Annotated in this window: 45 protein-coding genes and 2 tRNA genes (2 of these 47 running past the window's edge); 25 read left to right on the plus strand and 22 right to left on the minus strand. The window is 56.3% G+C overall.

Features of this window, described 5'->3' with window-relative positions; translation table 11 throughout:
- Positions 1-45: the final stretch of an acyltransferase family protein gene (locus tag ACIX8_RS12805; protein ID WP_014265766.1), read on the plus strand. It extends 1086 nt beyond the left edge of the window; the window shows 45 of its 1131 coding nt (coding positions 1087-1131); its start codon lies off the left edge, out of view; its stop codon occupies positions 43-45.
- Between the two features lie 741 nt (positions 46-786).
- Positions 787-2394, plus strand: coding sequence for a DUF6798 domain-containing protein (locus ACIX8_RS12815; RefSeq protein WP_014265767.1), 1608 nt, complete (start codon positions 787-789; stop codon positions 2392-2394).
- A 414-nt stretch (positions 2395-2808) separates the two neighbouring features.
- Here the strand turns inward: ACIX8_RS12815 and ACIX8_RS12820 are convergent, their stop codons facing one another.
- Both ACIX8_RS12820 and ACIX8_RS25965 read right to left on the minus strand, forming a co-directional pair.
- Positions 2809-3936, minus strand: a complete 1128-nt coding sequence (locus ACIX8_RS12820; protein WP_014265768.1) for an acyltransferase family protein — start codon at positions 3934-3936, stop codon at positions 2809-2811.
- A 115-nt stretch (positions 3937-4051) separates the two neighbouring features.
- The gene (locus ACIX8_RS25965) at positions 4052-4201 is read right to left on the minus strand and encodes a hypothetical protein (RefSeq protein ID WP_014265769.1); all 150 of its coding nucleotides are present in this window, start codon (positions 4199-4201) and stop codon (positions 4052-4054) included.
- 666 nt (positions 4202-4867) lie between these two features.
- Between ACIX8_RS25965 and ACIX8_RS12825 the strand changes: the two genes are divergently transcribed.
- On the plus strand, positions 4868-5821 hold the full coding sequence (locus ACIX8_RS12825; RefSeq protein WP_014265770.1) for a glycosyltransferase family 2 protein: 954 nt from the start codon (positions 4868-4870) through the stop codon (positions 5819-5821).
- 150 nt (positions 5822-5971) lie between these two features.
- On the opposite strand, the gene ACIX8_RS12830 is transcribed toward ACIX8_RS12825, so the two are convergent.
- The 5 genes from ACIX8_RS12830 to ACIX8_RS12855 all read right to left on the minus strand — a co-directional run bounded on the left by ACIX8_RS12830 (position 5972) and on the right by ACIX8_RS12855 (position 15286).
- Positions 5972-7384, minus strand: coding sequence for a polysaccharide biosynthesis protein (locus tag ACIX8_RS12830; protein ID WP_014265771.1), 1413 nt, complete (start codon positions 7382-7384; stop codon positions 5972-5974).
- Between the two features lie 241 nt (positions 7385-7625).
- Entirely contained in the window at positions 7626-10280 is a 2655-nt protein-coding gene (locus ACIX8_RS12835) for an NHL repeat-containing protein (protein ID WP_014265772.1), read from the minus strand.
- Positions 10281-10283: 3 nt separating this feature from the next.
- Entirely contained in the window at positions 10284-12611 is a 2328-nt protein-coding gene (locus ACIX8_RS12840) for a hypothetical protein (protein WP_014265773.1), read from the minus strand.
- Between the two features lie 279 nt (positions 12612-12890).
- Entirely contained in the window at positions 12891-14717 is a 1827-nt protein-coding gene (locus ACIX8_RS12845; protein WP_223295321.1) for a capsule assembly Wzi family protein, read from the minus strand.
- A 479-nt stretch (positions 14718-15196) separates the two neighbouring features.
- Positions 15197-15286, minus strand: a tRNA-Ser gene (locus tag ACIX8_RS12855).
- Positions 15287-15475: 189 nt separating this feature from the next.
- Between ACIX8_RS12855 and ACIX8_RS12860 the strand changes: the two genes are divergently transcribed.
- The 3 genes from ACIX8_RS12860 (at position 15476) to ACIX8_RS12870 (ending at position 22782) form a co-directional block, all read left to right on the plus strand.
- Entirely contained in the window at positions 15476-17665 is a 2190-nt protein-coding gene (locus ACIX8_RS12860; RefSeq protein WP_150110594.1) for a tetratricopeptide repeat protein, read from the plus strand.
- 451 nt (positions 17666-18116) lie between these two features.
- Entirely contained in the window at positions 18117-21608 is a 3492-nt protein-coding gene (locus tag ACIX8_RS12865) for a TonB-dependent receptor (protein WP_014265776.1), read from the plus strand.
- 85 nt (positions 21609-21693) lie between these two features.
- Positions 21694-22782: an alginate lyase family protein gene (locus ACIX8_RS12870; protein ID WP_014265777.1), complete on the plus strand. Its 1089-nt coding sequence runs from the start codon at positions 21694-21696 to the stop codon at positions 22780-22782.
- 319 nt (positions 22783-23101) lie between these two features.
- Here ACIX8_RS12870 and ACIX8_RS12875 read toward each other — a convergent pair whose 3' ends face one another.
- Both ACIX8_RS12875 and ACIX8_RS12880 read right to left on the minus strand, forming a co-directional pair.
- Positions 23102-24742 carry a hypothetical protein gene (locus ACIX8_RS12875; protein WP_014265778.1) on the minus strand — a complete coding sequence of 547 codons (1641 nt, stop codon included), beginning with the start codon at positions 24740-24742 and terminating at the stop codon, positions 23102-23104.
- A gap of 114 nt (positions 24743-24856) precedes the next feature.
- Complete coding sequence (locus ACIX8_RS12880; protein WP_014265779.1) at positions 24857-27595, minus strand: hypothetical protein; 2739 nt, start codon at positions 27593-27595, stop codon at positions 24857-24859.
- 398 nt (positions 27596-27993) lie between these two features.
- Here ACIX8_RS12880 and pqqA point away from each other — a divergent pair, with 398 nt between their 5' ends.
- From pqqA to pqqE, 5 genes are read left to right on the plus strand one after another with little or no spacing between them, the layout of a single operon-like run.
- Positions 27994-28074 (plus strand): pyrroloquinoline quinone precursor peptide PqqA, encoded by an 81-nt coding sequence (pqqA, locus tag ACIX8_RS26550; RefSeq protein WP_150110859.1) that lies wholly within the window; start codon positions 27994-27996, stop codon positions 28072-28074.
- A 3-nt stretch (positions 28075-28077) separates the two neighbouring features.
- Complete coding sequence (pqqB, locus tag ACIX8_RS12885; protein ID WP_014265780.1) at positions 28078-28983, plus strand: pyrroloquinoline quinone biosynthesis protein PqqB; 906 nt, start codon at positions 28078-28080, stop codon at positions 28981-28983.
- On the plus strand, positions 28968-29732 hold the full coding sequence (gene pqqC / locus ACIX8_RS12890) for a pyrroloquinoline-quinone synthase PqqC (protein ID WP_014265781.1): 765 nt from the start codon (positions 28968-28970) through the stop codon (positions 29730-29732). The genes pqqB and pqqC overlap by 16 nt, the downstream gene beginning before the upstream one ends.
- A gap of 10 nt (positions 29733-29742) precedes the next feature.
- Positions 29743-30003 (plus strand): pyrroloquinoline quinone biosynthesis peptide chaperone PqqD, encoded by a 261-nt coding sequence (pqqD, locus tag ACIX8_RS12895; protein ID WP_014265782.1) that lies wholly within the window; start codon positions 29743-29745, stop codon positions 30001-30003.
- 3 nt (positions 30004-30006) lie between these two features.
- Positions 30007-31092 (plus strand): pyrroloquinoline quinone biosynthesis protein PqqE, encoded by a 1086-nt coding sequence (pqqE, locus tag ACIX8_RS12900; RefSeq protein WP_014265783.1) that lies wholly within the window; start codon positions 30007-30009, stop codon positions 31090-31092.
- Here pqqE and hpaI read toward each other — a convergent pair whose 3' ends face one another.
- Complete coding sequence (gene hpaI / locus ACIX8_RS12905) at positions 31093-31890, minus strand: 4-hydroxy-2-oxoheptanedioate aldolase (protein WP_014265784.1); 798 nt, start codon at positions 31888-31890, stop codon at positions 31093-31095. It lies immediately after the preceding gene.
- Positions 31891-32208: 318 nt separating this feature from the next.
- On the opposite strand from hpaI, the gene ACIX8_RS25970 reads away from it, so the two are divergent.
- Positions 32209-32355: a hypothetical protein gene (locus ACIX8_RS25970; RefSeq protein WP_014265785.1), complete on the plus strand. Its 147-nt coding sequence runs from the start codon at positions 32209-32211 to the stop codon at positions 32353-32355.
- Between the two features lie 306 nt (positions 32356-32661).
- Here ACIX8_RS25970 and ACIX8_RS12915 read toward each other — a convergent pair whose 3' ends face one another.
- The 4 genes from ACIX8_RS12915 to ACIX8_RS26345 all read right to left on the minus strand — a co-directional run bounded on the left by ACIX8_RS12915 (position 32662) and on the right by ACIX8_RS26345 (position 34349).
- A complete protein-coding gene (locus ACIX8_RS12915; RefSeq protein ID WP_014265786.1) occupies positions 32662-33024 on the minus strand; it encodes a hypothetical protein in 363 nt (120 codons plus the stop codon).
- A gap of 517 nt (positions 33025-33541) precedes the next feature.
- Positions 33542-33618 (minus strand) — tRNA-Glu (locus ACIX8_RS12925).
- Positions 33619-33798: 180 nt separating this feature from the next.
- Complete coding sequence (locus ACIX8_RS26340) at positions 33799-34074, minus strand: DUF507 family protein (protein ID WP_014265788.1); 276 nt, start codon at positions 34072-34074, stop codon at positions 33799-33801.
- The gene (locus tag ACIX8_RS26345; protein ID WP_044176702.1) at positions 34071-34349 is read right to left on the minus strand and encodes a DUF507 family protein; all 279 of its coding nucleotides are present in this window, start codon (positions 34347-34349) and stop codon (positions 34071-34073) included. Before ACIX8_RS26345 ends, ACIX8_RS26340 begins: the two co-directional genes overlap by 4 nt.
- A gap of 113 nt (positions 34350-34462) precedes the next feature.
- Between ACIX8_RS26345 and ACIX8_RS12940 the strand changes: the two genes are divergently transcribed.
- The 8 genes from ACIX8_RS12940 to ACIX8_RS12975 all read left to right on the plus strand — a co-directional run bounded on the left by ACIX8_RS12940 (position 34463) and on the right by ACIX8_RS12975 (position 43202).
- Complete coding sequence (locus ACIX8_RS12940; RefSeq protein ID WP_014265790.1) at positions 34463-34924, plus strand: hypothetical protein; 462 nt, start codon at positions 34463-34465, stop codon at positions 34922-34924.
- 7 nt (positions 34925-34931) lie between these two features.
- Complete coding sequence (gene recJ / locus ACIX8_RS12945) at positions 34932-36761, plus strand: single-stranded-DNA-specific exonuclease RecJ (protein ID WP_014265791.1); 1830 nt, start codon at positions 34932-34934, stop codon at positions 36759-36761.
- Between the two features lie 169 nt (positions 36762-36930).
- The gene (locus ACIX8_RS12950; protein ID WP_223295322.1) at positions 36931-38094 is read left to right on the plus strand and encodes an efflux RND transporter periplasmic adaptor subunit; all 1164 of its coding nucleotides are present in this window, start codon (positions 36931-36933) and stop codon (positions 38092-38094) included.
- A 63-nt stretch (positions 38095-38157) separates the two neighbouring features.
- Entirely contained in the window at positions 38158-39093 is a 936-nt protein-coding gene (locus ACIX8_RS12955) for a tetratricopeptide repeat protein (RefSeq protein WP_014265793.1), read from the plus strand.
- Positions 39094-39154: 61 nt separating this feature from the next.
- Positions 39155-40504 carry a TolC family protein gene (locus ACIX8_RS12960; RefSeq protein ID WP_190273664.1) on the plus strand — a complete coding sequence of 450 codons (1350 nt, stop codon included), beginning with the start codon at positions 39155-39157 and terminating at the stop codon, positions 40502-40504.
- 318 nt (positions 40505-40822) lie between these two features.
- Positions 40823-42301, plus strand: a complete 1479-nt coding sequence (hpnJ, locus tag ACIX8_RS12965; protein ID WP_014265795.1) for a hopanoid biosynthesis associated radical SAM protein HpnJ — start codon at positions 40823-40825, stop codon at positions 42299-42301.
- A gap of 83 nt (positions 42302-42384) precedes the next feature.
- Positions 42385-42813, plus strand: coding sequence for an EamA family transporter (locus ACIX8_RS12970; protein ID WP_014265796.1), 429 nt, complete (start codon positions 42385-42387; stop codon positions 42811-42813).
- Positions 42813-43202: an EamA family transporter gene (locus ACIX8_RS12975; RefSeq protein ID WP_014265797.1), complete on the plus strand. Its 390-nt coding sequence runs from the start codon at positions 42813-42815 to the stop codon at positions 43200-43202. The genes ACIX8_RS12970 and ACIX8_RS12975 overlap by 1 nt, the downstream gene beginning before the upstream one ends.
- A gap of 338 nt (positions 43203-43540) precedes the next feature.
- On the opposite strand, the gene ACIX8_RS12980 is transcribed toward ACIX8_RS12975, so the two are convergent.
- Both ACIX8_RS12980 and ACIX8_RS12985 read right to left on the minus strand, forming a co-directional pair.
- Complete coding sequence (locus tag ACIX8_RS12980) at positions 43541-44488, minus strand: phytoene/squalene synthase family protein (protein WP_014265798.1); 948 nt, start codon at positions 44486-44488, stop codon at positions 43541-43543.
- 118 nt (positions 44489-44606) lie between these two features.
- Positions 44607-45722 (minus strand): zinc-dependent alcohol dehydrogenase, encoded by a 1116-nt coding sequence (locus tag ACIX8_RS12985; RefSeq protein WP_044176707.1) that lies wholly within the window; start codon positions 45720-45722, stop codon positions 44607-44609.
- A gap of 166 nt (positions 45723-45888) precedes the next feature.
- Here ACIX8_RS12985 and ACIX8_RS12990 point away from each other — a divergent pair, with 166 nt between their 5' ends.
- A complete protein-coding gene (locus ACIX8_RS12990) occupies positions 45889-46668 on the plus strand; it encodes an MlaE family ABC transporter permease (protein ID WP_014265800.1) in 780 nt (259 codons plus the stop codon).
- 5 nt (positions 46669-46673) lie between these two features.
- Positions 46674-47522 carry an ABC transporter ATP-binding protein gene (locus tag ACIX8_RS12995; RefSeq protein ID WP_014265801.1) on the plus strand — a complete coding sequence of 283 codons (849 nt, stop codon included), beginning with the start codon at positions 46674-46676 and terminating at the stop codon, positions 47520-47522.
- A 16-nt stretch (positions 47523-47538) separates the two neighbouring features.
- On the opposite strand, the gene ACIX8_RS13000 is transcribed toward ACIX8_RS12995, so the two are convergent.
- Positions 47539-48291 (minus strand): dienelactone hydrolase family protein, encoded by a 753-nt coding sequence (locus tag ACIX8_RS13000; protein WP_014265802.1) that lies wholly within the window; start codon positions 48289-48291, stop codon positions 47539-47541.
- A gap of 199 nt (positions 48292-48490) precedes the next feature.
- On the opposite strand from ACIX8_RS13000, the gene ACIX8_RS25275 reads away from it, so the two are divergent.
- Both ACIX8_RS25275 and ACIX8_RS13010 read left to right on the plus strand, forming a co-directional pair.
- The gene (locus ACIX8_RS25275) at positions 48491-48757 is read left to right on the plus strand and encodes an acyl carrier protein (protein WP_014265803.1); all 267 of its coding nucleotides are present in this window, start codon (positions 48491-48493) and stop codon (positions 48755-48757) included.
- 1 nt (position 48758) lies between these two features.
- A complete protein-coding gene (locus ACIX8_RS13010) occupies positions 48759-49970 on the plus strand; it encodes a beta-ketoacyl-[acyl-carrier-protein] synthase family protein (protein ID WP_014265804.1) in 1212 nt (403 codons plus the stop codon).
- Here ACIX8_RS13010 and ACIX8_RS13015 read toward each other — a convergent pair.
- The 4 genes from ACIX8_RS13015 to ACIX8_RS13030 form a co-directional block, all read right to left on the minus strand.
- Entirely contained in the window at positions 49967-50953 is a 987-nt protein-coding gene (locus ACIX8_RS13015) for an NAD-dependent epimerase/dehydratase family protein (RefSeq protein ID WP_014265805.1), read from the minus strand. The genes ACIX8_RS13010 and ACIX8_RS13015 overlap by 4 nt on opposite strands.
- 1 nt (position 50954) lies before the next feature.
- A complete protein-coding gene (locus ACIX8_RS13020; RefSeq protein WP_014265806.1) occupies positions 50955-52253 on the minus strand; it encodes an aminotransferase class I/II-fold pyridoxal phosphate-dependent enzyme in 1299 nt (432 codons plus the stop codon).
- A gap of 453 nt (positions 52254-52706) precedes the next feature.
- Entirely contained in the window at positions 52707-54479 is a 1773-nt protein-coding gene (locus ACIX8_RS13025) for an ABC transporter permease (protein WP_014265807.1), read from the minus strand.
- Complete coding sequence (locus ACIX8_RS13030; protein WP_014265808.1) at positions 54476-55822, minus strand: ABC transporter ATP-binding protein; 1347 nt, start codon at positions 55820-55822, stop codon at positions 54476-54478. The genes ACIX8_RS13025 and ACIX8_RS13030 overlap by 4 nt, the downstream gene beginning before the upstream one ends.
- Positions 55823-56249: 427 nt before the next feature.
- On the opposite strand from ACIX8_RS13030, the gene rfbC reads away from it, so the two are divergent.
- A complete protein-coding gene (rfbC, locus tag ACIX8_RS13035) occupies positions 56250-56813 on the plus strand; it encodes a dTDP-4-dehydrorhamnose 3,5-epimerase (RefSeq protein WP_044176715.1) in 564 nt (187 codons plus the stop codon).
- Between the two features lie 42 nt (positions 56814-56855).
- Here rfbC and rfbD read toward each other — a convergent pair whose 3' ends face one another.
- A protein-coding gene (rfbD, locus tag ACIX8_RS13040; protein ID WP_014265810.1) for a dTDP-4-dehydrorhamnose reductase crosses the window boundary here: on the minus strand, positions 56856-57671 show its 3' portion. It continues 117 nt past the right edge of the window; the window shows 816 of its 933 coding nt (coding positions 118-933); its start codon lies beyond the right edge, outside the window; it ends in the stop codon at positions 56856-56858.

Genomic DNA, 57671 nt, shown 5'->3' on the forward strand with positions numbered 1-57671 from the left:
AAATCCCGTAGCCGAGAAACGCTCGAAGCTGCCTCTGATGCTTAGTATTGTGGCTTGCTCGATGTTGGATTGTTAATGTAGCGCGGCTTTGAAGGCCTACTTTTCCTATACCAAGGTCAGAGTTAGTCTCCAGCCGAGCATCGAGAGATGAGTGGGTTCCTGGCTCTATGCTGCGATCAGTTGCTTGACCTCCTTGAGGTCCATTACCATGAACGAGTGATGTTTAGATATTCGCTTCGGAATGTCCCATTGAAGCTCTCCACGAAAACGGTGTCGGTCGACTTACCAGTTCTAGAGGAGCCGATCTTCACTCCATTCCAATAGGCCCACAGATCTATCGCCTGACTAATGAACTCGCTGCCGTTGTCAGAGGACAGCACCATCGAAGCTCCACGGTTAGACCTGAGCCAGTTCAGGGTTCAAACAGCATCGTACGCCATCAAAGCTCTGTCCAGCTTCGATGGTCACAGCATCGCGGGCATACAAATCTACGATTATCAAAGAACAGAACCGCGTGCCATCCTGTAACTGGTCCTCAACGAAGTCCATACTTCACGCCTAATCCGGTGCTGTGTTTTTGAACTTTTCTACGCATTGCCGTGAAGCCTTAAAGTGGCGCTAAAGGCGCGATCAACACCACTTGGCCTTTTCGACGCAAGCTCTACCCCGACGGGTACGTTGTATAAAGGATATAAGAGAACCGTCGGCATTTATCATGAATGTCGACTCGGTTTGCACTATCCAGAGGTATCGACCCAATGGGCTGATACCTCTGGATAACGGAGCATGGAGGAAACAGTGGTGGCGAAATTCCGTACTTGGGTCATGACACAGTACTGGCTCGGTCTTATACCTGGACTGCTGATTCTGATCTACCGGGACTTCATACCCAAGTACCTCGCGAACGACGCGACTAGGCTCGTGAGTCTAAGGCTCTTTTACGATCCATCATTCATCTCACATGACTGGCTCCTATTAGCGCATTACGACGAGGACCGCCTCACAATCCTATTCAGAGCGATCTTTGCTCCGCTTTGGTTTTTGACAAAGGACGGCATTATCATTGCGCTCATTGCTCGCGCATGCGTTTGGATTTTTCTACTTTACGTCATTGTCCGCCTTGCTAAGGCTCTGCAACTACCACTCTTCGCCTTGGCCGTCGGCTTCTTCTACTGGGTGGATCAAGGACAATCGCTCGGCGCAGGTGAGTGGATCTTTGGCGATGCAGAAGGTAAATGCCTGGCCTACGGATGTCTTTTTCTTGCGATCGAAATGCTGCTGCGTAATCGCCCACGATGGGCGGCAGTTCTCTGCGGCGTTGCGTTTTGGTTTCACGTCCCCGTTGCACTTTGGACGGTGTTGGCGTTTTATGTCGCACTCTTGATTTCTGAACGGAAAAACTTCTTAAAGGGCTTCGTCATTCCCGCTCTGATCACGGTTGCAGTGTGCCTTCCGATGGCCCTCATTGCACTGAGATACATGGGGGTCTCCGCTCCAACTCCCGCCGGTATCTCTATCGACTGGCTGATTGTGATGTTCCGCAATCCACACCACATGGATCCACACCACTTTCATGGCTGGCGCGAACTGGTTGAACTTGTCATTTGCGCCACGTTGGCAACGCTCAGCTTCCGTCTCTCTCTTGGAGACAAGAAAAGGACGTTCCTTTCGTTATTGTTATTCGCGCTGCTCGGCGAATTTGCCTGTGGAGTACTTGCCCGCGAGGCAAACCTTCTGGGTCTGCTTAAAACATACCCATTCCGGGCCGCGGATGTGCTTGTTTTCTTTTTTGCATGCCTCACATTGCCATCGTTGATCGCGGATTTACTTTCTCGTGCATCTAAACCTCGCTTCGCCCAGTTGCAACCCCATGGCGCCAGAGTGACAGCCGGCGCCGTAGCGTGTGCACTCTTGATCTTGCCTACCATCTCTATAGGTTTAATGAAGAGCGATAAGTTCTTCGTACATCAGTTTGTTACCTCATGGGTGGCCTTCGCAAATCACCAGCAAACTTCCTACTCCGAAATGACGGAGTGGATAAGACTCAATACCCCCAAGGACACCGTCATTATCGCGCCTCCATGGCTCAACGACTTCACTTTGGAATCGGAGCGAGCAACGGTTGTCAACTTTGGTCGTGACCCTCACAATGGCTTAATCGTTGAGTGGTACCAACGGTACTGCGCCATGAACGGAGGTCCCTATCAAACGTTTGGGACCGATACAGAAACTGAAGTTCAGCGTCACTACGACTTTCTTGATGCCGCGCAGGTGCAAGATATCCACAAGAGATACGGTGGGCAGTTCTATTTCACAAAGATCCCTCGATCCGAGCCAAATCTTCAGCTCGTTCATGCAAACGCTAACTACTATCTTTATGCAATCAAGGACTGATTCACAACGATCCGTGAAGGTCCTTGAATCAAGCTCCACATTGGTAGAAACGGTAGGCGAAGTTCAGCGTCACTACAATTTTCTGGATGCCGCACAGGTGCAAGATACCCAGAAAATGCACGGTGGATAGTTCTATCTCACAAAGATCCCTCGGTCCGAGCCAAATCTTCAGTTCGTGTATGTCACGTCATCGACATGCAGATTCGTTCGGCAGGGATTGATCTCGGCAAGCAGGGATCTGGCCCCAAGAAAGCGGGAGACAGCGTCCTGCTGTGCATGAACCCCAAGACCGCTCTCACCCTGATGCTCAGTCGAAACCCGGTAGAAGGCCACAAACGTGCTCCTTCAGGTCGATTATCTTGGCTGAAATAATCGTTTTAGGGATACAAGCAGCTACTTAGTTGATGGGCCCCATCAAGAACGCACTATGGCGACAGTGGAGCGTTGCTTGTAAAGACGGGTCAGGGTTTTGCGAACGGGGATATCGTAAAAATGCGCGGCTAACCAGGAGAGCAGGACGAGCCCAGCGGTATAGGCGAGCATGAAAGGCGCGGAGAGCGGTTGATGGGTGTGGGCGAAGCGGATAGCAGGGGACAATGTCAGCGGCCAGAGCATAGGCGGGTGCAGGACGTAAAGCGGGTAAGAGATGGTGCCGAGAAAGGCGCAAAGGGGAGTCCAGCGTGAGGAGACTGAGACGTGGGCACCAGAATAGACAATCAGTGGAAAAAGTAGGATGAGCAAGGCTAATTCTGGTGCGGCATTATGGGTAAGACTGGGGGGACCGCAGAGAGCCAACACGAAGACGAAAGTGATGGCGGTGGCAGCGAGAATCGACGGACCGACGAGCAGTCGGGCGCGTGCCTGGTGGCGATAGAGGCGGAAGGTGAGTACACCCAACAGGAAGGACAAGGAGACGCGGCTGAAGCCGACGTAGGCGCTGTCGAAGGTGTAGCCGCGATCGAGTGTGCCGAGATGGAGGCGCTCGCCGGTAAGGGCAATTGCAGCGAGGGTCGCCAAAATAACGAGGAAACCGGTAGTGGCAAGTCGCCTGCGCACAAGGACAGCGTACAAAAGATTTGCGATAAGTTCGAAGAAAAGAGTCCACATTACTCTGTCGAGAGGAAAGAGGACGTATCGCGCGGAGGGAAGGACAAGGAGTCCGAGGGCGGTTTCCAAGACGATTCGGGAAATAAAGGTGCCTACAGGGGCGTGCAGGTGCAACTGGAGTGCTAGTTCAACCGCACCGACGACCGTGCCGATAGCGGCGATCGGATACAGGCGGATAAGGCGGGCGACGAAGAAATTCTTGAAGGTGAGATAGGTGCTGAGTCGCTGCTCGTAGGAGAAGGCGATGACAAAGCCGCTGAGACAGAAAAAAAAATCAACAGCAAGAAAGCTGTTTTCAGTAACAAAGGACTGCGCATAGACCGGTGGAGAATGCCTCATGATGACGAGTATGGCCGCCAAGCCTCGGAGGGCATCAAGGAAATGAAAACGATGATGCTCGGGCGGCGTGGCTGAATTAACTACGACGTTCGTCATTTATTTCCATTCGTCATAAAGGATGGAGGAGCAGCGCCAATTTTACAAGATATCCCTAGTCGAGGCTGTGGGTTTGTGGAATGCGGCCTCATGCGCGTTCCAAGTTCGAAGGGCATCAAATCCATAGGCTGCCTTGAGGATCGCCCATGCTCTCCGGAATGGCTATTTTTCTCTTGCTTTTGAGCCAGGGCATGCGAATCGGGCGCTGCGAGAGTTGGCGGAACAGGCGCGAATAAAAACTGCTCAATCCAGTAAAGCCGGTCATCCCAACCGCCCTCTAATCAACATCATCGCTGGGCAACTAGGAGTTCCTGTCGATGTGTGGATAGTTCGAGATTGGGCATGATCGAGGAGTGTAGCGGATACGGAGGTTTTGGGACAAATCGAATAGCCCTCGCGTGGGCTCTATTCGCAGCCTAGGAAAGTCTCATGAAGGCTACGTCTCAAATATCGCCACATTGGTAGGATTCGAGAGCGCACTGTTGCGAGTCAGAAAGCCGCCCGCGCTCGCGGGCCGCAAAGGAAAGAGCCCGGCGAGGCTCTCCCTAAAGAAATTACAACAATTCGCTTCTTGCTCAAAACCGCCGATATGCCTGCCGCTGAGATTGCCTCCCACTCTGGCATTGCTCGCTCCACCCTTTTCCGCACGATCTACAAACCTGCCGCTTGAGTGTACACGGCTAATCCGTCTAGGTCAGTGGATGTACTCAATCTCCGGGAAATTGCTCTTCGTTCTTCAGGAAGATGTTTTCCAGTCCCTACGATCTGCTTTCAAGTTAAAAGCACAATCCACGATGCCCGTTCGTGAAAATGAATTTCAAATTGCCCCACTACCATGGCCCTCTTGTCTTATCAGGAGAGCCACGGACCTTCCCTCGCGTATACTGAACAGATCGAGATCTCAAATCTACAATGCTGAGTGCACGCTGACATGATCGAGTCTCAACCCCTGATTAGTGTGATTGTGCCGTGCTTCAACGAAGAAGATGGCATTGCCATGTGTCACGAACGGCTCTCCGCCGTTTTGAGCGGTATTACCGAAGCCTACGAAATCATCTACGTAGATGACGGCTCCCGAGATCGCACCGCAGAGCTGCTGCGCAGCTTTCACCAAGCTGATCCGCGCGTCGTCGTACTTCGATTCAGCCGCAACTTCGGCCATCAACCGGCGGTTTCGGCCGGGCTGGATGCCGTACGCGGCCAGGCCGTGGTGATCATAGACGCCGATCTCCAGGATCCTCCGGAGCTAATCCCCTCCATGCTCGAGCTCTGGCGCAAGGACTATCAGGTGGTTTACGGCGTGCGCGTAAACCGCGAGGGCGAAACCGGCTTCAAGTTGTGGTCCGCCAAGATGTTTTACCGCATCATTAACTCGCTCTCCGATGTCGAAATTCCGCTCGATACCGGAGACTTTCGCCTTATGGACCAAGCCATTGTAAGCGCGTTCCGGCAGATGCCAGAGCGGCACCGTCTGTTGAGAGGCATGTCCAGTTGGATCGGCTTCAACCAGATTGGGCTGCACTACGAGCGCTCAGCGCGCTTTGCCGGCACGACCAAATATCCGCTGCGTAAAATGCTAGGCCTCGCGCTCGACGGCATCGTGTCGTTCTCCACCATTCCGCTTCGCTTGGTGACCATTATGGGCTTCGCAGCAGCACTGCTGGCGTTTATCGGGATTGTGTACTCGCTGGTGGTGCGACTGGTTACCCACTCGTGGGTACAGGGCTGGGCGATATCGTTCATCGGCATGCTCTTCATGTCGGGCACGCAGATGCTCTGCCTGGGTGTGCTGGGAGAGTATGTGGGGCGCATCTATACCGAGTCCAAACAGCGGCCGCTGTACCTGCTGCGCGAGGTACTGCGCTCGTCGCAGCCCCGTCCGTAAATACCCCGTTCAATCGCTCAAATCGCCGAGCATCGCTGGAGGCCTCTGGCGTCATAGGCGTTAGGGGGGTGCTCGACAGGTCTGCAATCCAGCGTTGCAATCAATGGACAGTTGACGGCGCGCTGGTTGGTGCCCTCAACTGTCTATCTCTTATGACTCGCTCTTTCTGGGCACGGGCTCAAGAGGCATGCTGCCATCTTCCAGAGGATATAAGTCCATATAAGCTTCGGATTCGACCACGCTTTCGGGAACCATCACAGGCTTTTCCTCGGTCTCCCTTGGTCCCTTGATAAATCCATAGGCGCCGGAAAGAACATTGATAAAAAGCGAGGTCACATTGGTAGCCACAGTGAGCCACAGCACACCTCGCACTGTGCTCATATCAGCTTTGAAAATAAAGAGGATCTGTACAGCAAGTGTAAGTCCGATGCTGAGACCAACATTCCACCAGTAGACGAATTTTCGCGCAGTATGGATACACCACATCACCGAACTGAAGAAGCTTATCGAGCTTGCGGCTACCGCAAGCTGAACTTCAAACCGCAGATTACTGTATTGCGGCCCCAATACCCACAGCAGAACCTGGGGAAAGAAATAGGTCATCTGCATAACGGCTAAACAAATTGCCGCAGTAAGCAGTAGAGTGATCGTATAGCTGGATCGCAAGCGCGATTTAGGCAGCTTCGCGAAATAGGGCTCTATAAACAGAGCATTTCCCTGCTTAAAGATGACAAAGATCTGTCCCAGTCTCGCCAATGCTCCCACACTCGATACGCCCTGTGTATGCCCGAAAAAGGTGATCAGGAAAAGGGATATCTGTCCCTGAAGAGCATAGAAGATGGCTTGCGGGACATTAGGTAGCGCAAGCCCAACGATGGCACGTTTCAATTGAGGCGTTGGCGTACCGACGACTCCAAGAAGCTTGCGTGCGTGCAAATAATAGTCAATGCCGACATAGACTAGTCCCAGAACGTTGAGCAAAATGGCCGTAAAGGGTCCCAGTAAGCGCAGCCACCAAAATAATCCGAGCAGTATCAGGGTCCCCACGCTCGAAATCATTTGGGCTCGATACCAAAGTGCTCGTTTACTCAGCAGAATCAGAACCGCGCCATACGCTGAACCGATGCGCACAAACCATGTGGAGATCAGCAGGATCACGATCATCGATGCGACGACCGGCCAATTCCAATTTCTGTGCTTTACCAGGATGGGATAGAAAAAGATGGTCCCTGTGCCCACTATTCCAAAGGCCCAATACGAAAGTTGCCGCAACGACGCAACGTAATCGGCGATGAGCTTGCGATTATCGATACGATCGCCGACGAGCGGAATCAGCGTCCCGGAGAAATTCACATCCATAAGGACAAGGAGAGTACCCTGGACACCGAAGAGAACAACGAACTTCGCATACTCGGACGACGGCAGTAAACGTACGCAGAGGAGGCCGTAGAGGAGGGTCGCCGCAATGGTAACGCCCTGGGCACTGAAGTACTGGAGCATCGCCCCAGCCTTAGCAGCAACCTGATCGTACAGCGCGCGAAAAATTCTTTTGTTCTTAACCATGACATCCTTAGACGCTTGCCATAACTCGCTGTTAGGAGCTATGGCAGTTGAGACAACAATCGATCAGAGTGCAGGCAGTCCACATTTCCCTAAGGAGAGTTGCCAGGAGCATGTACTGGGCTGCTTCGTTCATTATAAGAGAGCCATGGGCTGAGCTCCTACAACCTCAGAACTCATTGGTCCATCATTCAAGGACACAGTTCGAGTGCATGCATTCATCTAGTGGCTGCAATTGGTGGCTCTATTGCAAAGTCACAGTACGGCCAAGGGCTCCAGTTGCTGTAAGTTCGGTGAGGGTTTCAAGTCCAGAGATATCCCACTCGTGCAAGCCAGGAAAGTAGCTCTCATCTCCATGGATAATCTTGATGTGGGATCCAACCTTAAAAGCCTTGAAAGCGCCCACATCTCCGCAAAACCCAGGGACTTTCTTCTCCCCCGTAGCAACGTTTGGAACTCCATTGATTCCCCATGCATCCTGACCATTTGGGGTAGCGGAAAACTTAGTCATATAGCCAAACTGGCCGATGAATAAACCATTTTCGTGATAGTGAAAAAATTGACACCCCCAGGCAGAGTAGTTGCCGGCATACATCGCAAAAACCTCCTTCCCTACGGAGTGAATGTCTCCGCCCTCTGCGGCCATATAGGCAAGATCAGCCGCAGGAAAGTTGCCATCCCCATCAGCCCACGCTATATCTTTTTGAGGCATCGCGGTCCATGCAAATGATGTCCCTCCTGGTAGAACTCCACCCAAATGATAGGCTGGGGTCTTTCCTGATACATCGTGGTTCACATTCTGGTCGAAGACCACCGTGATCCCGCCACTCGTCGGATCGGATGCAAGAGCGGAGTTCCATGGCTCTCCGTGCACATGATCCACCGCGATGGTTTGCCCATTGACTAAAGGTCCGTATACAGGCATGTTCTCTGAATCGTACCCGGTAAGAGGATAGTGAGCGAAGGTATATTGTGTCTTGGGTCCACCACGCTGAACATACATCTGATCTCCGTTAGACGACATGGTTGTCCAACCATAAATATTTGTCGCCAAAGATTTTGCCGCAGTCACACTCCCATTCGAGTTGAGAATCGTCCAGACGAACTTGTTCATGATGTCCCCGACAAGAGCGTAGGTTCTCCCATTGGCCGGACTCTTCCAGACATCGCGGATATGTGGAATCAACGAAGCAGTTGGAAACCCTACCGACGATATGACACACGGCAACCAGTAATGGGATGCAGTCCACGCTCCGTTTCCTCCTAAAGCAGGATCGGGGTCTCCCGGAACAAGTTCTTTCGACCAATCACGTGTTATCTCCATCATGGCCCCCTGCCCCGCAAATAGCCTGGTTGGATCATTCATTGCCGCCGCAATCGTGCGTTGCCATGATTGGTACATAACGCGATTCGTATAGGTCCACACTCCTGAGGACAAATGGAAGAACTTGATTTGACCGGTCGAATTATCGCCTATTTCCAGGTTATTTTTATCATCCACATTGATAAACGTATCAAGTTGTCCTGCAGCTTCATCCACCTGCCGAGTCACATCCATTCCGCCATAATCGAAATAGAACTTGTCAGGAGACATGGTTGAGTCACAGGAATCTCCAATGCCGTAACCACCAGGCTTTCCAAGCTTTCTCACAAGCTCATTCGTCTTGGCGTTGTACTCGAATACCTGCTGGTTCTTTCCGCCATCTGCAATGAACAGGTCTCCAGTCAAAGGGCTAACGGCCAGGGCGACGGGATTGCTGAGTCCTCGAATAGGTGTCGTAATGATATTGGTTGATCCGACATCTGCGATCTTGGAGAGAGTGTCACCACTTCGACCATCGCCGGAGAGCACCCAGAGATTCCCTGCAAGATCAAACGCCATTCGTTGTGGGTTCGTGATTGAAATGGATCCTGCCACCCCACCGACAGGAGTTCCCGTGTCTTTATCGAACAGCTTGATGACATCGGCACTCGCTACAAGATTGCGTTTGCCATGCGCGGTGGCGAGTAGGCTTCCATGACGTTGCACTGCAACACCGGTAATAATCCCCTCGGTGTTGTTGATGGCATCGGCACCTTGTACCGTAACGTAACGTACATTTTTAGGATCAACAGCGTTCATGAAATATGCGCGTGGCAAAACCGTTCCAGCGGAAAAATTGTGAATGTTACCTTTTTTGTCCACCGCGGTGACCCAGCTTTTGACGGTAGATCCAGGCAGATAAATCATGCTGGAATAGTAGATAAGATTCCCGTCAGTGGAAGCTCTAAGAAACATTGCGCCTCCAATACTCTGCGGAATCAGTGGGATCACCCGAAGAGAAGGTGTGGCCAACGGGAAGGTAATAGAGTTATAGCCGCCTTCGTTATATCCCTCGGCAGTAAAGCCCTCACCGCCGATAGAAACAAGATCATAGGGGAATAGCCCTCCCACGCCCGACCACGAATCGGGAGCGGTAGGGTCCGGACTCGTGTCTGCTAATACCCCATCCCATCGGTATTGAACACTGTTGTATTGGAGCAAAAGAGTAAAGGGCCCGCCTACTGCGGGGACGCCATAATCGTCGAGACCATCCCAGACTTCTCCATGCTCGCCCGGGGAATAAGCACGGTTTTGCCATAGTTTTCGAATAACCACGCCGGCCGCATTTTTCACCTCTGCGCTGGTGGAGCGTACAGGCACCGGAGGAGTTCCGACTGTAGCGGGGATGGTAAAGATAAAGCCCATCTGATTCGAACGAATAGGAACGATGAACGCTCCGTTCTGGAAGGCAGAATTAGCCGTACTGAAGTAGTGAGGCTTCGCCCAATCTGCAGGAAGTTGAATAGGCGTATTTTGGGCACGCAAGGCGGAGCCCAGTATTACCGTCAAAAAAATCGTTTGGATGAGCCTCTTCATGGCTTAATCGCTTCCCGGTGCAGGAGCAAATTGGAAGATACATACGACGGTTGCGGCCACTGAAGATGTAACCATTACGTTATTCATATCGCCAGAAATTAGAGAGACCGAAGGCGAACTTGCACCGTCCGTCGAATAACAGTTGCTGATTGGATTCGGGGTTCCGAGGTTATGCCTGAACTTTAGAGAGCCAGCTTTGCCAAAGGTGTTCTGCAGGGTGATGACATGTCCGCCACTCGGCATTCCAGCCACCATATCCCAGGATGAAGAAGCTGTGCGGTCATCAGAAAAAGATGTACCAAGCAAGGTTGTGGTGAAATGGGAACGGCCCGGATCAGGGTTGGATACACCTTCAAATCGATTGGCCGGTCCAGAGGGTAAGTTTGTTGGAGTTTCGATGACAGCAACTGCCTTTGTACCAGGCGGGATGAATGGATCTTTGTATGTGTTTCCAAGGACAGGCATCCTGATCATGCTGAATCGGCTATTGGTCACACTGGCTATGATCGGAGATCTGTAGCTTTTGTCCTGCCACACATTAGAGATGCTTACGTTCTGCGAGACATAAGGCGACCTCGAAAGAATGGTAATCGCTCGGTCAGAGATGCCTCTATAACACTGAAAACGGCTCGAATTGCCTGATCCAAAAAGATAGTCGACCGAGCGGACCTGTGGCGTTAGAGTCGTTGGGCACACTCCCTGCCCATTTGCGGCTTTGGGCGTAGAGGCAGGAGTAAAATCCCCGTGCCACACAAATTTCTCAAAGAATTGATCGAGAAGAGCGTTGTAACTGTTCCCAGATTGCTGGTATTGACGAAAATTATTGATGACAAGCCCATCTGCAGACCCACCTAAGGCATAGGTATAAATACCCCCACCGCTCGAAACGTCGGTTCCGCCCATAGAACCGAGACCAAACTCGCCACGCGAGGTGTATTGGCCTCCCACGACAATCCCGCCGGAAGCATAATTTGAAATATTGTCGATGACTGTGCCGGGCCCCGTCTGGACAGCATAAAAGAAGAGGCCTCCTCCAGAACCAGGGATATAGGTCTTCGGCCCCTGAACCCTGGGCGTTGCGTACTGTTCCGTGACGTTCTCGACGGTAAAATTATTGGTTGTCCCGGCCAACCAGATGCCCGCAGGCGCAGCAAGATGAACGTTTTTGATCGCAATGTTCCGGGCTTGATTTCCGTAAGCATCGCACAGGGCAACAATCTGGTTTGGACCGTAGACGCCTGTCTGCCAGTCTGTCTGGATCGTGCCACCATCGCCTTCGATGCTTACCCCGGCACGAAGCTGTATGGCACACCCGACTGTCACAGCAGAAGAGGGAGCAATATTTTTTGCCTGTGCCGTTCCCTCGCTTGCTGATTCCCCCACCCAGATAGGAACCTTTGCCGAGGCATTCCCGTTATAAGTGCACCCCGAACCCGGGGCCGTCACACGAACCGAGGTTAGAGCACTTACGCTCAAACCCGATTTGCCAGTCGTCCCCGCAAACTGAGGTTTGATCTTGCAAACCAGCGCTGTTGGCAGTCCAAAAGTGAAGCCTTGATAACCATTTCCCTGCGGCATCCCAGTGCTATTCGAGACCGATGTCGCGGAGGTAAATGTGCCGTCCGACAGGATTGCCATCACAGCAGCCCCATCGGCTCCCTGGGCAAAAGAATAGACATCTACTCCGGTTGGAGGGTAGTTAATCCCTGCACTATCCACCACGCAAGAGCCAGGAATTGGAACCCCGTTATTGTCAGTGAGGGCATACACGGAGCCACCTGAACCACGATAGGAGGCATCCTTGATCTGCCCGATGACCCATCCCTTTGGGTTATAGCCTTTTCCGCCGGAGATGCCACAGATCTGAATAGAACCATTCACAACATCTAACGAAAATTGTGCCCCCTCTCCGGCCGAAGCCCGGGAGTAATCTCCAAAGTCACGAGGCATGAGTATCTGGTAGTTGGCCTTTGTGCAGCGATAGTTGCGTCCGTTGAGATGCACAACTTTGGGAGTGTTCAGACCAGCCCCTTGGGCAGCATATTGAATTGCCAGGTTGATCGCAGCACAATCATCACCGTTTTCTCCCGAACCTGTTCCCGCAGCACCAAACTGTTCTGGGTTGAGACTAAGCCTCAACTGATCGTCACGATCGAGGACCGTTGTCGACCCCTTTTGCATAAAACCCGGTAACGAAGGCGCAGCAAGATTTCCTTTTGCTGCTTCGACGGGAACACCTGCGGAACTCCCTTTCGTGGCATTTGCTCCGCTGACGCCCTGCCCGTATGCCGGAACAGCCAGAATAAAGAGGAGGCAAAACAGCTTCTTCATTGGGTCCTTTCGGTGGCCTTACAACTGCACACTGCCAAGGTTATAGGGTGACGGAGATTACACCGCTCTAAGATCCTGGGAGGATATAAGGATCATTCTGATTACCATAAAAGACGGCGAATTCAATGCCAGCAATACTGGCAGGATTAACTTAAGGCCGCCTACAAACGCCAATATCACTTATCACCATTGAGTGATAGAACCCCCACGATCCGCCCCTATCGTCAAATTCGGTTCCTTCTTCCATCAGAGCAAACACAATTCATGGGCAAGCATTACCTAAGGAGTTTTATTGATTAGTTTTGGATACCATGCGACTTGAAAACTGCCTGTCGTATCCGACTGCAAACCGGATTTGTAGATAGGTGCCTTCCAGCGCTCGTTTTGAATATAAGCACTCAATTCGATATCGGGTCGTATTCGCTTCGTAATATCCAACCGGAAGGTGTTTTGTGTTGTGCCCGACGGGATGAAATCTTTTGCATTCTTCTTGTTCAGGTACTGGAGGGAGATGAACTCATTACCTGACAAATGATAGGTAAGCCACGCTTGGCCACCTTTGGCTTCGCGGCCAATCCAGTCGCCCATGATGAATCCCTTGTTCGTATATCCCTGGACTTCAATCTGTTCATCGTAGTTGCCTTCGCCACCTTGGCTACGCAGCGTGGGATAGTCCGTATAGACGCCTTCAATACGCAGATCAAGCTTCGGAGCATAAGGCAGGTGCGAGAAGTAGATACCCGGACGCCAACCGGCTCGCCGTGGCGCACTGATCGGCGTTACGTCGTCATGCGTAGTGGAGTCTGTATAGAGTGTGACTGATTTACGCAGAAACGGAAGCCGATACGAAAAGTTGAAGGTTGAAAAACGTGCGCCAGGATCAAAGCGCGAGAACTTGGTAGCAAGGTCGGTATCGTTGATGTCGAAAAAGCCCTTAAGGAAGGTATGCAGGGTAACAGGGGCATGCCCCTCTCCTCCGAAGATAATCGTTCGCTGAAAACCAAATTGAAAATCACTGGTTGGAGCGAATGAAAACATCTCAGAGTGAGCCCAGGGCGAGTTCGGATCAGTATGTCCTTTCAAGCTTCCAATGAAGAAGTCATATCGAATCGGACCAAGAACCCTGCTCACCCATGGAATATTTAGCGGTTCCACACGATTGATGCGGAATGTATACATGTCCTCGGCATTATTCGACCATGCCATCGCGCCTCCCAGGCCCGGGCCCAGCCAGGCATCGGACTTGCCGAACGAGATCTCGTGGCCGACAAGATGCCCCGACACATTCGCCTCAAGCAGACGAAAATTATTTTGCGATGGAAGAACACCCTCTGGAATTGTCGATTGCTGAAGGTTAAAACCGGAATAAGGAATACGGTCAGCAATGGAAAGAGATTGCGCCAGCGCGAAGGAATATCCATCGTAATGCGGTGCATGCTGGTATTCACCTCTCACGTAAAGAGAGAACCGGCCCCGTTCAGCGATGGCAGAAAATCCATCATAGCTATTGAAGCCGGTGGAATACGGCCGACCATAATCATTGATAAAACTCTGCCCCAGGTGAAAGCTGTCACGGAGTACGGGGCCCGCTATCTGCCGCACACCGATATAGCCCGAGTTCAGTCCATAGACAAGACCAGACGAGGGGACAGCTTCAAAGCTGGGGTCACGCTGCAACTCCTTCTTCACCTTGGCGAATATCTCTTTCGCCTCGTCGCTCCCATTCAAACGAACGGAGTCCTCGGTTTCATCCAACATGTGCAAGACACTGCGATTCGTCCAAGGCCGCATAGACAAGAAGGCTGTGTCGAGATATCCAAGGGAGTACAACCGCAGCAATGCAGGGTAGATCCAGCTATCGACAGGAATATAAGCTGAACCCAAAGCTTCTTTGCTCTTATCTCCATCAAACGATTCTTGACGAGAATTTCCGGCCTCGATAGAAGAGCGAGCAGCTAAAACAGCCGTTGGATGCTCGGAACCGTCGGAGCTTACGGAACTGGCCCTGAATTCCGGAACAGTTGCTGCAATAGGGATATACCTGGCGCTAAATTCGGCAGGTGAGCTTTCCTGCGCACCTATCATAGGCATATAGACTTGAGCCACGACGACGACACAAAATAGGCTCGCAGATCTAGCTATTGAAGAGAGAGACATAAAACCTCGCTGTTGCCCAGAGCTTCACCCGCGAGCGTTTACGCTGACACTCAGGCCGGTTTCTTACTGGAGTTCTTTGAATTGTAAGTTTGGCGGATTGCCAATATTCAGAGACACAAAAATGCAGCGAAATCGATCAGTTCGTGATTAACCATCGCATCGTCCACGGCATCCTCTTACCGGAAGAAATCTCAGCACTGATGTTCGCCATGAGCCGGACTAAAGAAGCTTCGCAAAGGCTGATAAAGCACCTTAGATACATGGCTAGACTATCCCAAGCAATGATCAGCTGCAATCGCAGGCACCTGCAACTGCTGTGGAATCAACGTTCAAAAAAAGAGGGAATGGAATAGCAAGTTCACAAAGCAAGCTGATGGCGGAGGGAGAGGGATTCGAACCCCTGACGCAAAGCGCGGTGTAAACATTTATGGCGGAGGGAGAGGGATTCGAACCCCCGTAGCCCGTTAAGGCTAAGCGGTTTTCAAGACCGCCTGTTTCAACCACTCACACATCCCTCCGCATATTTACGCGGCTTGTGCCATCTGCTCTCTCAAGGGTAGCAGCAAAGCCTGTCGATCTAAAACCCCTGAGAGCAAGAACCAGGCTTGAACACATATGGCTTCGTGGCACAATAGCCAATCTTTCGTTAGGATGAGGCGTTGGCTGGGCGGATCACCTGCCAAATCCAAGTGGACGGACTCTCCTTCGTGACGAAAAAGCATTCCATAGCCGTGGTGTCTTTGCTCATCGTGGCGGCTGCGGTTTCTTTTCTATTTCTGCATCACCAGGAACCGCCCAAAACCGCTATCGCACAGCAGTATGCGGATCCCGCCTCCTGTACGCAGTGTCATGCCACCGAAGCTGCCGGATATGCTCGCACCGGAATGGCTCACGCCTTCTACAAACCCAAGGCCAGCGATACCGTCGAGAGCCCCGCCCGCGATCGTCAGTTTTACCACGCTGCATCCGGCAGCTATTACACGCTGACGCAACATGACGGCAAGTACTATCAGCGCCGCTGGCAAAAGGGGTTTGACGGTAATCCTGAGAATGTCGAAGAGCTGTTGATCGACTACATCATGGGTTCGGGAAATCATGTGAAGACCTACTTGCATCGCGAGCAGGATGGAACGCTGATCGAACTGCCGCTAGCCTGGTACGCCGAAGGCGGAGGTCACTGGGGGATGAATCCCGGCTTCGACAATGCACACCCGATGACACGCCGTCCCATCGCCTACGAGTGTATGTTCTGCCACAACGCGTATCCACAGATTCCGCCCATCGCGCATCGTGATCTCTCGGCAAATTCCGTATACAGGGGTGCCTTGCCGGAAGGCATTGATTGCCAGCGCTGCCATGGGCCGGGAGCCGCACACGTCAAAGCCGCGCAAACTCCAGGGACGTCTCTGCAGCAAATTCGCGCCCAGATTCTCAATCCAACTCATTTGAGCAACGATCGCCAGATGGAGGTTTGTGAGCAGTGCCATCTCGAAACCACCAGCCAACCGTTGCCAGATCGCATTCGACACTACGATCAGGAACCTTTCGGCTACAGAGCAGATCAGCCGCTCGCCAGCTTCAATGCGTACTTCGCCCGGGACCCGGACCATGGCCGCACCGATAACTTCGAGATCGTGGATGCACCTTACCGGCTTCGTCAATCGCAGTGCTATCTCAAGAGTCAGGGAGCACTGACGTGCGAGACCTGCCATAACCCTCACGACCTGCACAAAGGGCCTGAATCGGTTACGTACTACGCCAACATCTGCATGAAGTGTCATGGCGCAAACCTGCCTGAGAAGATCGCGCAGCATCAGCACCCTGCCTCCAACGATTGCGTCTCGTGCCATATGCCAAAACGCAGAACCGAAGATGTCGTTCATGCCGTCATGACGGACCATCTGATCCAGCGCTTCGCACCGCAGGCGAAGGTGTTGCTGGCAGACCGGCAGGAGGTTCCGGAGACGCCTGTGACGGCCTATCATGGCCCGGTAAAACGCTACCTCCTGGATCGCGAAGATGCCTCCCCGGATGATGACCTATACAACGCCGCGGCGCAGATCATCGACGGAAGCAATCTCGAAGCAGGGATTCCCGCACTGGCGGATTTGATTCGAACGAAATCCCCCAGTCAACCCAACTTTTCCATCGAGCTGGGTGACGCCATGCGGCACACCGGCAACCTTCCAGGCGCAATCGATGCTTATCGGCAGGCGCTCAAGCTCGATCCCCTGTCTTCACGGGCCCAGCGACGGCTCGGCGTCGCACTGGGGAATGCCGGACAGACCGATGAAGCGCTCACCGTCTTACAGGGCGCCATCGACCATGAACCTGATAACGCCCTGCTCTGGTACGAGAAGGCGTTGATTGAATCGAGACGTGGAGATTCGGATAAGGCAGTCGCCGACCTTCGCAAGACACTGGAACTCAAACCCGACTTCGCCGACGCACAAAACACCCTGGGGTCCGTTCTCGCGCAGTCCGGAGATATACAGCATGCCGAAACAGCCTTCCGCGCAGCCCTGACGATCAATCCCTATGACTCAGCGACCCGAGCGAATCTTGGGCGTCTGCTGGCGGGCACAGGCGATTGGAAGCAGGCTGCGTTCCATCTGCAAAAAGCCGTCCAGCTTGATCCAGCCAACGTCAATGCTCATGGGGACTACGCTGTTGCGCTCCTGCAACTGAAGCGTCTTCCAGAGGCCAAGACAGAAGCAGAAGCCGCGCTGAAGATCAATCCGGAGTTCGGACCGGCGCAGCTCAATCTGGCTGAGATCCTCCTGCAACAGGGACAGGCACGCATGGCCTTGCCTCTGCTGGAGAAGGCAGCACACTCTGCCGCGCCTGGAGTTGCGGAACAGGCACAGACGATCCTTCAGCAGCTAGGAACGCGATAGCCTCCTGCTCGATTGATTGAGGAGAAACAAGCACCGTTCTGTCGAGATTTGGGGAAGACAGGGCTTTTGATGACATCAAGTAATCGTTTTCTCTAATTTCATTGCGGCCATGCATCGTTTTGAAAGGCATTGCGTTCCTGGAAGGACTATGTCCAGGGATGTATTTGTGTAACTTTCAAGCGCGGAAGACGTCCCATCTTCAGAATTTCCACAACTTCCCTGACCGCTCTTGCAACCGGATGAATAGGCATTTTGGCCTGTTTTTGGATTTAAGTTGACAACGTTCCTCTCTCTGTTTTCTTATGAGCCTCGCATCAGTTTGCTCCAAGAAAACCGCTTGTTCTAGATAGATCGCAATGTTCCGGGCCTTCGATTCTGAACCACACGACGGTCAACAAAGTTTAAGTTTGTGCATGCCTGGATGCACCAAAGTATTTCGGAGGCTAGTTTCATGAACATCCATCAACGGGTACAAAGAATCCCGGATCAACTCAGCGGCACGGTACGACTTTTGGTAGTCGCAGCGGTATTGGCACTGACCGCCTGGGGGACCTTCCCTGGTCTCATCCCCGGAGCCGGCGTAGCTTACGCCCAGAACACCAACGCGACCATCCGCGGCGGGGTCCTCGACCCGACCGGAGCTCTCGTACCCAACGCTAAGGTCCTTATCGTCAACCAAGACACAGGCGTAACGGTCTTCAATGGCGTTACGGACTCTTCAGGCGACTTTGTAGCGCCCCAGGTCATCCCTGGCACCTACCGGGTGACGGTGACCTCGCCCGGGCTGAAGCAATCTGTCGTAAACGATCTCATTGCCACTGTTGCCCAGGTCACCTCGATCAACGTCAACCTGCAACTCGGCCAGGAGACAGAGACAGTAACCGTCGAATCCAGAAGTGAAGAACTTGACCGCAGCACTTCGGACGTATCGACGCTCATCGCCCCGACCGAGGTTCAAAACCTCCCCTTGCAACAGCGCGCTACAGAGAACCTGTTGACATTCATCCCAGGCGCCGCACACGGCGGAGCCGGGGATACGCCGAATACCTCTCAACTCTCGATCAACGGCAGCCGCACCCTGAACACAGAAGTTCTGCTGAACGGAGTTTCGACGATCGTTGCCTCGACCGGAAGCCCGGCGACCCTGCCCTCACCGGATGGTGTGGACTCGTTCCGCGTCCTCACGACCAACGCGCCAGCCGAGTACGGCCGCACCTCGGGTGCTGTCATCTCCGTGAATACGATCTCCGGCACCAACGTCTATCACGGCAACGTCTACTTCCTGCTGCGTAACGAAGCCCTCGATGCCAATCAGTACTTTCATAAAGACACCATCAACCTGAAGACCGGAGCTGTCACGCCGCGCAATCGTGACCGCTTTTTTCAAATGGGCGGCTCCATAGGTGGTCCGGTCCGAATCCCTCATCTTTATAACGGTCACGATAAGACGTTCTTCTTCGTCAACTACGACCGGACAATCACACCCAACTCGACGACTCTTTCATTTACGGTTCCCACTGCAGCGCAGCGTTCGGGCGATTTCTCCAACGCGTCGGCTCCTATCGGCCTCAATGGCCAATCACGCAACCCTCAGACGATTTACCAACCTACGGGAAAATCCTCCCCTGCTTTTGGAGGCAACCAGGTTACAGGTATCGATCCGGCAGCGGCAAAGATCCTCGCGTTACTTCCACTACCAAATACCCTTGGAACCTATGACCTGACAAACAACCGCTACACCGGCAATTGGACCTCTCTGCAAAACCTGACGGGCCATGTTCTCAAGCTGGCAGCCCGCGTCGATGAGAATCTCACGCTCAAAGACAGACTAAGCTTCAACGTCTACCGCTTTACAACCTCGTCCCCCAATGCGGTTTCCTGGGAAAGCCCCCTGCTCAACACTACGTGGGATTGCACCTGCAACAATGCGTGGCTCCCATCTGTCGATTACACGCGTACGTGGACTCCGACTCTCGTGATGGACCTGAATATGGGCTTCTTCCGCAACGTTGTGCTCCGCAATCCTCCGGGAGCCGGCATGAATGCGTCGCAGCAGCTTGGAATCGCATCTCTGCCGCTCGACCAGACTCCTCAAATCACCGACCCCGGTTTCGATAATATTGGCGCGGATACCAATACGAACCAGGTCAACATCACCAACACCTATAGCCCTTTTGGAACTGTCACAAAAACCGTTGGTCCTCATACCTTCAAGGTCGGCGCGTCGCTGCGAAAGAATGAATTCAACTCGTTCAATCCAGCTACAAGCCCCGAAGGAACGATAGCTTTTGATGGCTCCATTACCAATCATGGCGCCTCCGGAAATCCAAATACAGGAATTGCTGATTTCCTCCTCGGTCAGATCAAGACCGCCAGCTACGAACAACCCCAGCCCCCGACGGGCAGGCGCAATTATAATTTCGGGATTTTCTTACAGGACGATTGGAAGGTCACGCCAAAGCTGACCCTCAATCTCGGCGTTCGCTACGAGTATGAGTCGTCGCTGACCATCGCTACCAACATCTATAGCCGTATCGACCCAAACACCGGGCAATTGCTGGCGGCTGGTCTCAACGGCGTCTCTCGTTCCCTGAATGTCACCACTCCCAGAGCTGATGTCTCTCCGAGAATTGGTTTGGCTTATAGCCTTGACAACAAAACTGTCATCCGCGCCGCGTTCGGAACCTTTTATGGAACCATCTTCCAAAATCTAGGAGGCCAGCTCGCCTATCCGGGATTTGACAACACCATCAGCTATAACAACCTGGGAACGGCAGTCGCACAACCCTTCACCCTTTCTCAAGGGCTTCCGCTTGCTCCTCCACCCAACCTGCAGAATCCTTTCGCCGCGCTAGTGACCAGCTCGGCCAGTAACCCCTACTCCGTTGCCGTCTCATTCAATGACCAAAGCCACATGCCGCTGGTTCAACAGTGGAATGCCGGCTTCGAGCGTCAGTTGCCTCTCGCTCTGACGTTGGAGGTCAACTATGTCGGAAACCATGCATTGCATCTTTCCTACAACCTGAATGAGAATGTTGTTCCACTTTCGGCTGTACCTGCCGTAACGCAAGCTAACACCAGTCTCGCAACGCAGCAGGCATCACCTTTTCCAAACCTCAAACAGTTCCAAACGAACAACAATATTGGAGCCTCCAACTACAACGGGTTGCAGGTAAGCGTTCACCGTCAGTTCAACAAGCAACTGGCCATTCTCTCGAACTACACCTATGCCAAGAGTGAAGATGACGGCAGCACCATCTACAACTTTTCGGCCCCGAATGGAACCGCAAACTCGCAGTATGCTGTCGATAGTCCGAACCGCATCAAGGACTTCACTGTCAGCAATATCGATGTGAAGCACGTCTTGAATATCGCCGTGGTGTATACGACTCCGGGTCCGTGGTGGCTGCGCGACTGGCATATTTCGCCGGTATTCGTCGGTCACACCGGACTGCCCATCAACATCACTCAGACCAACGAGATTCCGGGTTCGTCCCAGCGTCCCAATGGAAATCCTCAGCTCCTCAAGCTGTCGCACCATCCGCTCAACGGAGCTGCAATTCAGTACTTCGACTCCGCAACCGATCCAAACTTCCCGCTCACAGCCTCCGGACCGGTCTACAACACCATCGGCGGCGTTCGAACACCGATCGTCTCAACAGGCTTCGGCAACGTATCGCGCGACTCTAACCGGGCTCCCGGTGAGATAGATTTCGATGCTTCGGTCGCGAAGGATTTCCCAATCTACCGGCGATTGAAGTTCCAGTTCCGTATCGATGCCTTCAACGTCATCAACCATACGAACTTCACGGCTCCAAGCGGTTCGCTTACGGTAACGGAGGTCGGCACGACAGCGACCTTTGCTACTTCGTCCGGTTTTGGCAAGATCACGGGCACACAGCCGAACCGTACGATGCAGGCCTCAACCCGCTTCTTCTTCTAACCATTCCCTATAACCGCTGTACAGGAAAGGCCATCCGCAAGGATGGCCTTTTCAGGTAACAGAATAGCCCCCAGAAAGAGACCGCATGAAAAGCCCTATACGACTTCCCTTCCGTGCACATGGCCCGTTCCTCTGTAGATATGCCGCGCTGGCAACTCTCGGCCTGGCAGTAACACCGGCGCTCCTTGCGGCGCCTCTGCGCTCTCCGTGGGATGGAAAGCCGGTTGCTGTGACTAATTCGGCCTACCCTTGCCCGGCTCTTCCTCATCTCACACCTGATCTTGTCACCGATGGCTTTTACAGGCTGGACGATCCGACGCACTCCATCATCGATCCCGTGCGGCAGGAGGCCTATCGCAAGTCGAGCGGCAAGGTGAAAGAGGTTGGAATGGCCATCGTCAAGGCAGCCGACGACTACCGCACCTCCGGCTCGCGTCAGGCGGCACAGTGCGCCACCAGTCGAATCGTCACCATGGCACAGGACGGATCCCTCAGCGGCAAGATGTCTTCGAGCCAGGCCTACTATGTGCAAGGTTGGGTCGTGGGCGCCATTGCCATCGCTTATCTCAAAGTTCGTGAAACCGGAGACGCCACCCCAGAGCAGAACGCAGTCATTGCCAAATGGCTGCATCGCGTCGGAGGAGAGACCAGAGACTGGTATGACGGACATACGAAAAAAGATGGCGGCAAGGGAAATAATCACTTGTATTGGGCAGGGGTCGAGCTGGCGGCAATCGGTGTAGCCGCCGACAACCAGAGCGATTTCAACTGGGCCATGTCGACCTACGACAACGGGGTCGATCAGATACGGCCTGACGGAACGCTTCCCCTGGAGATGGCTCGGGGCAGCAAGGCGCTGCACTACCATCTTTATGCACTGGCACCGCTCGTCCTGCTGGCGGAGTTCGGAGAGGCCAATCATCTCGATCTCTATGCCCATGCGAAGGGTGCGATTCATCGGCTGGCAGACGTCTCCGTAGCGGGGCTTCATGATCCTGCACTCTTTGAGAAGGCTACGGGAATCAAGCAGGAGGTCCCCACAGTTGTCACGGGAGACCAGATCGGATGGGCACCTCCTTATGCTCGGCGCTTTCCGAATGCGGAGCTGACACGGCTGATTCAGGCGGCGCCTAGTTTGAGTGTCTATTATCTGGGCGGGCTTCCGCCAGCGTAGAGAGGGATGGTCGGGAAGAAGCGCGATCGTGTATCAGCTCTTGCAAAGATATGGAGAGAAATAGATATCTTTTGCTTTTCTGGTTGTCATTCCGAGCACAGCGAGTGAACCTGCTGTCTCCCGTTTTTCGCTCGTGCCATAACAAGCGTTATGCGCTAACGAAAGCCGTTCGTTCTCGGTCTTGCCTCTACTTTTATGTAATGCAACCAAAGAGCGGGAGACAGCAGGTTCACTCGCTGCGCTCGGAATGACAACCAGAAAAACAAAGGCAAAAACAGAAGCAACTGACCCTACATGATTTCGGGAATGGTTTCGCGTATCAACGACTACTTAGCATTGGCTTCGTATCGCTCCCCGTGGCGTCTGTCGAAGAAGCCGTCCATAACTGCTTGCTGTGAACACCAGGAGGCAGTTGCCGATCGAAGTCCAGAAGGTTGCGGGCCAGGGTTGGAGCTTCAGAGGGGTCGACGGCGTAAAACGTCACTGTGTCGCCTCCCAGGACCGAGTGCCCCTTGAGGTCTGTGACTTGCCAGTCTTCAACAGGCACCCAGCGAGCAGGGATCTTATCGGTAAACCAGGAGCGATACAGGACCGCAATCTGGACATGGCCGGCCGTGGTGAGCCGATCGATCGCATCGCGGTCGAAGGTACCGTGAACGCGCAGACGTTCTACATCGACAGAGCCCAATCCCCACAGATCGAGGCAACGTATGTCGTCGAAATAGTTGGGCGCACCGATGTCATTCAACGCGACCCCTTGTCCCTCATAGTGCTGTCCCAGGAAAGCTGCCACTTGATACTGTTGCGCGTATACGCCGTACGTCTGCTCGGGAATGATCGAGAAGACGATGGCAGCGCGCGCGCCAAGCCCCAGCACGGTCAACACCAATAGAACTTTGGCCACGCCTTGCGCTTCCCGAGAGAAGGCGTGATCCGTGCCTGAAGACATCAAGGCCGAGACACCGGCAAAGATCACAACGATGCCGGCCCCGATCAGGTAGGCCTCGTACCGGAAGAATCCCCCAAATTGAGCGAACTGGGCATGCAGGAGAAAGACACCCAGAAGAATCAGCAGCCAATGCTTAAGCCGGCTATGCTGATGGGGAAAACGCTTCTGCAAGTAGATGAGAAGGACACAGCAGAGGAGAAAGACAAGGGTCACCCCGGAGATCAAAGCATGCCTGCCGAGCAGGTTGTGCAGCCACGTCAAAGGAGAGAATTTGCTGGCTCCAGCGGTCTTGATCAAGAGCGGGGACGGCAGAAAGGTCGAGCCCTGAGAGAGCCCATAGAGCCCAAACGCGATCACCAAAAGCAGGGCCGAAGAACCAGCGGCAAGAGCAAGCTTCCACCTGGACTTTGCAGCCAGCAGTCCACAGACAAGCAGCACCGCAAAGAGCCCCTCGTAGCGCGCTCCGGTAACGAGAAACGAGGCGAGGACCAGAAGAACTGCTGCCCCCCGGACAGGCTTCGGACGCGTCGCAGCCTCGTAACTGCCCAGCAAAAGCAGAAAGGACAAGAGGTGGAAGAGGTGTTCCATCCCCAGAAAGGTCATTCCGACCAAGGGGACGCTGCACACCAAAATCAGAAGGAAAAGCGCCTCAAGCGCGGGCGTTAGGTGCATCCCTGCATATCTCAACAGGCGATAACTAAACCAGAGGATGAAGAGAGAGCATGCAATATTGAGGACGAACGGAACCCAGACGTGGACACCGACGACGAGAAACGTAAGCGCAATCAGGAACGGCCACAGGATGGAAGAACAGGGGAAGCTGCTGTGGTAACGGGTGATCCCGTACACTCCGTGCAAAGCCAAGTTCTTGGCAACGGCGGCGTGGATGTACGTATCGTCAAGCGGGTAAAGCTGGTGGCCGTGGGTTCTGCCGAGGACGATCACGAGCAGAACGCCTAAGGCTACAAAGTATGCCGCTGTAGCAAACCAAAGTGGCCAAGCCTTTTTCATTCAGCGACTATCTTACAGGTTTGCTTGATTGGGGCAGGAGGCCTCTGGGGAGATTCGGAAGCAGATTCCCTCCGGGAATGACAACAAGAAAAGCAAGGGCAAAGGCCTTCACCCTTACTTCGGCTGAGTTGAAGTGTCGGTTGAAGGCTGCGCGGGTGTGGGAGACGGTGTCGCCGCTGGTGTCGTCGCTGGCGCAGGCGCTGGAGACGGTGTTGCCGCTGGCGCTGCTGATGTCGCCGGAGGAGTAGATGGGTTCGGTGAGGTAGGGGCAGCGGGTGTTGCTGGTGCAGCGTTCTGAGTTGATGGTGCAGCACCCTGCGCTGCCGGCGTGGCATCCGGTGTCGAGGTTGGAGCTTGTGCAGTCGTCGCAGGCGCTGGCGTGGACTTCTCAATCGGCGTAGGTAGAGTTACCGTGGCCACGACGTTGGGATCGTCGCGGAGCTTGAGGTAGAGCGTAGCTCCATCCAGCGGTGTGGGCACGGTGAAGGTGCTCGCGGCAAAGCCGGTGGGCACCTCGGCTGGCTTGGCAAAGTCCTTGGACGCCCCGAAGGTTTGCACCAGGAAGAACTGGTTGCCGTCAACCGTGCAGGTAGGAGCGTCTGCGTTGGTGCAGTGGATCGCAGTGATCTGCGGCGTACGGACGAGAGTGCCGAGCGGTGTCCAGTCCCCCGGGGTCTGATCTTCCGCGACAGGACGCATCTGCAGATTGCCAAAGGCCGACTGACCGAAGGCCTTCAAAGGATCGAGCGTGGCAATGGCGGTGTGATCATCCTGCAGCACAAGGTTGTTGGCCGCAAAGGAGAGGCTGGTGTGGACGGAGCCGTCGGCGGTGGCGACTTCGATGGTCTGCGTGCGGGGAAAAACATCTTTGGTCTGCACGACGAAGGTGAGTTTACCGTTGAGCGGAATGTCGTTCTTCGTGCCCAGGGTGACGGGGATAGAGCCGTCCTGCTGCGCGGGTGTGGCGTCGAACGAGAGCAGTTTCAGGCCTGGCCGTGCAGCTTCGGTAGAGACCTTGATCTTCATGGTGCGGCCGTCTTTGAGCTTGGCGGTTGCGTCAGCACCATTTTCAGGCGAGACACCTGCCCCGGAGTGAAGATGCAGGTTCTTGTCGTCGTTGCCAGTCCCGGCAGGAGTAAAGGCTTGACCGGCGATCTGCACGGAGACGACATCCTGAAGCCCCTGGCCGGTGAGTACAGCTTCATTGTCCCCCGCGTGAACCTTCAGGCCATCGAGATGGATGTCACCGGTATAGGCAGTAAGTGGAACCTTGTCCTGATTGGCATCGCCGTACTGCTGAATGGCAAGCGAGTAGCCACCAGGCTGAACCTTCTTGAGCGAAGCATCCAGGTCGAGCGAGTCCTTGGCGACTTTACCCCCATCGCTTGCCGTCGGTTTGAAGGTGACGTCGATGTCTTTATCCTTGCTGGTCGTAAGAGCGATGTGCTGAACGCAGGCGGTGCCATCGCCCTTGAGCGTGAGATGGTTATCCTGTCCGGCAATGAGTTGGGTGTCGCCAACGATCTTCCAGTCTTTGCCGTCGACCTGCTGAAGAGTGAGGGTGGGACCTTCGAAGGGATCGAAGCCCCAGTAGCCGCGAACAGTACCGGTAATAGTGAGGTCAGTGCTGGAACCGATCTTCACGTCGGACTTTGCAGGAGGCGCGCTGGCGCTCTCATCGATGAGGGGCTTGCGCTGCTCCTCTTTCGTGGCGATAAGACCGCCTTCAAAGGCATCGGGCGTCAAGGGAATATCGCTGGGAGCGCCGGTCCGGTTGAGGTGGAGGATGAGATCGTGCGCGAAGCCGGTAGAGAAGACGAGCGGCGCTCCTTCGAGTTGCAGAGCCATCTTCGGTTGCAGGAGACAAGCGACCTCGTCGGCGTCGTGGGGGTGCAGAGGCGGCAGCTTGGCCGACTGAATGGCCGGTAAACCGATCACGATGACCGTTTTGGGATTGTTGAACGAGGGCGGAGCGTTGAGTTTCAGGTTGAGCGTAGAACCCTGCGGAAAGCTAATTCCGGGAATGTATTGATACTGGGCCGTACGCAGCAGGCTAACAAGGTGGACGAGATCCACAACAGCGCCGACATAGGCTGAATAAAGTCCAGCTGCGGCCATCGGTGTGGCGGAAGCCGCATTGATAAAGTCGGAAGAGGCTCCGGTGGTAAGAGCATCAGCAACACTCTGGCCATGCCCATCGTCGAGGAGGACGGGCGCACTGGACTGGGTGAGGCAATTTACCTGCTGGTCTACAGGCTGTTTGAAGCAGTCGGCATTCGGCTTAAGAGCAAGCGTGGCAGCCAGCTTGGCGGAGTGGTCCTGAATGGCCTTCTGATCGTTTTGTGGAATCGTCTTCATCGCCGCGAGATAGCGCTCGATGCGCTGCTGCTCGAAGGAGGCTTGATTCAGGTCGGCATCGGCGCGGATGAACAGCCCCGGCCGGCCTTTGACCGCGGAGCGAAGAGTTTTAAAGTCGCCGCCGGTTTCAGGAGCGACAAACATCACAGCCTGCTCGGCCTCCTTGGGCACCGTGATCGTCGTGCCTTCGATCGTCTTCTTGTCCCATGTGTCGATCTCGGTAAACCAGTTGTCAGGCGGCTCGTTGGTGGTGCCGCGCAGGAAGGCGACGATGATCAACAGGTGGTTGGATTGGCTATGGGGAAGGTCAGCCTTGATCCAGATCTTGTCGCCTGGCTGCAGGTTCGGAACCTGCGCGATAGGAAGCGTGGCAGTGCCACGAGTGACGCGGACATCGATCTTGGGACCGACGAGATCGAAGCGTGCGTTATCGGCACGGAGGGTCACTGTGATGGCAGCGGCGAAAAGACAGGCGGCAACGCGCGAGAGTTTCATCTGGATTGCTTAGACGCTCAGGGGTCGGGGGTGGTTGTGATCCGTCTGCCGAATCGAAAAGATTGTTGGTGGGTGTGCCCGTTCATCCGCTGAAGAATGAGGATGTTGCGAAGAGTGTGAAGGCAAACGCATTAACGGTCAGGGGAGGCGGAGCAGGGACTGTCAGAGGGCGGGCCTTAGATAGTGCCTGACGAATCGGCGATAGTGGTTTAGGGCGAAACCATTATCGCTTTTGTTTTATGTCTCTCCCCACAGAATCGTCAGACATCACCTTGCCCCTTCGGGGCACAGTTGAGTATCGATTTTTGAGCGAATGAGCACGCTATAATTACCTCGGAAAGGCGAGCAGACGAGCGCTTGTATTTCCTCAAGGATTTTTCAAGGAGATCTAAATGGAAATGAAGGCCTGGACCCGTCCTGATTTTGTAGAAGTCAACCTTGGCTGTGAGATCAACTGCTACGCCCCTGCGGAAATCTAAATCTTGTTGAACTTTAAACTGCTGGGGACCGCCGCAGGCGGCGGTATTCCCCAGTGGAACTGCGCCTGCAAGCTGTGCGATCTGTGCCGCAAATCTCCTGAGATTGTCCAACCCCGCATGCAGCTTCAAGCCTCTTTCTCTGCCGATGCGGAGAACTGGTTTCTGATCAATGCTTCGCCTGATCTAAGAATGCAGATCGAAGCGCATCCTGAGTTGCAGCCGAGTTCCCGGCTGGGCAAACGCAATACCCCCATTCGAGGCATCATCCTGACCAGCGCTGATCTAGATCAGGTGCTGGGTGTGCTTCTGCTGCGCGAGTTCCAGCCCCTCACCCTCTATGCGACAGCCCTGGTGCGCCAGGTGCTGGAGGCAAACAGCTTCTTCCGCATGCTGCAGCGCGTTCCCGATCAACTGACCTGGGTAGAGATATCGCCACAGAAGAGCTTCACGCTCGGCGGAGGAATTACCTGCACGCCGATCCCTTTCCAGGGCGGGCTTCCTTACTATGCCCGCGAGACTCACAAGGAGCAACCAGGACAGACGACGCTTGGCCTTCTCATCGAGTCCGGTGGCCAGCGCCTAGCCTATACTCCCTCTGTGCCCGAGGTGACGGACGAGTTGCGAGCCCTCTATGACTCCTGCGACGCGATCCTGGTGGACGGCACGTTCTGGAGCGACGAGGAGCTTAGCAGCACACACGCTGGAACCCCGCTCGCACGCTCCATAGGACACGTACCCATGAGCGGTGACGACGGCACTCTCAGGCTGCTGGCCGGGACCTCTGCACGGCAAAAGGTTTACGTACATATCAACAACACCAATCCGGTGCTCGATCCTCGCAGCGCTGAATATAAGCTGGTAGTGGATGCCGGATGGCAGATAGGACACGACGGATGGCAGTGGAATTAGCCGCTTCAGGCACGATCGGAGACGATGCCCTTCTCTCGAAAGACGAGCTGCATGCTCGTCTTCGCGCAGTGGGAGAGAGACGCTATCACCACCTGCACCCTTTTCATCAGCGCATGCACGCCGGGGAGTTAACTCGCGGCCAACTGCAGGCCTGGACGCTGAATCGCTATTACTACCAGAGCCGCATTCCGATCAAAGACTCGCTCGTGCTGGCCAAGAGCGATGACCCTGCCTTTCGACGGGTCTGGCGAAAGCGCATTCTCGATCACGACGGAGACCAGGACGGCTACGGCGGCATCGAGAAGTGGCTTCAACTCGCCGAGGCCTCCGGGCTCTCGCGCGAAGAGGTGATTCCCTGCACTGGCGTGCTGCCCGGAGTCGTCTATGCGGTGGATGCCTATCTGGCGCTGGTGCGAGACAGCTCGCTGCTCATCGCCGTCGCCTCTTCGTTGACGGAGCTATTCTCGCGCGATCTTATCTCGCTTCGCATGGATCAGCTTCGCCTGCACTATCCCTATCTTTCGAGCGGCCTGAGCTACTTCGAGGGCAGGCTTACGCAGGCTCCCGAGGACGCGGCGTTCGCGCTGGACTACGTCTCCACCCACGCGCAGACACGGCGCGAACAGGAGCAGGTGATCCAGGCGCTGGAACGAAAGTGCGCCATCCTCTGGGCGCAGCTCGATGCGATCGACTACGCCTATGTTCAGCCCGGCAACATACCGCCCGGGTGCTTCGTCCCACAGGTTTGAAGAGGCTGCCATGCAATTGAACGACACTCCGAGACTTGCCCCCGGCTGCCGACTGCATCCGACCGAATCGGTTCTGCTGATACCGGAAGGGGCGTTGAATCTGCACGGGCCGGCTCGTGAGATTCTGCAACAACTGGACGGAAAGCGAACAGTCGAAGACGTTGTGCAGGAGCTACTGAAGCAGTACGCCGGGGCGCCTGCGGATGACATCCGGAAAGACGTGGTCGACCTGCTGGAACGCATGCAGGGACACGGCGTCGTGCGCGCATAAATCATGTTGACCTCCGGCCCTATTTCGTCCCTGCCAAAGCCGCTCTCGCTCATTGCGGAGGTGACGCATCGCTGCCCGCTGCACTGTCTTTACTGCTCCAATCCCCTTGAGTTGAAGCGCGCGGAAGAGGAGCTCTCTACGGCTGATTGGAAGCGCGTCTTTGAACAGGCCGCCAGTCTTGGGATTCTGCATCTACATCTCACCGGCGGAGAGCCGCTGGCGCGGAAAGACCTTGCCGAACTGATCGATACCGCACACCGGGCGGGACTCTACGTCAACATGATTACGTCGGGGGTTGGCCTGACCAGGGAACGTCTTGGCGAACTGGTAGAAGCCGGGCTTGAACATCTGCAGCTCAGCTTTCAGGACCTCGACGAGACGACGGCGAACCATATCGCAGGCACACGCGCTCATGCGCTCAAGCTCGCGCTGGTTCCGGTGCTCAAGGAATTCCCTCTCGCGTTCACGGTTAATCTGGTTGTCCATCGGATGAACCTCGATCGCCTGGAGTCCTTTATTGGGCTGGCGGAAGAGCTGGGGCCGGATCGCCTGGAGATTGCGCACGTTCAGTACTATGGCTGGGCTCTGAAGAACCGGTCGCTCCTGATGCCGACGCAGGAGCAGGTGGATCGCTCTTTACCTGTGATCGAAGCAGCCAAGGAGCGACTTAGGGGAAAGATCCATCTCGATTCCGTCTTCCCCGACTACTTTGGCAGTTTCCCCAAGGCTTGCGTCGGTGGCTGGGGACGACAGATGATGCTCATCGACCCGACAGGACAGGCGCTGCCCTGCCACTCCGCAGCCATTATTCCTGGCCTGCGATTCGACAAGGTGCAGGACCACGATCTTGCATGGATATGGGAGTCATCGGCAGCCTTTCAGCGCTTTCGCGGAGACTCCTGGATGCCGGAGACGTGCCTGGCCTGCCCGCGGAAGGAGAAGGATTTTGGCGGATGCCGCTGCCAGGCTTTTCTGCTTACCGGCGACGCCCAGGCCATCGATCCCGTGTGCCGGTATAGCCCGGACCACCATTTGCTGACGGAGCTTAGGCTTCCCTCCAACGACGTTCTTCCGATCTGGAGAGGGTAATTAGTACGTCGCACCCGGTTTTACGACGGGTGCGGGTGGAAGATCTCCCTTGAACTTGCGGGCCAAGGCTCGCGCGGCTTGAGCCAGCATGGTCGTATCAACGCCTACCGCACAGAAGGTAACACCACGCTGAATGTACTCCTGTGCGAGCGCAGTATCCGCGGTAAGAATGCCGGCGGCTTTACCGGATTGCACGATGCGAGCAATCGCTGATTCGATCATCGAGATCACATCAGGATGTCCGAGATTTCCCAGGTGGCCAAGCGATGCGGCCAGGTCAGACGGCCCGATGAAAACGCCATCGACACCTTCCACCGCGAGAATGTCATCCAGATTTTCGACCCCCTTCAATGTTTCGACCTGGATCAGCAAACAGACGGCTTCGTTCGCGCGCGCGAGGTACTCGGTTTCAGCGCCCCAGCGCGAGGCACGCGCCGACGCCACCCCGCGAATTCCGTGTGGCGGATATCGAGTCGCGGCCACCAACTGCCTTGCCTGCTCTGCCGTCTCAACGATTGGAATAAGAAGCGTATGGGCACCGATGTCGAGATACTGCTTGATCAGCACGGGATCGCCAATCGGAAGGCGCACGACTGGATGCGTGGGATAAGCAGCGACCGCCTGAAGCTGGGCAAGCACGGAGCGCAGATCGTTTGGTCCATGTTCCCCATCGATGACCAGCCAATCGAACCCGGCGCTTGCGACAATCTCGATAGCGTAAGCGTCTGCAAAGCTCGCCCACAATCCGATCTGCGTTTGACCGGCAGCGAGCGCTTTTTTGAAAGCATTCTCCATCATTACTGATTAGACTCCAGTCTTATAGAAGCAGCAGGCTATTGGGCCGAGTGGCCCGGAATCGATTGGGAAGGGCTGGCGGGGTGATCGCCGATACCCACCTTAAATCTCCATCGTGAAGTCTACATCGTGCGACTTCACGAGACGATCATTCGTGCCTCAGTTTCGTCGTTCAGGCTTTTGCATCTCTGCTATAGCTCCCTCATCACACATTGCCGTAGCTGAATCCTGCGCCTGAACCTAAGTTGATTCTTGCTATTTGGCCGAACCCAACGTAAATATTGCGTGGGTCCCAAATTCATCTATGAGAGGCAAAACACTATGGCAACGAAGAAGGCTGTAAAAAAAGCCGTAAAGAAGGCTCCTGCTAAGAAAGCCGTCAAGAAAGCTGTAGCGAAGAAGGCACCAGCGAAGAAAGCTGCAAAGAAGGTCTCCATCAAGGCACAGCGGAATAACGGGCCTCTCTAAATAAGACGTAAGCCGTCTCCAACCGCAGTACAAGCAAGCAATGCGCCCGGCAACTCATTACGAGAGCCGGGCGTTTCTGCCTTTAGAGAAACTGCTGGATTCGGATGTGCTCTGGCCCCTCCCCCGCACCGGAGACGTGGCACCCCGAGATCAAAACAGGGCATGGGAAGTGAGAAGCAAACTAACTCTTCCCACTCCCTCGCACCCTCGACGGCGACGAAATATCGACAAAGGTCGCTCTAACTAACAATCTAACAATCCAACTGCTACAAAAGATCGGGCACACCATCTGCAACGTTTCGGTGATTACGCGGCAGAGGCAATATTGGTTACGTGAATCGTGTTGCTTGCTGTGTCGAACGTTCCCGTAACCGTCACTTGTTTGTCTTCGTACTTCTTCGCATCGTCCTGATTATCAAGGAAATGTCCGGCTGCTTTACCCTCAGGTGTTTGGCCCGTGAGCAGGGCAAACTGTCCCGTCTGGAGCTTCACAACCTTGCCTGTGAATTTCATTTCTTGCTGCGGGTTTTGTTGCGGTTGTTGCGGTTGGGCAGCGCTGCCGCTTTGCGTTTGTGCGGTTGCGGGGCCAGGGGTGAAAGCGCAGAGAGCCGTCGCCAAAATCAGTGCGAGCGCCTCTCTATGATGATTGCTCCTTTGCGTTATTTTCATCTTCCTCCAGTGTTTTTCGGTTTGCTTGAAACCTTGACTTACAACATTGACAAGGCAATTCGTCTTCTCGACTCGAAGACTTCCAACCTAGGAAGCACAGATCGCATAGCGGGTTGCTCGCGTCAGGCAAGATCCCCGTCACCTCATTACGAGAGCTGGGCCTTTCTGCCTTTGGAAAACTGCTGGATTCGGATGTGCTTCGGCCATTCGATCATGTGCTACTTCGACTGCGATTTTCCCAACGGGATCACCTTTTCAGTACATCCATCGAATCCACATCTGACGGGCATATCGGTTCTCCTTTTCATCCACGACAAATTCACTGTCGGGTCGGGAGACCATATGAGTGATCCTGAGAATCCGTCAAATCGAATGAGAAAGCCCCCACTGGACCAGTGGGGGCTCTTCACATTTATGTACAAAAACAGATACATTCTCCAGACTTTTCCAGAGGTATCCCTAAAGTGACCTTTTCAGTTTTCGTAATGTTCGGGGAAGAACTGTAAGTTGTTGATTTTGGTAGCGTTACCGGGGCTCGAACCCGGACTCTTCGCCTTGAGAGGGCGACGTGTTAACCAGTTACACCATAACGCCACATCACGGATGGGGAATCCGTTGCGACTTAAAGAAGTATAGCAGACAGAAACGAAATAGATTTCCTACGCTACAGCTCAAAAGCGATATCACTAACTCGTAGGGTGGCTGAATCCTCAGGAAGCAGATTCCCTACGGGAATGACAACCAGAAAGGCAAAAGCGTCAGAAAGAAAAGGCCTTACAGACCGAGCTTCTTGACCTCGTCGTTGTAGTACTTGCGGTACAGGATGTCCCACTCCTGGGAACCCTCGACGATAATCTTGCGCTGCGAGGAGATCTTCAGGCGCGCGGCAGCGTCGATCCTGGTCTCTTCCGTCAGCAGCTTTTCGAGAATCTTGCGAGCCTCCTGGCGGATCGTGTTGCGATCCTCCAGAAAGTCGACTTCGTCGATCTCGGCGAGCGTGTCGGCTACGGTATGGGCGAGCTTGTTGAGCTTGTCGCGGCTGATTCTCATAGCACCGCCTTGTACTTGCGAGCGAGCTCGTTCTTTACCTTCTTGAACATCTCAGGGTAGCTGGCGCCGGTCTTGTGCATGTCGTCCTGAAACGCTTCGAGGATGACGCGAACTTCATCGTTGATGCGGTCTTCCAGCGAGAGCTCATCAATCAGCCCTGCGGTGACGCGTTCGTCGACGAGAGCCGGCTTGTCGGTCTTGATCATCTTCGCCGCAACGAGATGCTTATTCGTCTGCCGGGCGAGATAGCCTACATAGTCCTTGGAAAAAATCATGGTCACCAAAAGGTTAGCACGGTGAAATGGTTGAGTCAGCAGGTCTTTGCACTCCGGTCGATTCTTTCTTTCCTGTAGCGCACGAGTCTCCCGCATCTGCGAGAATGGCCTTTATGCATTTGGACGATCTCTCTACACTCAAAGACGATATGGTGGCCTTCATTGCCGGGCATGGCATGAGGCGTATGAACGGTTATGTGCCCGAAGATGTACCAACGGTGATCTTCGAGGAAGACGATATCGATGGATGGAAAGACTTCGTCGAGCACGCCAAATCCGCCAATGCCCCGTTTCTGACGATGAGCGAAGTCGTCCTCGAGCCTGAGGACGTTGCGACGCTGATCGGACAGGTGCGCGACCACAACTACCCGGACCACGATGCAGCCGAGCTCGAAGAGGCCCAGGACCTGACCCAGCACGTCGGCAAGACCGGCTACCTGCAGCTTGGCTTCTCGCATGGCGGCGTGATGTTTCTCTACGAGACCGCCACCGAATGGTATGACGTCTTCCAGGAACTGATGGAAACGGTCACCGATCTCGGACAGATCATCGTTGACGATAGCGACGAAGACTGAGGCTCGCGTGAGTGCGCCACCCCTCACCCAGGTTACCCAGTGGGTCGTCGCAGGCAAGGTTTCCGATACAGCAAAGCAGTTGGAGCGGGAGCTAGGTCTTCCGCCGGCGATCGCCTGCCTGCTGGTTTGCCGTGGAATCGAAACCGTAGCGGCGGCCAGGGCTTTTCTGGCCCCCTCGCTCGACCAGCTGCATGATCCCTCCCTCATGCTCGGCATGGATAAGGCTGTGGCGCGTCTCCGTACGGCACTGCTCCTGCAGGAGCCGGTGCTGATCTATGGCGACTACGACGTCGACGGCACCGTGGCTACCGTGCTCCTGAAGACCGCGGCAGAACGGGCCGCTGCGGCGATGGGCGTCACCGCCGACATTCGATATCACATTCCCCACCGCATTCGCGAAGGCTATGGGATGCAGGAGCTACGCATCGAGGCGGCAGCCGCCGAGGGAGTGCGTCTCATCGTCAGCGTCGACACCGGCATCCGTGCCTTCGCCGCAGCCGAAGAGGCCGAGCGTGTCGGCCTCGATCTCATCGTGACCGATCATCATTTGCCGGATGGGGCGGAAGGCGTTCCGCGAGCCGTCGCCGTGGTGAATCCGAACCAGCCGGGCTGCGAGTATCCCTACAAAGAGCTCTGCGGAGCGGCCGTTGCCTTCAAACTGGCGCAGGCCCTGCTCGAAAGCTCAGTCCAGCAGGAGGACGAGCGCCTCCGTCTGCGCGAGAAGACTCTGCCCTCCTTCCTGAAGCTGCTGGCGATCGCCACGATCGCAGATGCCGTTCCCCTGACCGGGGAGAACCGGGTCATCGCAGCGCTGGGCCTGCTTGAGCTGCGGAAGCCGTCGCAGGCAGGACTCAAGGCCCTGATGGAGCTGTCCCAGATCGATACGTCGCGCGCCATCTCGGCGACCGACATCGGGTTTCGCCTGGCTCCGCGCATCAACGCCGCTGGCCGCATGGACATCGCCAGCGATGTCGTGGAGATGTTTCTTACCCGGGACCCGGCGATGGCTCGCACCCTCGCTGAGAAGCTGCACCGCCTGAACGAGGAACGCCGGACGACCGAAGCCGAAGCCCTGCGCGAGATCGAGGAGCGGCTGGCCGTGATGGTCGCATCTCCCGAAGGCCTTGCGGCCTGCCTGGTGCTGGACGATCCCGCATGGCACCGCGGCGTGATCGGAATCCTGGCCTCCCGTGTCGTCGACCGTACGGGCAGGCCCTCTTTGGTGCTGGCGCATGAAGAGGGGCAGGCCTATGGCTCCGGCCGGTCCGTCGCCGGATTTCATCTGCTCGATGCCCTCACGAGCATCGATACCGAAGAGGACACCCAGCTCTTCGCACGCTTCGGCGGGCATGCACATGCCGTGGGTTTTTCGCTGCCCTCCAGCCAGGTGGAAGACCTGCGCAACCGTATGGCCAGGTATGCGGCCTCGAAGCGCACGGCCGACGACGAGATTACGAAGTTGGACTGCGATCTTGAGCTGAGACTCGGAGAAATCACGGCTGATTTTCTGGTCGCCCTCGAACAGCTTGGGCCCTTCGGCAATGGAAATTCCGAGCCCGTGTTTCTCAGCTATGGGGTGCGGCTGGGCATCGCGCCCAAGGTCGTCAAAGACCGGCATCTGCGGCTGACGGTAGAGGACCCCGACGACGGTTCGCGGTTGGGAGGCATGGCATGGGGACGGCGCACCGACTGGGCCGCTCGAGCCCGCGAGGAAGGCTGGGTGCAAGGCAGCCTGCTCGACCTTGTCTATCGTCTTCGGCGTAACTGGCACCCTGACTTCGGAGGATGGGAGTTGGAGATCATCGCTATCCGTTCCGGTGCAGCCAACAACAGGTAGAATCCTCGTAAACACCTGTGTGTAAAAGTTTTTGCTTCGCTTTGAAAGATTAGACGTCCTATATACTGACGCTTTGCTTATGGCACAACGAGAGTCCAGTCAAACACGCGGTTGGATGTGGAGCATTGTCGCGCTAATCGCGTGCGGTGCTCTCTTCCTGCTAGTTCATATGGCCTTACGCAGCACGGTGGCCGTTCATACCGCTACGGTGGGGTATGAGGACATTCCGAGTTCCGTCTCCACGAACGGTATCGTCCAACCCGTAGACGATTTCCAGGCCCACGCAGTCGCTCCCGGCGCGGTCAAGAAGCTCTTCGTCACGGTGGGGGAGAAGGTCAGTCAGGGGCAGGAGCTCGTCCGGATGGACGACAGCGAGGCCCGCAAAAATGTTGTTGCCGCGCAGGCCGCTCTGCAATCGAGTGAATCGACCCTGAAGAATATGCAAAACGGCGGCACGCACGGAGAACTGCAAACGCAGACGGCCGACATGAACGCTGCCCAGGTACAGGAGCAGCAGTCTGCCGCCTCTCTATCATCCTTGGAAGCTCTCCAGGCAAAGGGCGCGGCTTCGGCGAATGAGGTGGCCACGGCAAAACAGCGCCTCTCCGAGAGTCAGGCACGTCTGGCTAGTCTGCAGACACACCACTCCAGCCCCTATGGCCCCAACGATATCGCCCCGCTGCAAGCCCAGGTGGCCCAGGCGCACGCTACTCTCGAGGCTGCCCAGAAGGCCCTCGCGGATATCGACATTCACTCTCCGATCCCCGGCACGGTCTACTACATTCCGGTAGCCCAATACGACTTTGTGCCGGGCGGCGATACCTTGCTGGACGTTGCGGACCTTACACATATTCAGATTCAGGCTTACTTCGACGAGCCTGAGGTAGGCAAACTCGCCGACGGCCAACCTGTAACCATCGTCTGGGATGCCAAGCCCGAACGCGTGTGGCATGGACACATCCTGCAGATTCCGACAACCATCATCAAGTACGGAACCCGCTATGTCGGCGAGTGCATTATCACTGTCGATGATGCCAATGGCGATCTGCTGCCCAACACCAACGTCACGGTCAAGGTGATTACGCAGCAACGCCTGCATGTGTTGAGCGTGCCTCGCGAGGCGCTGCACACCGATGGCCCCAACAACTTTATCTTCAAGATCGTCAATGGACGGCTGCGCAAAACGCCCGTCCAGGTCGGATTGGGCTTGAACCTGACACGTGCGGAGATCACACAAGGGCTATCTGAGGGCGACACCGTCGTCACGGGCTCGACTACGGAAGCCGACCTGACCGACGGGCTCGAAGTGAAGGTAGTAAAGGCGCAGCAGTAGATGGGAAGAACAGATATCCAACGATGGGGCCTGCACAGTGTTTTGTTCGCTGGAGTGCTTGCTGTGTCGGCTCTTCCCTGCTTCTCTGCCGACTTTGCAGTCAGCCAGCGAACTGCCAGTGAACACGCCTTGATGCAGGGTCGCGCAGATGAGGCAATTGCTGGCTTGCGCACCCTCGTTGCGGCCAACCCAAAGGATGGCGCGGCGCACCTGCTGTTGTGCCGCGCGTTCTATGCGGAAGAGCTCCCCGATGCTGCCGTAGCGGAATGTGAAGCAGCTTTGTCGGTACTGGATAAAAACAGCATGGCCCAGGACTGGATGGGTCGCGCCTACGGCATCAAAGCCAGCCACTCCGGCCCCATTGCAGGTTATAAGCTGGCCAGCAAGGTCAAGAATGCCTTTGAAGTGGCCGTCGATCTCGATCCCAGGAACGGCGATGCCGTGAACGATCTCAGCGAATATTACGTTGGAGCACCCGCCATCGTAGGCGGAGGGCTCGACAAGGCAGCAGCACTCGCCTCCCGGGTAGAGGCGCAGCTTCCACAGCAGGCCCATCGCACGCGCGGACTTGCAGCCGAAAAGGATAAAGACCATGCCACCGCAGAGCGCGAGTTTCGCGCTGCAGTAGCCGTCGCAGGACGTGCCGATGCCTGGACAGACCTGGGAGCCTACTATGCGCGCCGCAACGATAAAGACAAGGCCCTCGATGCCTTACGTCAGGCACTCAGCGTCGATCGGTCCCACGATGCTTCGCTGGTGGATGTCGCCAGCATCCTGCTCGACATGCACATTGAACCGAAGTTGACCGAACAGACACTGCGCGACTATCTGGCATCCAACGCGAAGAGCGATGCCGCGCCTGCCTTCAAGGTTCATGTCCTGCTGGGCAAACTACTGCAAAAGCTTGGAAATAAAGCAGGCGCTCGCGATGAGTTTGCCCAGGCCCTCGCTCTAGCCCATGAATATGCTCCTGCGCAGAAGGCGATGCAGCAGCTTTAAGTGACGAAGATCGCAATCGCGTCGTAAGGTGGAGCAGGAGAGAATGTTGCTGAAGAGAACGATGCAAATCCGGTGGTCAAAAGCGATGGGGATCGGCTTGGCCATGTGCCTTTGCGCCTGCGCGTCTGCGCAAATCTCACTGACTTCGGCTGTGGACCTCGCACTGCGCAATAATCCGAAGGTCCTGGCAGCGCAGGCCAGTGTCAACAAAGCCCGGGCCGCACTCGCGCAGGCCCACGACGCCTATATTCCCAGTGCGGGCATCAATGGCGGCTATGGCGGGTCTACAGGCGTTCCCCTCAATGTTCCAGTCGTCTTCAGTCTCTCCAGCCAATCCCTGGTCTTTAATTTCTCTCAGCCAGACTACGTTCGTGCAGCGGCATCCGGTTTGCAATCCGCCACATTTGCGCTGCAGGACGCTCGCGATCAGGTCTCCGAAGATGTTGTCGTCACCTATCTCAGTCTGGATAACGCCCAACAGCGTCAGGCGGCCATGCTCCAGGAGTACGGTTTTGCGACGCGTCTTTTCAGGATCGTTCAGGATCGGCTCGACGCTGGGCAGGACTCCCAGAGCGAGTTTCTCGGTGCCCGCCTGACCGCAGATCAGATTCGCGCGGCCCAACTCCAGACCGATGACGAGATCACTGCCCTATCGGACCATCTCTCCCGCCTCACCGGTCTCCCTGAACGCCATCTGACCGTCATATCCAGTTCAATTCCTGCGTTACCACCCGCCGGTTCATTTCCAGAGAATGGCCCAGACAGCGCTGGCGTACGGGCCGCTTTTGCGAGCGCCAAGAGCAAACAAGAGACTGCCTTTGGCGATGCGCGATACCGGTTCCGTCCCGTATTAAGTTTCGATGCCAACTACAGCCGCATCAGCACCAGCCATACCAACTACCCGCTGTACTACCCAGGGTTTCAGAGCGATCGGCACCTCAGCGATAATGCCCTCTCTGCTGGTGTTCAGATTCAGATTCCCCTGTTTGACCGCGGACACCAGGACCGCGCGCGCGAATCCGCCGCAGAAGCCGCCCGAGCCCGTTTCGAGGCAGAAGAACAGCGGAATCAGTTTTTCGAGGGGCAGTTGAAGCTTCACCACAGCATCGACGAACTCCAGGCAAACAGCAAGGTTGCCGAAGACTATCGTGATATTGCCCAGGCAAAGCTGGATGCGGTTCTGGTTCAACTTAGCGCCAATGCAGGGGATCCGAATAAACCGCAGCTAACCCCCAAAGACGAGCAGAATGCCCGCCTACAGGAGCGCCAGAGGTTCGTCGAGCTTCTCAATATGCAGTTTCAGCTTAGCCAGGCCCAGGTCAATCTCATGCGCCAGACGGGCCAACTCGAGCCATGGTTGAAAGCAGCGGCTACACAACCTGCGGCTACTTCAATAACATCCCCCCAATAAATGTGAAGTATCAAGAAGTGCAGGAATCTTCGGGCAAGTGGCAACGAAGGTAGAGCCCTGTAACCCAGGGTGGTATATATCGTCCTGTTGGGGCTTGGCCCATGCCGTTTGAGCCCTTTGCGCTCCATATTGATGTGTCGATTTGTCTTGATGTAGCCCCCCTACAGAAGGAAAGATGAAATGGCTACATAAATACGGGACCTGTTCTGGCTACCGGATACATTTTTTACCTCTGGCGCCGCACCACGTGTGGTGCAGGCCGAATACCTGTCAGAGCGGCGGCGAGGTTTACAAAGTGGTAAAATTGACCCTATTGATATGCCACTGAAAACCCTGCTCCTGAACCCGCCTTCCTTTGAAAATTTTGATGGTGGCGCCAGCTCCCGCTGGCCGGCCACACGCGAGATCGAATCGTACTGGTACCCGGTCTGGCTCGCTTATCCGGCGGGAATGCTGGAGGGGTCAAAGCTCTTGGACGCTCCGCCTCATCACGTCTCGGCTGAGCAGACGATCGAAATCGCCAAGGACTATGAGTTCCTGGTGCTCTTCACCTCGACTGTAGGCTGGGCTGGCGATCATGGTTTGGCTCGCGCCATCAAGAAGGCCAATCCGACGATGAAGATCTGCTTCGTCGGGCCCCCGGTTACCACCGATCCGGACCGTGCCCTGAATGAGTGCGAAGTCCTGGACTTCATCTGCCGCCGCGAGTTCGACTTTTCGGTTGTGGAGTTTGCCAACGGCAAGCCGTTGAACGAGATCCTCGGAATCAGCTACAAGGACGCCAACGGCGTCATCCAGCACACCCCAGACCGCCCGCAGGTCGAAGACCTCGACGCGATGCCGTGGGCTACCAAGATCTACAAGCGCGACATGGACGTGACACGCTACAACGTGCCGTTCCTGCTGCACCCGTACATCTCGCTCTACTCGACGCGCGGCTGCCCGGCACAGTGCACCTTCTGCCTCTGGCCCCAGACCCTCTCGGGTCATGCGTGGCGCAAACGCTCCTCAGATGACGTGGCCGCTGAGATGGCGTGGGCGAAGCAGAACTTCCCCGACGTCAAGGAGTTCTTCTTCGACGACGATACCTTCAACATTCAAAAGGTCCGCACCATCGAGCTTTGCGAGAAGCTGAAGCCGCTCGGCATCACCTGGAGCTGCACCTCGCGCGTTACCACCGACCGCGACACCCTCAAGGCCATGAAGGAAGCGGGCTGCCGCCTGCTGATCGTGGGCTTTGAGTCAGGCGATCCGCAGATCCTGAAGAACATCAAGAAGGGTGCGACCGTCGAACGTGCGCGCGACTTCGTCAAGGATTGCCATGACCTTGGGCTGATCATCCACGCCGACTTCATTCTCGGCCTCCCGGGTGAGACCAAGGAGTCGATCTGGAATACGATCAACTTCGCCAAGCAGCTGGATTGCGAGACGATTCAGGTATCGGTCGCTCACGCCTACCCTGGCACGGAGTTCTACGACTACGCCAAGCGAAACGACTTCATCACCAACGAGAACATGGAAGACGGCGGCGGCCACCAGATGGCGCACATCGAGTACCCCGGCCTTCCGACCGAGTACGTGATGGAGATGGTCCACAAGTTCTACGATGAGTACTATTTCCGCCCCAAGGCCGCGTTCCGCGTGGTCTGGAAGGCCATCGTGAACCGCGATGTGCCCCGTCTCTACGTCGAAGCCAAGAGCTTTATGAAGCTGCGCTCGCAGCGCAATAAGGCTGCCCGCGCCAAGAAGGAAGAGAACGCTCTGAAGCAGCAGGAGAGCGTGAGCATGAACGCGTAGTTCGGCTCGAAGAAACAGGAGGCGGAGCATTCCTGCTCCGCCTTTCCTTTTTTGTTGCGACCCAACGTTGATAGGGCACTAGTATGAAGCACACACTCAAGCCGTCACAGTACGCTGTCCTGATCGCGATTATGCTCACAGCGTCCGTAGGCGATTCCCTGTTGTCGAAGGGCATGGGACAGGTAGGACAGGTGGACATGCACCACCTCGGACTGCTCTGGCATGCGCTCTTCAATCCTTTTGTCGACGCCGGTATCGTGCTCCTGATCGGCTTCTTTGCCTGCTACACGACAGCACTGAGCTGGGCCGATCTCACCTTTGTCATGCCGGCGACGGCGTTCGGCTATGTGGTGATTGCCCTGCTGGGGCGTTTCTGGCTGCATGAGCAGTTGTCCCCTACTCGATGGGCTGGCATTCTGCTGATCGTCTGCGCTGTAGGCTTTGTCGCGGGCGGGCCGTCGAGGACCGAGCATCACGAGCTGGATACGATGGACTCCGGGGTGGGCCGCTAATGCTTGCACCGCAGATCGTACGAGTATGGGGTTCGATCTTCTTCGTCTCCGCGCTGGCCGTGGCGGGAGAGGTCCTGATCGCAGCGGGCATGCGCGAGCTGGGCGATCTGGATAACATTCGAGCGCAGAGCGGACTGGTTGGCACGATCAAGGCAGTGCTGACGAATGGGAAGTTTTTCATTGGGGCACTGTGCATGGCGCTCAACTTCTTTGCGATGCTGTTTGCCCTGAGCATCGCGGATTTGTCGCTGGCGGCGCCTGCGATTGCGTCTCTTACGTACATCGGTAATGCCATTGCAGCAAAGTGGTTCCTGCATGAGAAGGTGGATCGGCGGCGGTGGTTGGCCACTTGCTTTGTGGCTGTGGGCGTTGCGCTCATTGCGCATTAAAGCTGAAACTCTGTGCCTTTGCCTTTCTGGTTTGTCATTCCGAGCGTAGCGAGGAACCTGCTGTCTCCCGTTCTTCGGTCGTACCACCTGGAAAACATGTAGCTGAAACTGCAACGTGGTCTGAACTGCCGCACAATATTTGTGGTGACACTGGCAAAAAGCGGGAGGAAGCAGGTTCCTCGCTACGCTCGGAATGACAAGCCAGAAAAGCAAGAACAAAGGCAAAAGTAGAAAGCACAGGCAAGAGCAATGCCTGATTCTTAACTAGCTTCTACCCGGCTGCAAGAAAACGAATCAGCCCTCCCAGCGGCAACAAAGCTCGCAGCGTTTCCCAAGATTCACGCCGAGCGGCGCGCCTTCATCGATTGCACCATGCCGACAAGGAGAATTCCGAGTTTCCGCGAAGTCGGCATCGAGACGCGTCCGCGGAAGACTGCCGCGGGCTCTTCGGCGATAAGGTTTAGCAGCCCGCGATAGATCCGCACCAGCACTCGCATGGCGGCACGCGAATCTGGATCGAGCAGAGGGATCAACTCATCGGCGCTGCGATAGAGCGTCTGGGCGTGCTTCTCAAAGCCCCGTAACAAAGCAATGTCCGCCGGGTTTGACGCTTTCCCTTCAGTGATCGCCAACAGATGCTCGGGAGTAACACCGTGCTCGCTCAGCAAGTCGGCGGAGAGATAGATGCGCCCGCGCTCCGCGTCTTCCTTTACATCGCGCAGGATGTTTGTAAGCTGAAAGGCAACGCCTGTGTCGATCGCGAGCTGTTCGGCACGGCGGTCCTTGTAGCCAAAGATACGAATGCAGACGAGCCCGACGACCGAGGCTACGAGATAGCAGTAATGATGCAGCGCCGCAAAGTTGTCATAGACCTGTAGCGTGCGATCGAAACACCGGTGGTCCTGCACGACCAGGGTTGTGACACCCTCAGGCTGTGGATTGAGGTCGAGGGTCGTGCCTGCGACAAGCTGTTCAAGCAGATCGTCGGGAATCTCAAAGCGCTGCTGTGTGTCTTTCAGAGCGAGAAAGACCGGATCGTTCGTCGGCGAGGTGCGCGACTCCCGCCAAGCCGCTGTCCATGCCGTCATGGCGTCACGGCGAGCCTCCAGCGAGAGCGACTCATCATCGGCGAGATCGTCAGCCTTGCGCATGAACGCATAGACCGCGCACATCGCATCGGACTTGTGCTGCGGCAAGACGCGAAAGGCGTAATAGAAGTTCTTGGCCTCGCGCTTGGCGATGTCGCGGCAAACCGCATAGGCCGCTGTAATCTCTGGTGTGCTCACTGGCTCAACTCCTTTGGGAACTTCCGCGCAGGCCGCAACATCGCGCCTGCCTTCCCTGACAACGCGCCGCCAGCAGGCGCAGCTTTGCGGCCTTCGTGACCACAGGACGTTGCATTCATTACGCGCTCACCTTCTCTGCCGCAGCAAACGCTGGATGCAGCTCGTTCGCCGGACGGCCGGGAAAGATCGCCGTCTTGATCTCGGGTACGATCCCCTCGGCCGGACGCACCAGCATGCGCGTAAAGACCTCCGGCACCTCATCGAGAGTAGCAGTACCGGTAAGGAAATCCTGGCACTGAAAACGGCCCGAGCACAGTAGATCGAACGCCGCTCGAGCGGTAGAAGGCGTGTGATGAAAGCTCGCCTTGAGCGTGAGATCGGAGTAGTGAAGCAGGTTGGTATCGAACTGAACCGTCGTGCCCGCAGGAGGGCCGCCAAAGAGATTGATCAGTCCGCCTTTGCGGGCCATCTGCACCGCCCACTGCCAGGCCTCGGGTGTAGCGACGGCTTCGATCACGATATCCGCTCCCCGGCCTTCGGGCGTGAGTGCGCGAGCCGCGGCAATGGGGTCGGCGACATCACCGATACGCAAGACCTGCTGCGCGCCAAAGCGTTTCGCTGTGCCTACCTGGTCCGAACGCTTGACTACCGCGATCACATGCAGGCCTTCCAACGACGCGGCGTGAATGAACAGCAGCCCGATGGGTCCGGCTCCCAGCACGATCACCGTCTGTCCGGCCTTTGCCTGCGACTCTTCAAGGCCCCGCATGACACAGGCCAGCGGCTCGGTAAGCGCCGCGTGCTCGAACGGCATTACTGCCGGAAGCTTGAGGGTGTTCTTCTCGACGATCCGCGCGGGAATGCCGATGAACTCGGCATAGGCCCCATTGTTGAACAGCAGATCGTCACAGAGGTTCTGCTGGCCCTGGCGGCAGAAGAAACAGGCATCGCAGGGTGCGGAGTTGAGCGGAACGACGCGATCGCCGAGCGCGAAGGCGGTGACGCCCTCACCCACTTCAACGACTGTCCCCGCCAGCTCATGGCCGAAGAGGCGGTTGAGCGTCAACATCTTCGCGTGATATCCGCGACGGAACACTTTGAGGTCTGTACCGCAGGTCAACGCGGCGTCTACCCGCAACACCAGTTCACCGGGGCCTGCTGTGGGCACAGGGACGCGCTCCACCCGGAGGTCTTCCCTGGCGTGCAGCACGGCAGCTTTCATGGTCTCGGCCATCCTTCTATTTTCTCATTTAAAGGAAATCTTTAATGCAGAGGGTACCGAGGTTTCATGAAGATCAAGTGACGCAAGACCTCAGAGTCCTCTGCGTTAGAAATGTCACTAGTTACAGATGCTCGTAGGTCTGCTGACGCATCTGATAATCTGACCCACAGCGAACCGCATGAAACTTGTCTCCCCAGGAGCCTTCGCGAAGAACGTCGTTGCCTCGGTGCAGGAATACTCCTTGCTGTCCGGACGCGCGATCGGCAACCTCTTCACGAACCCGCGCTATATCGCCGACACCTTCACGCAGATGGACTCCATCGGCGTTGGGTCGCTTCCTATCGTCGTTCTGACAGGCTTTTTCACCGGCTGCGTTCTCGCTCTGCAGGCGGCTGTCTCCCTGAAGGAGTTCGGCGCCATCAACATGACCGGAAAGCTGGTCGCGCTTTCGATGGTCAAAGAGCTCGGCCCCGTGCTGACTGGGCTGATGGTCTCTGGCCGCAATGCCTCCGGCATGGCCAGCGAACTGGGCTCGATGAAGGTCACCGAGCAGATCGACGCCATGCGCGCGCTGGGCACCGACCCGATTCGCAAGCTCGTGACACCGCGCCTGGTCGCGACGGTCTTCATGCTCTTCTTCCTGACCATCATCTCGGACGCCTGTGGCACAGGCGGCGGAGCCCTGGTGGCCGTCGTCCTGCTGCGTCTTAACGGCCCGGCCTTCTTCCACACGGCCTACATGTCGCTGGTCGGGGGTGACGTGGTGGAGGGCCTGGTCAAGCCGCTATTTTCAGGCTTTATCATCGCGACCATCGGCTGCTACTACGGTCTGCGAACCACGGGAGGCACCCAGGGCGTCGGCAAGGCCACAACGCAGGCCGTCGTCGCCTCTTCTGTCCTGATCATTCTTGTCGATTTTCTTGTGACGCAGCTCATGATCGGGATCTTTGGAAGGTAACGGCGATGACCCTGCCCACTCCTGATTTACAAGTCGCCGCACAGCCGTCGATCGAGATGCCACCCGGCGCGGCGATCGTCGAATTCAAAGACGTCTCCATCGGCTTCGAGCAGAACCACGTTCTGAAGAACATCTCGTTCCGCGTCGAGCGCGGCGAAACCCGCATCATCCTTGGCCCCGCGGGCGGCGGCAAAAGCACGTTGCTGAAGCTGGCGAATGGTTTGCTCCAGCCGGACAGCGGAGAGATCTGGATCTTCGGCAAGCCGTTGTCCGGCATGTCTGAGCGCGAGATCTTCGAACTGCGCGCGCATATCGGCATGGTGTTTCAGGAGAGTGCGCTCTTCGACTCCCTCACCGTGGAAGACAACGTGGCCTACCGCCTGCATGAAGAGCGCGTCCCAGAAGAGGAAGCCCATGACCGCGTCGTCGAGGCCCTGCGTTTCGTCGAGCTGGAGAAGGCCATCGCCAAATTCCCTCCGGAGTTGAGCGGCGGCATGCGGCGGCGCGTCTCCATTGCACGGGCGATTATCAGCAAGCCCGACCTGATCCTCTACGATTCCCCCACCGGAGGCCTCGACCCCATCACCTCGACCACCATCATCGAGCTGGTGGTGAAGCAGCGAGACGTCTCCAACACGACCTCGCTGCTGATTACGCACCGGCTACAGGATGCCTTCACTCTGGCCACCCATCGCTTCAGCCCGTCAACGGGCCATATGGAACCCATTCCTGATGGCAAGCTCGATCCGGGCACGAAGTTTCTCGTGCTGAATGAAGGAAAGATCGTCTTCGACGGCACGACCCATGAGCTAACGCACACGCAGGATCCCTGGCTCAGGGCTTATCTGGAGTAGCAGCGCTGCTCTGCTCCTACGGCGCTCCAACCGCCAGCGTCCGATGAAATAGGCTCAAAGCCAGTCCAAACGTGCTGCGCGCCAGGTCCGCATCGTAGCGAGCCCCTTCATCCCGCAGAAACGCATGCGCTCCGTTGACCTCATGCCAGTTGAGCTTTGTACCCACCTCGTTCAACCGGGCAAGCACCTGCATACGGCCTTCGGTTGGGATGTGCGGGTCCTGGCGGCCCCAGGCCATCAAAAGTTCCCCTTTGATCTCTCCCGCTCGAGCCATGGAATCATCCTTCATTCCGAGTCCAAGGGTGCCCTTGTGAATGTCGGTCGCATAAAAGCAGACCGTCCCCAGCACCTCCGGGTTCATGGCAGCGCGAAACGCGAGATGGCCTCCGAGGCAGATACCCATGACGCCGAGCCGTCCCGTGCAGTCCGGCCGTTCCGCCAGATGAGCCAGCACCGCCCGGGCATCGCTGTCGTAGGCGGAGACGGGCTTGGCGGTCTTCAGCGCATTGCCACGGTCGGAGCCTGCCTGATCGTAGGCAAACACCGTGCCCTTAGGCTCATACTCGTGATAAATCTCCGGCACTGCAACGACATAGCCGTGGCCGGCAAGTTGCACGGCAGTCCGATGAATGGGACTCGTGACCTGAAAGATCTCTGAAAACATCAGGATGCCCGGAAACCGCCCCGGAGCGGAGGGCCGGACGATGTGCGTCCGCATGCTGCCTGTGGGAGTTTCCAAGTCTACGTACTCATTATCAATAACGATCATTAGGACTCCAGTAGAGATAACTCCGTCTTCGCAGAGTCTACTATGCAGGCTTTGCGTCTTTATTTTTAGGGACGTATGATGGGCTGCACTGAATTCGTCGAGTAGTTCAGAGAAGTCAGGATAGAATCGAAAGTGTTAATCCATTTCATGCGGATTTGTTTTTGATCCCCTCTAATTCCCTCTAGGACCGTACCTTACCTTGTCAAGCCTGACCATCCAAGATCGTGTTCTCAAAGTCATTGCGACCTCGAAACGACTGCCCCTCGAAAGTGTTCAGGCCGACGGCAGCTTCGAGGCCCTCGGAATAGACTCGCTGGACCGCCTCAATATCCTCTTCGACCTCGAAAGTGAATTCGACATCGAGATCAACGACGAAGAAGCCAAGCAGATCAAGAACATCCACGAGATGGTTGAAGGAATCACCCATCTTCTCCAAGCGAAGACCTCCTCTTCGCCCACCGAATAACATGCACCGGGTTGTCGTCACAGGAACAGGTGTTATCAGCGCGCTTGGCCATAACACCGCCGGGTTTTGGCAGTCATTGACCACGGGAACCTCCGGCATCCGCGAGATCGAGAACATCGACACCTCGCAGATCCGGTTCAAGCATGGCGCTGAGGTTCGGGGCTATGTTCCCGAAGAGTACTTCGAAGCCAAAGATATCTCGCTCATGGACCGCTTCGCGCAGTTCGCGGTTCTCTCTGCCCGTGAGGCAATTGCCGAAGCAGGCATTGAGTGGACACAGGCTCTGCGCGAAGAAACAGCCGTGATTACCGGTTCCTGCCTGGGCGGACGCGGCGCGGAAGAGAGCGGCTACTGGGAGCTCTTCCACAATGGCAGGACCCGTGTTCACCCCCTCACGATTCCCCTCAGCATGAGCAACGCCGGAGCCAGCCATATCTGCATGCGGTTCGGCATCGAAGGCCCGGCCTATACCATCTCCACCGCCTGCGCCTCTTCTGCCCATGCGATCGGCCAGGCTTTCTGGATGGTCCGCTCCGGGGCCGCACCCCTCGCCATCGCGGGTGGCAGCGAAGCTCCCATGTTTCTCGGCGGCCTCAAGGCCTGGGAGGCTCTGCGCGTGGTCAGCAAAGACACCTGCCGCCCCTTCTCCGCCGAACGCAGCGGCCTGGTCCTCGGCGAAGGTGCTGGAATGCTGGTACTCGAGCCCCTGGAAGCAGCGCTCGCCCGCGGAGCGCGCCCGCTCGCTGAGATCGTCGGCTTCGGCATGTCCGCCGACGCCGGCCACATCACCCAGCCCGTCGCCACAGGCCCCAGCCGGGCCATGAAACTCGCTCTTCGTGACGGGGGCCTCTCCCCTGAGCAGATTGGCTACATCAATGCCCACGGGACAGCGACCGAAGCTAATGACCGCATCGAAACAGCGGCGATCCATAGCGTCTTCGGCTCACACGCCGGAAAACTAGCTGTCAGTTCCACCAAGTCCATGCACGGTCATGCGCTGGGTGCAGCCGGTGCGATCGAAGCTGTGTCCAGCATCCTCAGTCTCAGGCACGGCATTCTTCCGCCGACCGCAAACTTCCTTACGGCGGACCCTGTCTGCGACTTAGACGTCATTCCCAACCAGGCTCGCATGGCTTCTGTAGAGGCTTGCCTCTCGAATTCCTTTGCCTTCGGTGGCTTGAACGCGGTGCTTGCCTTCAAAGCTTTCGTCTAGCTCAGATCCTTCAACCAAGCCACCGATCGGGCTATCCCTTCCGCCATCGACACCCGCGGAAGAAATCCAAACTCCGTGCGTGCCTTTTCGCTCGGATACTCCTGGTCTCGCCCCAGTAGAGACACCGCATGCCGTGTCAGTAGCGGTCTTCCCGGCAATGCCTTCAGCATCTGGTACGGAGCTTCCATCACACTCGCAACCGCCATGGCCACCCCATAGGACAGGTTGATCCAGGGCTGTTTATAGCCCAGCCCATCTGCCAGTGCGGCCACGTACTCATGCCAGCGCACTCCGGTTCCGTCGGTCAGGTTGTAGACCTGCCCCAGAGTTGCAGGGCTCTGGGCCACCGACATCATGGCATCCACCGCATTGTCGACGTACAGAAATCCGCCCGTCGTTCTTCCCCCAGCGATGTGAGCCATCTGCCCCTGCTGCAGCAGCTCCGCAATGTCGGTCACAAAGGCCTTTCCGCGTGGCCCATAGATCGTCGCGGGCCGGACTACCGTTACCGGCAGGCCTTCCTTCCGCGCAGCGCGCCAGACGGCTTCCTCCGCCAGGATCTTCGTCCGGTTGTACGGTAGTCCCACATCTCGAAGTGCGCCGTTTTCAGCACATGGAATCACCGGATAGCCATAGACATCCGTCGTGCTGACGTGGACGAAGCGTTCGAGCTGGCGAGCCTCCCGCGCCGCCGCGAGCAGCATCTCCGTCCCTCGCACGTTGCTCTCGACGTAGACCTCCATCGAGGCCCAATCGGTCGAAGCCGCCGCACAGTGAAAGATATGGGTCGCCTCGCGCACGGACTCCAGCAAGGAGTCGCGATCAGTCAGGCTTCCCCGCACGACCCGTACGTTCGACGCCGACAGGTGACGAAGGTCGGCGTTGGGACGAGCCAGCACGGTTACCTGCTCACCTTCGCGCGCCAGCACCTCCGCCAACCGGCCGCCCAGAAACCCGCTCGCCCCCGTCACCAGTACCGGCACGCTATTCGCTCCGCATCTTGGAGAAGACGTCCAGCGCAAACTCGAGATGCTCCTGCGTATGAGCCGCCGTCACGCATAGCCGCAAACGCGCCGAGCCCTGCGCTACGGCAGGAAACAGCACCGGCGATACCAGAATTCCATGATCGCGTAGCTTCCGCGCAAACAAGGCGGTTGTCGTGTCGTCATGCAGCATGACCGGGATCACCGCGGTCTCAGAGAGACCTGTATCGTATCCGAGGCTCTGGAGTCCCTCGCGCAGGAAGATTGCGTTCGCCTGCAGCCGCGCGACGCGCTCCGGCTCCTGTTTCAGGATCTTCAGCGTCGCGAGAACAGCCGCGGCTACAGGCGCCGCCATCGCGCCCGAAAAGATAAAGGGAGCCGAAGCATGCTGCAGGAAGATAGACAGACGCTGCGACACAGCGACGAAGCCTCCGCTCGCGGGAATCCCCTTCGCCAGAGATCCGGTCCAGATATCGACCTCATCCGTCGGCACACCAAAGTGCTCATCCGTTCCGCGTCCATGCTTACCCAGTACGCCGCTAGCATGCGACTCATCCATCAGCAGGAAGCAGTCGAACTCCTTCTTCAAGGCGATCAGTTCAGGAAGGCAGCCGATATCGCCATCCATCGAGAACACGCCGTCCGAGATGATCAGCGTGCGATTCGCCTCCGGGCCGTTCTCCAACTCATGCCGCAGCGACGCCGGACTATTATGCTCAAACCTCTGGACCTGAACCCCTGCCAGGCGGCACGCATCCATCAGGCTCCGGTGCGAGAGCGCATCGGCGATCACACGATCGGCGGGCCCGAAGAGCGCGCTGATCACCGCCAGATTCGCGGCATATCCCGAGGTGAAGGTAATGGCCGACTGAGTTCCCTTGAACTCTGCCAGGGCCTGTTCCATCTCCTGGTGCAGGTCCAGCGTTCCCGTCAGGAGACGAACGCCTCCTGTCCCTGTGCCGTACCGCCGTATCGCCTCAATCGCGGCTTCGTCCACGCGCGGATCGCCGATCAATCCCAGGTAGTCGTAGGACGACAGCATCAGCATCTTGTGGCCATCCATGACAACCTCAGGCCCAGAGCGGCTGCTCAGAGGAGCTTGAAACGGATAGGCATCGATCGAGCAGGCCAGTGCCGTATTCTCGAACAGCCTGCGCGCCCGCGCATCGATGAGGTCATGCTTCTTGTAGGTATCTTTGCGATCAGAGGCAAAGTAATCCTGGAACATCTGTCCTGAAGAGGAGGGGAAGTTCTTCTTAGCTGGGGCGGCGGTTTCTTCGCTGGGTGGTTGAGTACGCATGAATACCCAATATATCGCGCGAGCTACAATTCTTTCTTTTCCTTATAAAAACCGCGGCGATTCTAGGGTGTTTCACCAAACTTCGTTCCAGCTTTAGCCAGATTTCTTGCTTTGGAGGGGCGGGGCTTCAACCCCGCCGTTGGGACAACCTCTAAAGCGGCTTCAGCCGCGGAGGGAAACGATGTTTATCTAGCCAGCAACTCTGCCCATTGAAAGATCTTCGGCCTGCAGATCGAAGCCTGCCTTCTTCCTCTTCAAAGAGACCCTCGTAGAGGCCACGTAAGAACTCTTGCATACTGAAGAGCGCAGGCTTGCTCAGGAATCATCCCCTCAGTGGCTAAAGCCACTGCATAGCGACTTCTAACGGCGGGGCTGAAGCCCCGCCCCTTCAAAACAAAAACTTACGCTCTGACCTCACCCCTGCTCCATAGCGTGAACTTGCGAGTTTTGCAATTACGCATCCAGTTTGTAGCGCGTCTCCGACAGACGATACAAAGGCCGCCACACCAGCCGATTGATTGTGACCACCATCAGCGCCATCACAATTGTGGAGAGCAGCAGCAGATGAAACTCACCATGATCCGTTGCCGAGCTGATCTGCGCACCGAGGCCTACAGTCTGCATGGTCTGGTTATTCAGATGGAAGTACTCTGCGATGATGCTCGCGTTCCACGCGCCGCCCGATGCCGTAACCATTCCCGTAATCAGAAAAGGAAAGATGCCCGGCAGAATGACCGTGCGCCAGCGCTGGAGCGTGCTGAAGTGGAACAACTGGGCCACCTCGCGCAGATCGGACGGAATCGCCATTGCACCGGCGATCACGTTGAACAGGATGTACCACTGCGTTCCAATCAACATCAGCAGAATGGACGCGATTCCCATGCCTCCGCCTACCCGGATCAAGGCCAGCAAAATAACAGGAAATAAAGCCGTCGCCGGTACAGAAGCCGCAATCTGAGCCAGGGGCTGCGCGAGCCGCGCGAGCTTCGGATTAAAGCCGATAGCGACGCCGACCGGAATCGTCCAGGCCGCGGCAATCACCAGCGCGATATTCACCCGCAGGAACGTCGCAGCAGCGCCGTGTAGAACAGCCACAAGTTGTGGCGCTCTTACCTGACGAAGCAGGATCAAGGCTTCCGAAGCCAGGTAGATCACAGCAACGAGCAGCAGCAGCACCGCTACCCACCGGAACCACGCGCTTCCCTTCTTCTCCGTGACTCCATCCGCAAGACTCAGTCGCCGCTCCCGCCGCTGCGCCAGAGAGCAGTAGATGTTCTCCGACACCGGATCGAGGGTGTGGCGCCGCAGCGTACGCAGTGCGCCAGAATGGGTTAGAAGGTGCAGCAGCGGCGAACGCACATGCGCTCCACCTTCTACCTGCTCGAACTTGAACTTGTCGCTCCAGACAATCGCAGGCCGCCAGATCAACTGATCTATCGCCACGATGATGCCGATCATTACGGCAAGACCCATGACGATCGCCCGGGTATCGTTTTCACTCGCCGCCGTCTGCAGGTAGGAACCTAGCCCAGGCAGGCGGAAATCCCGCGTACCCAGCACGAACATCTCGCAGGCCATGAGAAAGAACCAGCCGCCGGCCACTGACACCATGGAGTTCCACACCAACCCAATGGCTCCATACGGCAACTCAAGCTGCCACAGCCGCTGCCAGCGCGAAAACCGATAGATAGTAGCGGCTTCACTCAGTTCACGCGGAATGCTCTTGATCGACGAGTAGAAGCTGAAGGCCATGTTCCAGACCTCACCGGTAAAGATGAGCAGGATTGCACCCATCTCAACGCCGATCTGCCGGGTGGGAAAAAGCGCCACCATCGCCAGCATCACGCCCGGCAAAAAACTCAGGACCGGGATCGACTGGCAGATATCCAATCCTGCCACCATCAACGGTTCCAACCGGCGGCTGTACGCGGCAACATATCCATAGCCGACAGCGAAGAGCAGACTCAGAATATAAGCGAGGCCGATGCGCACGATCGAATAAAACGCATAGAGCGGAAGCGCACGTGGACTGAGCGAGATGACGATCTCCGGCTCCGCATGCCCAAACCAGTAATGGGCGATACGCACCACACCATAAAAGCAGGCGAGGCCGATGCCGGCGACGCACAGGTCCATGACCACCGGCCAGGTACGCTTCAGCGCCTGCGCGCGTGCCAGCGTCTCACGGCCGCGGATGGAGCTCAAGCTGCCGGGAAGCCGAATCAAACGCCGCTCTCCACAAAGGGTTCTGCCTGCGCATGCAACTTCTCCGCCTGCACGAAACGGCGGCGTGAGGCGTCGAAGTCGAATAGCTCCGCGTACCGTCCCCAGTTCACGGCAGTCTCCAACTGACGAATCGTCTCTTCCTCTGTGAACTGCTCATCCAGCATGTCGTGGAAGAAGTCTTCGGAGACGGTATGGTCGCTCTTGGCCTCGATCGCACGCACGATCTGCCGCAGCAAAAGAACGTGTTCGATGGCCGACTCGCGAAACAACTCCTTCTGCCGCAGGATCTCGGAGTTCGCATACTCGGCTCCCAGCGGAGAGATGACAGCAGCGCCTTCCGTCACGGTAAGGAAACCGAGCATCTGTGCCGCATCCACAATAGGAAGAAGGTGGTCAATCTCGAAGGCTAGATCGTCGGCCAGGCGATACATGTCGTACTTGCCGCTGTGGTCTTCCAGCAGCTCCAGCAATCCTGCAACGCCGCCGGGACGTGCATGCGGCAGCATCTGATACTGCTTGTGGATTGCGGCCCGCACCGGTTGACCGCCGTTCGTCTGCGGCAACTCTGGTGGCTGCTCCTCCGGCTGGGTTAAGACCTTGTAGATGTAATCAACCAGTTGGTGAAATGCCGGTCCCTTACGGTCTCTGGGATGCGTCAGGCCGACCTCGAAGTCCGTCCGAACTCGCCCTGGATTGCGGCCAAGCACGATGATTCGATCGGCCAGCAGAACCGCCTCTTCGATATTGTGAGTTACCAGGAAGATGGCCTGCGTTGGGATGGTCTTCTTCTGCCAGAGCTCCAGCAGTTCGCTGCGCAGATTCTCCGCCGTCAGCACATCGAGTGCGGAGAAAGGCTCGTCCATGAACAAAACCTCAGGCTCGACCACCAGCGCCCGGGCAAAGCCTACTCTCTGCCGCATGCCACCCGAGAGCTCCTTGGGATAAGCGGCCTGAAAGCCATCGAGACCGACCGTATCCAGGATCGCGAGGGTACGTCGACGGCGCTCCGCCACCTCCATACCGCGGGCTTTCAACGGAGCCTCTACATTTTCGAGTACTGTCAGCCACGGAAAAAGCGCAAAGCTCTGAAAGACGATCGAGACATTCATATCCGCCGTGGCAACCGGCTTTTCATGCCAGTACACCTGTCCGGCCGACGGCTCAGAAAGTCCTGTCAACATGCGCAGCAGTGTCGATTTTCCTGAGCCCGATGGCCCCAGCAAAGCAACGATCTGGCCGGGAACGATGGAAAGATCGGTAGGCGAGATGACCTGGATACGGTTCTCGCTTGGCTGCGCATAGTATTTTTCAATCTGCTCGGCGCGAATGATCGAAGTTTGCATAAGTTTCTTACTTTCCTAAGACCATCCTGCTGCGCAGGCCAGACTGTCGCACAAGATACGACAGCTAAAAAGGGTTGGCGGCTTTCCACAATGATTCCAGCATCATTTTCAGCCGCCTTACATCTATATCAATTGATCTGCCGCCCATATACAAGCCGACGGTGTGGATATCGACTGTCGTGCGTGAGCTCCATTGAACAACCGTACCTGCCACTGCCCTAAGGACTCTACAAGGGCAGACATAAAGATGGGCACCGGATTGTTTTCTTCTAGTCTCTACTCTGTTCTGTGCGATTCGAAATTACTTCCTGCGACATAAAATCCTGCGCAGAAACAGAGATATTCTGCAGGATTAGAAGGCATGAAGTGGAGCATCCTACATTCCTAAATCCAACGGCTGTTTAAGTTAGCCATGTTAAAATGCGGTATGGAAATTTCTGAAACCAGCTTGCGTGATGTGAAACTTGTACGTCCTAAAAAGCATGGGGACGAGCGTGGTTGGTTCTCCGAGGTCTTCAATGCAAAAAGCTTTTCGGCGGCTGGCCTGCCGGACCGCTTTGTCCAGGACAATCAATCCTTTTCACGGCGAGGAGTCCTGCGTGGACTGCACTACCAACTAGGGGAACAACAGGGCAAACTGGTTCGTGCGCTCTCAGGTCATATCTGGGATGTCGCGGTCGACCTTCGCCCAAACTCGCCGGACTTCGGCAAGTGGGCGGGGTTCGATCTCAAGGGAGAAGAGATCGAGTTCCTCTGGATTCCCGAGGGGTTTGGGCACGGCTTTGTCGTTCTCTCAGAGACCGCTAACGTGCTTTATAAGACCACCAACTTTTACTATCCTGCCGGCGAGCGCTGCGTGCGCTGGGACGATCCAACGCTGAACATCACGTGGCCACTCGATGGAATCGGAGTCCCCTCGGTCTCTGCCAAAGATGCGATTGGAAACCTGCTGGCGGAGGCTGAACTGCCCCCTCCCTATCAAAACAAGTAAGCGCCACGCGCCTGAGGCTTTCTACGGTTCCACGAGCACGCTTTACTCAGAAACCGTGGAAAGCCACTCAGCCATCACCTCTGCCGTTGAATCCTGCCATGTCGGCAGCTCAAACTCAAGCGTGTGCGCCAGCTTCTCGCAATTCATGCGCGAGTTCTGAGGCCGCTTTGCAGGCGTTGGATAGGCGTCGGAAGAGACGGGAGCCAGCCTGGCAAATGCCTGTTCGGGATGAGCGAGCTGTGCCAGTCCCACAAACTCTGACGCGAAGCCGAACCAGGTCGTACACCCTGCGCTACAGGCGTGATAGATCCCGCTGAGGGGCTGCATGGCCTCAACCAGCGTTCCACCCTGGGTCGCCGCGTCTTTCTCGCCCCGAAGAATTGCATGCGTGGCCAGACGAGCAAGCGTACGCGACCAGGTCGGAGCGCCGTACTGGTCATCGACGATTCGCAGCTCCTCACGCTCGCGAGCAAATTTGAGGATCGTCAGCAGAAAGTTTTTGCCTCGGGCCCCGAAGACCCAACTCGTCCGAAAGGTCAGGTGCGCCGCGCCACTGGCTGCAAGGGCCCGCTCGCCGGCAAGCTTCGATGCCCCATAGACACCAAGTGGGTTCACCGGATCGTCTTCGCGCCAGGGACGGGTTCCATCCCCGGCAAAGACGTAATCGGTCGAAAAGTGAAGCACGGCGGCACCGATTCGAGCGGCCTCTTCGCCAAGCACACCGGGAGCATCGCCATTGATCGCAAAGGCAGTCGGGATATCGCTTTCGGCCTTATCTACAGCGGTGTAAGCCGCGGCGTTCACGATCCATCGTGGCTTTACCTGCCGCACCATCGCGCGAATCGCAGCGGCATCGGT

Origin of the sequence: Granulicella mallensis MP5ACTX8 (genome assembly GCF_000178955.2) — a bacterium.
GTDB lineage: Bacteria > Acidobacteriota > Terriglobia > Terriglobales > Acidobacteriaceae > Granulicella > Granulicella mallensis.

Excerpts from the sequence above, each read along its gene's own strand:
- ACIX8_RS12815 (WP_014265767.1), top strand. The coding sequence starts at position 787 with ATGGAGGAAACAGTGGTGGCGAAATTCCGTACTTGGGTCATGACACAG.
- ACIX8_RS12820 (WP_014265768.1), bottom strand. The coding sequence starts at position 3,936 with ATGACGAACGTCGTAGTTAATTCAGCCACGCCGCCCGAGCATCATCGT.
- ACIX8_RS25965 (WP_014265769.1), bottom strand. The coding sequence starts at position 4,201 with ATGACCGGCTTTACTGGATTGAGCAGTTTTTATTCGCGCCTGTTCCGC.
- ACIX8_RS12825 (WP_014265770.1), top strand. The coding sequence starts at position 4,868 with ATGATCGAGTCTCAACCCCTGATTAGTGTGATTGTGCCGTGCTTCAAC.
- ACIX8_RS12830 (WP_014265771.1), bottom strand. The coding sequence starts at position 7,384 with ATGGTTAAGAACAAAAGAATTTTTCGCGCGCTGTACGATCAGGTTGCT.
- ACIX8_RS12835 (WP_014265772.1), bottom strand. The coding sequence starts at position 10,280 with ATGAAGAGGCTCATCCAAACGATTTTTTTGACGGTAATACTGGGCTCC.
- ACIX8_RS12840 (WP_014265773.1), bottom strand. The coding sequence starts at position 12,611 with ATGAAGAAGCTGTTTTGCCTCCTCTTTATTCTGGCTGTTCCGGCATAC.
- ACIX8_RS12865 (WP_014265776.1), top strand. The coding sequence starts at position 18,117 with ATGAACATCCATCAACGGGTACAAAGAATCCCGGATCAACTCAGCGGC.
- ACIX8_RS12870 (WP_014265777.1), top strand. The coding sequence starts at position 21,694 with ATGAAAAGCCCTATACGACTTCCCTTCCGTGCACATGGCCCGTTCCTC.
- ACIX8_RS12875 (WP_014265778.1), bottom strand. The coding sequence starts at position 24,742 with ATGAAAAAGGCTTGGCCACTTTGGTTTGCTACAGCGGCATACTTTGTA.
- ACIX8_RS12880 (WP_014265779.1), bottom strand. The coding sequence starts at position 27,595 with ATGAAACTCTCGCGCGTTGCCGCCTGTCTTTTCGCCGCTGCCATCACA.
- pqqA (WP_150110859.1), top strand. The coding sequence starts at position 27,994 with ATGAAGGCCTGGACCCGTCCTGATTTTGTAGAAGTCAACCTTGGCTGT.
- pqqC (WP_014265781.1), top strand. The coding sequence starts at position 28,968 with ATGGCAGTGGAATTAGCCGCTTCAGGCACGATCGGAGACGATGCCCTT.
- pqqD (WP_014265782.1), top strand. The coding sequence starts at position 29,743 with ATGCAATTGAACGACACTCCGAGACTTGCCCCCGGCTGCCGACTGCAT.
- pqqE (WP_014265783.1), top strand. The coding sequence starts at position 30,007 with ATGTTGACCTCCGGCCCTATTTCGTCCCTGCCAAAGCCGCTCTCGCTC.
- hpaI (WP_014265784.1), bottom strand. The coding sequence starts at position 31,890 with ATGATGGAGAATGCTTTCAAAAAAGCGCTCGCTGCCGGTCAAACGCAG.
- ACIX8_RS25970 (WP_014265785.1), top strand. The coding sequence starts at position 32,209 with ATGGCAACGAAGAAGGCTGTAAAAAAAGCCGTAAAGAAGGCTCCTGCT.
- ACIX8_RS12915 (WP_014265786.1), bottom strand. The coding sequence starts at position 33,024 with ATGAAAATAACGCAAAGGAGCAATCATCATAGAGAGGCGCTCGCACTG.
- ACIX8_RS26340 (WP_014265788.1), bottom strand. The coding sequence starts at position 34,074 with ATGAGAATCAGCCGCGACAAGCTCAACAAGCTCGCCCATACCGTAGCC.
- ACIX8_RS26345 (WP_044176702.1), bottom strand. The coding sequence starts at position 34,349 with ATGATTTTTTCCAAGGACTATGTAGGCTATCTCGCCCGGCAGACGAAT.
- ACIX8_RS12940 (WP_014265790.1), top strand. The coding sequence starts at position 34,463 with ATGCATTTGGACGATCTCTCTACACTCAAAGACGATATGGTGGCCTTC.
- ACIX8_RS12950 (WP_223295322.1), top strand. The coding sequence starts at position 36,931 with ATGGCCTTACGCAGCACGGTGGCCGTTCATACCGCTACGGTGGGGTAT.
- ACIX8_RS12960 (WP_190273664.1), top strand. The coding sequence starts at position 39,155 with ATGCAAATCCGGTGGTCAAAAGCGATGGGGATCGGCTTGGCCATGTGC.
- hpnJ (WP_014265795.1), top strand. The coding sequence starts at position 40,823 with ATGCCACTGAAAACCCTGCTCCTGAACCCGCCTTCCTTTGAAAATTTT.
- ACIX8_RS12970 (WP_014265796.1), top strand. The coding sequence starts at position 42,385 with ATGAAGCACACACTCAAGCCGTCACAGTACGCTGTCCTGATCGCGATT.
- ACIX8_RS12975 (WP_014265797.1), top strand. The coding sequence starts at position 42,813 with ATGCTTGCACCGCAGATCGTACGAGTATGGGGTTCGATCTTCTTCGTC.
- ACIX8_RS12985 (WP_044176707.1), bottom strand. The coding sequence starts at position 45,722 with ATGGCCGAGACCATGAAAGCTGCCGTGCTGCACGCCAGGGAAGACCTC.
- ACIX8_RS12990 (WP_014265800.1), top strand. The coding sequence starts at position 45,889 with ATGAAACTTGTCTCCCCAGGAGCCTTCGCGAAGAACGTCGTTGCCTCG.
- ACIX8_RS12995 (WP_014265801.1), top strand. The coding sequence starts at position 46,674 with ATGACCCTGCCCACTCCTGATTTACAAGTCGCCGCACAGCCGTCGATC.
- ACIX8_RS13000 (WP_014265802.1), bottom strand. The coding sequence starts at position 48,291 with ATGATCGTTATTGATAATGAGTACGTAGACTTGGAAACTCCCACAGGC.
- ACIX8_RS13010 (WP_014265804.1), top strand. The coding sequence starts at position 48,759 with ATGCACCGGGTTGTCGTCACAGGAACAGGTGTTATCAGCGCGCTTGGC.
- ACIX8_RS13020 (WP_014265806.1), bottom strand. The coding sequence starts at position 52,253 with ATGCGTACTCAACCACCCAGCGAAGAAACCGCCGCCCCAGCTAAGAAG.
- ACIX8_RS13030 (WP_014265808.1), bottom strand. The coding sequence starts at position 55,822 with ATGCAAACTTCGATCATTCGCGCCGAGCAGATTGAAAAATACTATGCG.
- rfbC (WP_044176715.1), top strand. The coding sequence starts at position 56,250 with ATGGAAATTTCTGAAACCAGCTTGCGTGATGTGAAACTTGTACGTCCT.